The sequence below is a fragment of the Microbulbifer maximicatervae (SeqCode) genome, assembly GCF_052467815.1.
In genome coordinates, this window is record NZ_CP174326.1 from 1,015,343 (window position 1) to 1,073,013 (window position 57,671).

Annotated in this window: 52 protein-coding genes (2 of these 52 running past the window's edge); 21 read left to right on the plus strand and 31 right to left on the minus strand. The window is 52.1% G+C overall.

The features are described from left to right. Positions 1 to 1,076, plus strand: partial view of a phosphoenolpyruvate carboxylase gene (gene ppc / locus ACJJIW_RS04395; RefSeq protein WP_444936765.1) — the end only. It extends 1,588 nt beyond the left edge of the window; 1,076 of the gene's 2,664 nt are visible here — the last part of the coding sequence; its start codon lies off the left edge, out of view; its stop codon occupies positions 1,074 to 1,076. A 71-nt stretch (positions 1,077 to 1,147) separates the two neighbouring features. Here the strand turns inward: ppc and ACJJIW_RS04400 are convergent, their stop codons facing one another. Then, positions 1,148 to 2,392, minus strand: a complete 1,245-nt coding sequence (locus ACJJIW_RS04400) for a DUF945 family protein (RefSeq protein WP_444892650.1) — start codon at positions 2,390 to 2,392, stop codon at positions 1,148 to 1,150. Between the two features lie 681 nt (positions 2,393 to 3,073). Between ACJJIW_RS04400 and ACJJIW_RS04405 the strand changes: the two genes are divergently transcribed. The 3 genes from ACJJIW_RS04405 (at position 3,074) to ACJJIW_RS04415 (ending at position 5,181) form a co-directional block, all read left to right on the plus strand. After that, entirely contained in the window at positions 3,074 to 3,460 is a 387-nt protein-coding gene (locus ACJJIW_RS04405; RefSeq protein ID WP_282934530.1) for a hypothetical protein, read from the plus strand. A gap of 135 nt (positions 3,461 to 3,595) precedes the next feature. Continuing rightward, the gene (locus ACJJIW_RS04410) at positions 3,596 to 4,534 is read left to right on the plus strand and encodes an NADP-dependent oxidoreductase (protein ID WP_282934531.1); all 939 of its coding nucleotides are present in this window, start codon (positions 3,596 to 3,598) and stop codon (positions 4,532 to 4,534) included. Positions 4,535 to 4,581: 47 nt separating this feature from the next. After that, positions 4,582 to 5,181 carry a DUF1287 domain-containing protein gene (locus ACJJIW_RS04415; RefSeq protein WP_444936766.1) on the plus strand — a complete coding sequence of 200 codons (600 nt, stop codon included), beginning with the start codon at positions 4,582 to 4,584 and terminating at the stop codon, positions 5,179 to 5,181. 27 nt (positions 5,182 to 5,208) lie between these two features. On the opposite strand, the gene ACJJIW_RS04420 is transcribed toward ACJJIW_RS04415, so the two are convergent. From ACJJIW_RS04420 to ACJJIW_RS04430, 3 genes are all read right to left on the minus strand, one after another. Then, positions 5,209 to 6,063, minus strand: a complete 855-nt coding sequence (locus tag ACJJIW_RS04420; protein ID WP_444936767.1) for an AraC family transcriptional regulator — start codon at positions 6,061 to 6,063, stop codon at positions 5,209 to 5,211. Positions 6,064 to 6,143: 80 nt separating this feature from the next. Beyond that, entirely contained in the window at positions 6,144 to 6,446 is a 303-nt protein-coding gene (locus ACJJIW_RS04425; protein WP_282934534.1) for a DUF1330 domain-containing protein, read from the minus strand. Between the two features lie 58 nt (positions 6,447 to 6,504). Beyond that, positions 6,505 to 6,936, minus strand: a complete 432-nt coding sequence (locus ACJJIW_RS04430) for a DUF4345 domain-containing protein (RefSeq protein WP_444936768.1) — start codon at positions 6,934 to 6,936, stop codon at positions 6,505 to 6,507. A gap of 209 nt (positions 6,937 to 7,145) precedes the next feature. On the opposite strand from ACJJIW_RS04430, the gene ACJJIW_RS04435 reads away from it, so the two are divergent. The 4 genes from ACJJIW_RS04435 to ACJJIW_RS04450 all read left to right on the plus strand — a co-directional run bounded on the left by ACJJIW_RS04435 (position 7,146) and on the right by ACJJIW_RS04450 (position 11,469). Further along, positions 7,146 to 8,060: an SDR family NAD(P)-dependent oxidoreductase gene (locus ACJJIW_RS04435; protein ID WP_444936769.1), complete on the plus strand. Its 915-nt coding sequence runs from the start codon at positions 7,146 to 7,148 to the stop codon at positions 8,058 to 8,060. Positions 8,061 to 8,177: 117 nt separating this feature from the next. Further along, positions 8,178 to 10,085, plus strand: a complete 1,908-nt coding sequence (locus ACJJIW_RS04440; RefSeq protein ID WP_444936770.1) for a multicopper oxidase family protein — start codon at positions 8,178 to 8,180, stop codon at positions 10,083 to 10,085. A gap of 565 nt (positions 10,086 to 10,650) precedes the next feature. Next, complete coding sequence (locus ACJJIW_RS04445) at positions 10,651 to 10,977, plus strand: hypothetical protein (RefSeq protein WP_444934739.1); 327 nt, start codon at positions 10,651 to 10,653, stop codon at positions 10,975 to 10,977. A 129-nt stretch (positions 10,978 to 11,106) separates the two neighbouring features. After that, positions 11,107 to 11,469, plus strand: coding sequence for a hypothetical protein (locus ACJJIW_RS04450; RefSeq protein WP_444936771.1), 363 nt, complete (start codon positions 11,107 to 11,109; stop codon positions 11,467 to 11,469). 50 nt (positions 11,470 to 11,519) lie between these two features. On the opposite strand, the gene ACJJIW_RS04455 is transcribed toward ACJJIW_RS04450, so the two are convergent. The 7 genes from ACJJIW_RS04455 to ACJJIW_RS04485 all read right to left on the minus strand — a co-directional run bounded on the left by ACJJIW_RS04455 (position 11,520) and on the right by ACJJIW_RS04485 (position 19,926). Then, positions 11,520 to 12,419 carry a hydroxymethylglutaryl-CoA lyase gene (locus ACJJIW_RS04455; protein ID WP_444936772.1) on the minus strand — a complete coding sequence of 300 codons (900 nt, stop codon included), beginning with the start codon at positions 12,417 to 12,419 and terminating at the stop codon, positions 11,520 to 11,522. After that, the gene (locus ACJJIW_RS04460) at positions 12,419 to 14,419 is read right to left on the minus strand and encodes an acetyl/propionyl/methylcrotonyl-CoA carboxylase subunit alpha (protein ID WP_444936773.1); all 2,001 of its coding nucleotides are present in this window, start codon (positions 14,417 to 14,419) and stop codon (positions 12,419 to 12,421) included. Before ACJJIW_RS04460 ends, ACJJIW_RS04455 begins: the two co-directional genes overlap by 1 nt. Positions 14,420 to 14,423: 4 nt before the next feature. After that, positions 14,424 to 15,221 carry an enoyl-CoA hydratase/isomerase family protein gene (locus tag ACJJIW_RS04465; RefSeq protein WP_444936774.1) on the minus strand — a complete coding sequence of 266 codons (798 nt, stop codon included), beginning with the start codon at positions 15,219 to 15,221 and terminating at the stop codon, positions 14,424 to 14,426. A 72-nt stretch (positions 15,222 to 15,293) separates the two neighbouring features. Beyond that, positions 15,294 to 16,901, minus strand: a complete 1,608-nt coding sequence (locus tag ACJJIW_RS04470) for a carboxyl transferase domain-containing protein (protein WP_444936775.1) — start codon at positions 16,899 to 16,901, stop codon at positions 15,294 to 15,296. Between the two features lie 118 nt (positions 16,902 to 17,019). Further along, positions 17,020 to 18,189, minus strand: coding sequence for an isovaleryl-CoA dehydrogenase (locus tag ACJJIW_RS04475; protein ID WP_282934543.1), 1,170 nt, complete (start codon positions 18,187 to 18,189; stop codon positions 17,020 to 17,022). A gap of 109 nt (positions 18,190 to 18,298) precedes the next feature. Next, positions 18,299 to 18,715 (minus strand): MerR family transcriptional regulator, encoded by a 417-nt coding sequence (locus ACJJIW_RS04480; RefSeq protein WP_282934544.1) that lies wholly within the window; start codon positions 18,713 to 18,715, stop codon positions 18,299 to 18,301. 98 nt (positions 18,716 to 18,813) lie between these two features. Further along, the gene (locus ACJJIW_RS04485) at positions 18,814 to 19,926 is read right to left on the minus strand and encodes a hypothetical protein (protein ID WP_444936776.1); all 1,113 of its coding nucleotides are present in this window, start codon (positions 19,924 to 19,926) and stop codon (positions 18,814 to 18,816) included. Between the two features lie 310 nt (positions 19,927 to 20,236). Between ACJJIW_RS04485 and serB the strand changes: the two genes are divergently transcribed. Continuing rightward, positions 20,237 to 21,346, plus strand: coding sequence for a phosphoserine phosphatase SerB (serB, locus tag ACJJIW_RS04490; protein WP_282934547.1), 1,110 nt, complete (start codon positions 20,237 to 20,239; stop codon positions 21,344 to 21,346). Between the two features lie 427 nt (positions 21,347 to 21,773). On the opposite strand, the gene ACJJIW_RS04495 is transcribed toward serB, so the two are convergent. After that, on the minus strand, positions 21,774 to 23,717 hold the full coding sequence (locus tag ACJJIW_RS04495) for a M1 family metallopeptidase (RefSeq protein WP_444936777.1): 1,944 nt from the start codon (positions 23,715 to 23,717) through the stop codon (positions 21,774 to 21,776). A gap of 311 nt (positions 23,718 to 24,028) precedes the next feature. Here ACJJIW_RS04495 and ACJJIW_RS04500 point away from each other — a divergent pair, with 311 nt between their 5' ends. Then, positions 24,029 to 25,690, plus strand: a complete 1,662-nt coding sequence (locus ACJJIW_RS04500) for an alkaline phosphatase D family protein (protein WP_444936778.1) — start codon at positions 24,029 to 24,031, stop codon at positions 25,688 to 25,690. Between the two features lie 69 nt (positions 25,691 to 25,759). On the opposite strand, the gene ACJJIW_RS04505 is transcribed toward ACJJIW_RS04500, so the two are convergent. Both ACJJIW_RS04505 and epmB read right to left on the minus strand, forming a co-directional pair. Continuing rightward, positions 25,760 to 27,847, minus strand: a complete 2,088-nt coding sequence (locus ACJJIW_RS04505) for a GGDEF/EAL domain-containing response regulator (protein WP_444892633.1) — start codon at positions 27,845 to 27,847, stop codon at positions 25,760 to 25,762. Between the two features lie 381 nt (positions 27,848 to 28,228). Further along, complete coding sequence (gene epmB / locus ACJJIW_RS04510; RefSeq protein ID WP_444936779.1) at positions 28,229 to 29,269, minus strand: EF-P beta-lysylation protein EpmB; 1,041 nt, start codon at positions 29,267 to 29,269, stop codon at positions 28,229 to 28,231. Between the two features lie 751 nt (positions 29,270 to 30,020). Here epmB and ACJJIW_RS04515 point away from each other — a divergent pair. From ACJJIW_RS04515 to epmA, 4 genes are all read left to right on the plus strand, one after another. After that, the gene (locus ACJJIW_RS04515) at positions 30,021 to 30,731 is read left to right on the plus strand and encodes an iron-containing redox enzyme family protein (protein WP_444926508.1); all 711 of its coding nucleotides are present in this window, start codon (positions 30,021 to 30,023) and stop codon (positions 30,729 to 30,731) included. A gap of 202 nt (positions 30,732 to 30,933) precedes the next feature. After that, positions 30,934 to 31,728 (plus strand): aldolase, encoded by a 795-nt coding sequence (locus ACJJIW_RS04520; RefSeq protein ID WP_444911975.1) that lies wholly within the window; start codon positions 30,934 to 30,936, stop codon positions 31,726 to 31,728. A 312-nt stretch (positions 31,729 to 32,040) separates the two neighbouring features. Beyond that, entirely contained in the window at positions 32,041 to 32,613 is a 573-nt protein-coding gene (gene efp, locus ACJJIW_RS04525) for an elongation factor P (RefSeq protein WP_108731510.1), read from the plus strand. 53 nt (positions 32,614 to 32,666) lie between these two features. Then, a complete protein-coding gene (gene epmA / locus ACJJIW_RS04530; RefSeq protein WP_444936780.1) occupies positions 32,667 to 33,620 on the plus strand; it encodes an EF-P lysine aminoacylase EpmA in 954 nt (317 codons plus the stop codon). Here epmA and ACJJIW_RS04535 read toward each other — a convergent pair. The 11 genes from ACJJIW_RS04535 to ACJJIW_RS04585 all read right to left on the minus strand — a co-directional run bounded on the left by ACJJIW_RS04535 (position 33,607) and on the right by ACJJIW_RS04585 (position 43,283). Next, complete coding sequence (locus tag ACJJIW_RS04535) at positions 33,607 to 34,419, minus strand: GNAT family N-acetyltransferase (protein WP_444936781.1); 813 nt, start codon at positions 34,417 to 34,419, stop codon at positions 33,607 to 33,609. The genes epmA and ACJJIW_RS04535 overlap by 14 nt on opposite strands. 92 nt (positions 34,420 to 34,511) lie before the next feature. Next, complete coding sequence (cysE, locus tag ACJJIW_RS04540; RefSeq protein ID WP_444936782.1) at positions 34,512 to 35,339, minus strand: serine O-acetyltransferase; 828 nt, start codon at positions 35,337 to 35,339, stop codon at positions 34,512 to 34,514. A gap of 1 nt (position 35,340) precedes the next feature. Continuing rightward, the gene (locus ACJJIW_RS04545) at positions 35,341 to 36,327 is read right to left on the minus strand and encodes an SrkA family protein kinase (protein WP_444936783.1); all 987 of its coding nucleotides are present in this window, start codon (positions 36,325 to 36,327) and stop codon (positions 35,341 to 35,343) included. Between the two features lie 159 nt (positions 36,328 to 36,486). After that, a complete protein-coding gene (locus ACJJIW_RS04550) occupies positions 36,487 to 36,957 on the minus strand; it encodes an ankyrin repeat domain-containing protein (RefSeq protein WP_444936784.1) in 471 nt (156 codons plus the stop codon). A gap of 56 nt (positions 36,958 to 37,013) precedes the next feature. Then, on the minus strand, positions 37,014 to 38,513 hold the full coding sequence (locus tag ACJJIW_RS04555; protein WP_444936785.1) for a catalase: 1,500 nt from the start codon (positions 38,511 to 38,513) through the stop codon (positions 37,014 to 37,016). Between the two features lie 165 nt (positions 38,514 to 38,678). Then, on the minus strand, positions 38,679 to 39,065 hold the full coding sequence (locus ACJJIW_RS04560; RefSeq protein WP_444936786.1) for a DUF6632 domain-containing protein: 387 nt from the start codon (positions 39,063 to 39,065) through the stop codon (positions 38,679 to 38,681). Between the two features lie 25 nt (positions 39,066 to 39,090). Next, a complete protein-coding gene (locus ACJJIW_RS04565) occupies positions 39,091 to 39,468 on the minus strand; it encodes a VOC family protein (protein ID WP_413664152.1) in 378 nt (125 codons plus the stop codon). Between the two features lie 146 nt (positions 39,469 to 39,614). Continuing rightward, positions 39,615 to 40,031, minus strand: a complete 417-nt coding sequence (locus ACJJIW_RS04570) for a hypothetical protein (RefSeq protein ID WP_444906581.1) — start codon at positions 40,029 to 40,031, stop codon at positions 39,615 to 39,617. Between the two features lie 197 nt (positions 40,032 to 40,228). After that, the gene (gene acs / locus ACJJIW_RS04575) at positions 40,229 to 42,166 is read right to left on the minus strand and encodes an acetate--CoA ligase (RefSeq protein WP_444936787.1); all 1,938 of its coding nucleotides are present in this window, start codon (positions 42,164 to 42,166) and stop codon (positions 40,229 to 40,231) included. Positions 42,167 to 42,382: 216 nt separating this feature from the next. After that, positions 42,383 to 42,748 (minus strand): cupin domain-containing protein, encoded by a 366-nt coding sequence (locus tag ACJJIW_RS04580; RefSeq protein WP_282930222.1) that lies wholly within the window; start codon positions 42,746 to 42,748, stop codon positions 42,383 to 42,385. A gap of 40 nt (positions 42,749 to 42,788) precedes the next feature. Next, entirely contained in the window at positions 42,789 to 43,283 is a 495-nt protein-coding gene (locus ACJJIW_RS04585) for a 2-thiouracil desulfurase family protein (protein ID WP_282930223.1), read from the minus strand. A gap of 169 nt (positions 43,284 to 43,452) precedes the next feature. On the opposite strand from ACJJIW_RS04585, the gene ACJJIW_RS04590 reads away from it, so the two are divergent. Then, a complete protein-coding gene (locus ACJJIW_RS04590) occupies positions 43,453 to 44,370 on the plus strand; it encodes a polysaccharide deacetylase family protein (RefSeq protein WP_444892622.1) in 918 nt (305 codons plus the stop codon). A 44-nt stretch (positions 44,371 to 44,414) separates the two neighbouring features. Here ACJJIW_RS04590 and panD read toward each other — a convergent pair whose 3' ends face one another. Together panD and panC are read right to left on the minus strand one after the other, a co-directional pair. Further along, on the minus strand, positions 44,415 to 44,801 hold the full coding sequence (panD, locus tag ACJJIW_RS04595) for an aspartate 1-decarboxylase (protein ID WP_108731498.1): 387 nt from the start codon (positions 44,799 to 44,801) through the stop codon (positions 44,415 to 44,417). A 13-nt stretch (positions 44,802 to 44,814) separates the two neighbouring features. Further along, a complete protein-coding gene (gene panC, locus ACJJIW_RS04600) occupies positions 44,815 to 45,663 on the minus strand; it encodes a pantoate--beta-alanine ligase (RefSeq protein WP_282930225.1) in 849 nt (282 codons plus the stop codon). Between the two features lie 293 nt (positions 45,664 to 45,956). On the opposite strand from panC, the gene ACJJIW_RS04605 reads away from it, so the two are divergent. The 6 genes from ACJJIW_RS04605 to ACJJIW_RS04630 all read left to right on the plus strand — a co-directional run bounded on the left by ACJJIW_RS04605 (position 45,957) and on the right by ACJJIW_RS04630 (position 53,050). After that, positions 45,957 to 46,625 (plus strand): DUF6515 family protein, encoded by a 669-nt coding sequence (locus ACJJIW_RS04605; protein ID WP_444936788.1) that lies wholly within the window; start codon positions 45,957 to 45,959, stop codon positions 46,623 to 46,625. Positions 46,626 to 46,861: 236 nt separating this feature from the next. Then, on the plus strand, positions 46,862 to 48,784 hold the full coding sequence (gene speA / locus ACJJIW_RS04610; protein WP_282930227.1) for a biosynthetic arginine decarboxylase: 1,923 nt from the start codon (positions 46,862 to 46,864) through the stop codon (positions 48,782 to 48,784). Positions 48,785 to 48,855: 71 nt separating this feature from the next. Beyond that, positions 48,856 to 50,049, plus strand: a complete 1,194-nt coding sequence (locus ACJJIW_RS04615; RefSeq protein ID WP_282930228.1) for a saccharopine dehydrogenase family protein — start codon at positions 48,856 to 48,858, stop codon at positions 50,047 to 50,049. Between the two features lie 70 nt (positions 50,050 to 50,119). After that, positions 50,120 to 51,313, plus strand: a complete 1,194-nt coding sequence (gene nspC, locus ACJJIW_RS04620; RefSeq protein ID WP_282930229.1) for a carboxynorspermidine decarboxylase — start codon at positions 50,120 to 50,122, stop codon at positions 51,311 to 51,313. Positions 51,314 to 51,376: 63 nt separating this feature from the next. Further along, positions 51,377 to 52,249, plus strand: a complete 873-nt coding sequence (speB, locus tag ACJJIW_RS04625) for an agmatinase (RefSeq protein WP_444936789.1) — start codon at positions 51,377 to 51,379, stop codon at positions 52,247 to 52,249. A 111-nt stretch (positions 52,250 to 52,360) separates the two neighbouring features. Continuing rightward, positions 52,361 to 53,050 (plus strand): DUF6515 family protein, encoded by a 690-nt coding sequence (locus ACJJIW_RS04630; protein ID WP_444892618.1) that lies wholly within the window; start codon positions 52,361 to 52,363, stop codon positions 53,048 to 53,050. Here the strand turns inward: ACJJIW_RS04630 and ACJJIW_RS04635 are convergent. The 4 genes from ACJJIW_RS04635 to dnaB all read right to left on the minus strand — a co-directional run. Then, positions 53,040 to 54,125, minus strand: a complete 1,086-nt coding sequence (locus ACJJIW_RS04635; protein ID WP_444936790.1) for a winged helix-turn-helix domain-containing protein — start codon at positions 54,123 to 54,125, stop codon at positions 53,040 to 53,042. The two genes, ACJJIW_RS04630 and ACJJIW_RS04635, sit on opposite strands and share 11 nt — an antisense overlap. A gap of 552 nt (positions 54,126 to 54,677) precedes the next feature. Beyond that, positions 54,678 to 54,866 (minus strand): carbon storage regulator CsrA, encoded by a 189-nt coding sequence (gene csrA / locus ACJJIW_RS04640; RefSeq protein ID WP_444936791.1) that lies wholly within the window; start codon positions 54,864 to 54,866, stop codon positions 54,678 to 54,680. A 664-nt stretch (positions 54,867 to 55,530) separates the two neighbouring features. Further along, entirely contained in the window at positions 55,531 to 56,109 is a 579-nt protein-coding gene (locus ACJJIW_RS04645) for a hypothetical protein (protein WP_444936792.1), read from the minus strand. A gap of 576 nt (positions 56,110 to 56,685) precedes the next feature. Continuing rightward, on the minus strand, positions 56,686 to 57,671 hold the 3' portion of the coding sequence (gene dnaB / locus ACJJIW_RS04650; protein ID WP_282930237.1) for a replicative DNA helicase. Its footprint extends 457 nt past the window's final position; the window shows 986 of its 1,443 coding nt (coding positions 458-1,443); the start codon falls outside the window, past its right edge — the gene reads right to left on this strand; the stop codon is at positions 56,686 to 56,688.

The window sequence follows — 57,671 nt, forward strand, 5'->3', positions numbered from 1 at the left end:
ATATCCCCCTCTACAAGCAGCGTGTGCTCGATGGCCAGGAAGTGATGATCGGCTACTCGGACTCCGCCAAGGACGCCGGCTTCCTGGGCGCCGCCTGGGCCCAGTACCGCACACAGGAAGCTCTCACCGGAATATTCCGCAACCACGGTATCCCCCTAACTCTGTTTCACGGCCGGGGCGGCTCCATATCCCGAGGCGGCTCGCCTACTCGTATGGCCCTGCTGTCGCAGCCACCGGGATCAATAGCTGGGCGTATTCGCGTTACCGAGCAGGGAGAAATGATTCGCTTCAAATATGGCCGCCCCTCTGTGGCCGCCTACAACCTGGAGCAGTATGTCGCTGCAACCCTGGAGGCGACACTGATGCCCCCGGCAGAGCCGCGTTCGGAGTGGCGCGCGGAGATGGACCGGCTCACGGAAGTCTCCGTCGGCAACTATCGGGAAGTCGTGCAGGATGACCCAGCCCTGGTGGCTTACTTGCGCACTGTCACCCCGGAAACCGAGCTGAGCCGCCTGGCCCTGGGCAGTCGCCCGGCAAGGCGTAAACCCGGTGGCGGTGTCGAATCACTGCGGGCGATCCCGTGGGTGTTTGCCTGGACCCAGATACGACTGATGTTACCGGCCTGGCTGGGCACTGGCGCCGCCTTGGAGAATGCCCTCAAGCACGCAGATGAAACTGATATCTTGCGGGATATGAGCCGCCAATGGCCCTTTTTCCAAGGCGTTGTGGATATGCTAGAAATGGTACTGGCCAAGGCCGATCCCCGCGTTGCCTCCTGGTACGAAGAACGACTCACCCAGGATGCAGACCTAATCCAACTGGGTGTCAGTTTGAGAGAGCGACTGGCTCACACCGTAGAGGCCCTAAAACAGCTTACCGGGCGGGAGAGCTTGTTGGATAACAATCCCGTGATGCGCTGGTCCATCCGCGTGCGCGACCCCTACACTGACCCTTTGCACCTATTGCAGGCCGAGCTGATGGCACGTTTGCGCGAACGGGAAAGTGATGCGGTACTGGAAAGTGCGCTGATGGTCACTATCGCAGGGATTGCAGCGGGCATGCGCAATACGGGTTAAAAGACCACGGTAGCTGTGATGATACTGGGATTTGAGGCCTGCTTTTTTCACAACAGCAGGCCCCCAAGCAATCAGAATCTGCCGGTAAGTGCCATCACGAACAGGTCTGCCGGCAACTGCTCTCCATTCACCTCCAACTGGCCTCGGTTGACCTTGAGATACATTTGCAGCTCACCCTTGTCTTCGATCAGCAGGCCATAATCTCGCAGAAGCATTGCCTGCCCTACCAGGGGGGACTGCAAAAGCGCCTGCTCTGCAGCGCTAACGGTCATACTACCTACCAGCGGTTTGAGCCACTGATCGATCTCACTGGCACCTCGGCGGGAGGATTTGCGCATACCCCGCCAATCGATATCAGCATCTACTAACACAGGGCCATTGCGAGATTGAATCGCCAGCTGTTGCTCCAGGCGCAGCGGGCGACTCATTTCACGGGCCCAATTCCGTTCAGGGGCCGGCAACAATACACGCAGGTAGTGCCCCAGATCCGCAGTCTTAATTCTCGGCAAGGTCATCTGCTGGCGCACAGAGGTAATCGGTGTTGCCGAATCCACCGTGGGAAGCTTCAGGTCACTGATAATTTTCAGGGTCTGTGCCGCCAATTCTTCCAAGGTCAGGTCCAGGGTAACATCGCGCAATTGAACCGGCCCGGAATCTGATTCTGCCCTCAGCAACGACAATCGCAGCTCCGCATTACCGCCCTCGCCGGGCATATATTCAAACTCGCCTTCAAGGGGCTCGGTAAACAGTACTTCGATACCTTCATGAATATGGCGCAAGCTTCCCAGCTCCACGACACCGTTCAGCACAGCACCGCTGTAATCCGTAGATACGGCAATCTCCCCACCGTCAAACTCCAGCTCCCCGAGTGGGCCGGTATTTTTGAAAGGGTCTAAGCGCAGGGTATTCAGCACCCGGTTGTCGGCGGTAACCAGGGTTTCCAGAACTACCGGACTCGCCTGTAAAGCGCCATAAATGGACTCCAATTGAGCGCGCAATTCAGGCTGTAGTTGATCCAGCTCTAGCCGGGTCTCGGTATAAACCACACCCAGGCGCGGCCCCTTAGAGGTAAGCAACACCGGCCCATGATGGATCTCTGTATTGAGCTGGGTAGTGCCATCCGGCAATGCCACCTCAGTATTGGTTTCAGCACCAAACCATCCGCGTTCGTAACCCGTGGAATTCCCCCCCTGCAAGCGGCCCAACTGCTGCTTCCAAATTTCCTCTACTTTGGGGCCGATAAAACCCGGCGCAGCCAGGGCAGATATCACCATTAGGGCAAGCACAATAAATAGAAGTGAACGCAGTAGTTTCATAAAAAATCATCTAGCGAAGGGGTTTGCGCCGATGGTATCAGATTATGAGGCTATTAGTGCGACAAGAGCCTCGTTACTTGATACGAGTGCTGAACATTCATCAACCACGGCATAAGGACCTATGACCCATTTCTAAAGAGCAGAATCTCGGCTTGTAAATTAGTAAATCTAAAATTTCAAAAACTCTGATCAAGCCTAAGAAGAGGGATTTGTAAGCGGCCATAAATTGAAATTGACCATTATGCTGGATATCAGCTCACAAGTCTCTTGATCTCCTGTGGCACGCCTGAGTAATTTTATGGCTCGATGACAGTTTTAAACAACAATATAATTTTTTAGACCACCCTTTAACTTTCCTTTAATCAGAGCCGTTTTAAGGGTAGGTAACAATCTATTTTTCTTGTATTTCAATCTAACCCAGTTTCTTATCTCCACGATTTAGCTCTCTTACAAGTACCTCCGCAAAATAAAGGTCCTGATTACTATAAGAAAACCGCTATCTAGGAAATTTTTTTGATTTCTACCTATTCATGTAAAAAATAATTATTGAATTCATAACCGTTATCTCGATCGGATCTTAAAAGATACCTTTACAACAACCGAAACTTCCATTACCGCACGTTGGGACACTCCCCCAGTTTGAGTAGACTTGTGGCCAAACTAGGAGAAGGAGAAGACGTTATGCGATATCTTGTTTCAATGGTGCTCTTGTGTTCTCTCGCAGGTTTCAGTTATGCAGATGACCGCATGACGCGCCTCCCATCCAACGCTGAACCCGTGCAGATTCTCGGCAAGACTTATTACCAAAGTGGTAATACTTTCTATGCCTTTAATGAGCAGGGCCGTTATTTCTACAGAGTACAGCCCCCCACCTCTATTCGTAGTTATGAGAATCCCCGGGATATGTATATCCGCGGCTCACAACCCCGCCCCCAAACTTGGGGTCTGACTAGAGACCAGGTAGAAGGCTGTATGAATGCCGCTGCAGATATGGCAAATGCTAACCCTGCGGTAGGTGGTAAGATTTATATTCGCGAATATAACCGCTGTATCAGTAACTTGCGCTAGCCATTGTGGCTATATTTACTGCTACAAGGGGCCTTCGGGCCCCTTTTTTCAATCGTTATTTTTTTACAGTTACTAAACTAGCAAGTCTTTCAACACACTAAAGCTATCAATCCTCTAATTTTAGAGCTGTGAAATATGCAAGCCGCTATTATCAGGTGTTATGGCAGCCCCATCGAAATTGCAGAGATGCCTAAACCTTCACCGGATAAAAATAGTATTTTAGTAAAGGTACAATCGGCCAGTATCAACCCCCTCGATAACTGGGCAATATCAGGGGCTTTACAAAATGTAATGCCTGTAAAAATGCCGCATATTGTCGGGTACGATGTTACTGGGAAAGTAGTAGAAATTGGCAGCGCTGTCAGAAATTTTAAAATTGGCGATCTGATATTTGCACGCCCCGATACAAATCAAGCGGGTACGATTGCCGAATACACTTCAATCAAAGCAATGGACGCAGCTATCCGCCCCAGCAATCTTTCCAACAATGAGTGTGCCGCATTCCCTCTCGTGGGTTTAACAGCCTGGCAATCTCTCGTTGAAGTGGGAAAGTTACAGAAAGAACAAAAAGTCCTTATTCATGCCGGCTCTGGCGGAGTCGGTACTATCGCTATTCAAATTGCCAAATATATAGGCGCCTTCGTAGCCACAACCACCAGTGATGCCAACTTTACATTAGTCAAACGGCTCGGTGCTGACACTGTTATCAATTATAAAACCGAAAAATTTGAGGAATTACTCGAGGATTATGACCTTGTACTCGACTCTTTAGGCGGAGAAGTATTAGAAAGGTCTGCCAAAGTTCTTAACAAACATGGTCTATTAGTATCAGTCTCCGTCAAAGCTAAAGGGTCATATACCTTAATTGAAAAGATGAGGCAGCGTCTCCAACTAGTCTATTCATGGCCAAGTGGCACTACTCTCGCAGAACTTGCTTCATTACTTGAGAAAGGATTTTTGAAACCGGTTATTGATAGAGTATACCCCATACATGAAACTCAAGCCGCACTCGACTACCTAAATAAGGGAAGAGCCAAAGGTAAAATAGTTATTGATGTGTTGCAGGGTAAATAAACGATAGTATAGGATTTCAACCTAGACTCAAAAAAACTGGAGCCCTAGTGAAACGGATATTTCTATTTTTGGGTACCCTGATTTCTGCCGCCAGTTATGCACAAAATATAACTTTGGCCGAAGCTGCTCTGGAGCGAACCTATCATAAGGTACGCTACGATCCTGCTTATGTGTCTATCCCCTATCCAAATGGAGATGTGCCGGCTGATACCGGTGTTTGTACCGACGTAGTGATTCGATCATATAGGAAGCTGGGGATCGATTTACAAAGAGAAGTTCACGAGGATATATCGGGTCATTTTCAAGCCTACCCGTCTAAACGCATTTGGGGACTTTCAAGGCCAGATAAAAATATTGATCATCGGCGAGTACCCAATCTACAGGCTTTTTTTACTCGCAAAGGGCAATCGCTCTCAATAAGTGACAATGCAGAGGATTATCTACCAGGAGACATCGTTACCTGGATGCTTCCCGGTAATTTACCACATATCGGTATTGTGACTGCGAAACGCTCTCAAAAAACCAACCGGTACTTGGTCGCACACAATATCGGGGCTGGACCCGTGCTCGAAGATATGCTGTTTTCCTTTAAAATTACCGGGCATTACCGATACAACGCCGGCCAGGCAACCGAAAAGATTGAGTAGCGAAAAAACTACGCTATTGCCAAGTGATTACAGCCTTTCTTTGACCGGAATATGGAGAAACATTTCCGCTATCGGGCTGGTAACCTGATATCTGGGTGGGTACAGCTCAAAGTCTGGCCTCTCAATATAGTCGTAATTGGACTTTGGCAACCAGCTTCCCCAAATATACTTCAATGTCTGTTCCAGGGTGGTAATAGATCCGCGGTGAACAAATTTTGCATATAGCTGCTCCGGTAGTTCCCGCGCCACCATTCCCTCGGGTACCTGAGTCAGGTCGGCAACCGGCGCACAGCAGACATACTTAAACTGAATTTCATCACCCGCTTCCTCATAACATTCATAGATACCAAAAGATTCATCGCTGATACGATTGGGGATTTTATCCCTGTAGGGCCGAAATGCAGACCAGAGCTTTGGCAAGCTGAGATTTTCATGGTCGTATTCCTGCGCTACCCCCACCAATTGCATCGCTGGCCGCGAAATAATTTGTGGCTCCATGGACAACTCATTTTGCAAGAAGTGCAGCATATGAGGGCTAAATTGATCCTTATACAACAACCGAAAAGGATCCTGCTGCTTTCGATACTGTGCCGGGGTTACGTTAAATAAAGCTTTAAACGCGCGAGTAAACGCTTCTTGGGAGTCAAATTGGCACTCCATGGCAAGCTCAAGAATACCAATATCTTCACTCAACAACCTCTTTGCGGCGACGGTCAATCGGCGCTTACGCAAATACTCTTTCGGTGAGTCCCCCACTAATGCCTTAAAAATACGGCTGAAGTGGTAGGTGGAGTAATGAGAGGCAGCAGCAATTTCGTGAACAGAAATTTTGTCATATAGATGCTGCTCTACGAAGTTAATACTTTTAAAAAATCGCTGCATGAGAGGCTCCTTTACTGCCAGTCTACGTTGGGACGGTGAAATTTTCGAACAATACCTTCCCGGTTTAGTATGCCTTTAAATTAAATTCGCTCACTAGTGATAAAAAAGCGTAAATGGGCAAATGCTTTGTCCCTCAAAGGAATAATCGCCTGATAGGCTGGATCATTAAAGAATGCATAGATCGCCTCCCGATCCGGAAAAGATACCACAACAAATGCCCTTGGTGACCGACCCCCGTCCAGGGCCTCTTCCACATCATAAGAAGCAATAGGCACCCCCCCATACTGTTGCATTAATTGCGGTGCCAGACCTATATACTGCTGAAGAGCCTGCAATTCCTGTAAGTTTGGTGAAGACTCTATATGTAAAAATACTGGTAACAAAGTAATAACCTCTTAAGTGTAAATAAATTTTAGTTGCTTAACTAAGAGCTTCTAATGACTAACTTTGAGAGGCTACTCGCCTATGCCAAAAAACCAGAAGTGGAACTGTCGCAAGCTCAATAATCGTAGGGGGTAAGACCTGATCATCCACCAATCCAAATTCCAGAATATTGCTTAAGCGGCCCAGACCGCCAATAAAGAGGGATAAAGCCACGAAGTAAAACAATGCTTTATGTTTTTCGATATTGCTCAGGAAATACAGTAGAACCAACCCCTGGGCAAAGAAAACACCAAAGGCAAATCGATATTGATTATCCCCAAATCCTCTCAAGGGGCTATCCGGGCCAAAAATCATAGCACCACCACTCAGAGCAGCACTGCCATTCAGCCCTCCAAATGCACTGATACCCCCGGGCACAAAACAGATCACCGCCAGCGCTACCACTAACAATTGGAAAATTTTTCTTTCTATAGAACTCGCCTGATTCATAGTGTCACCTTAGTTTGCCGTATTTGGAGTGATGACCTAATCATATTGGCCAGTAAGGCCCTATTTTTGATATTTCTTGCGGTCTTGGTATCCCACTAAGACAGCAAGAAATGTCAAAAGACGAGGCGCTTAACCGCTTATCTTTCTCTCCAACAGCCGGGTATATCCATATCCGGGCACCAGTTCCCAATATCCACAGAGACAGAAAGATGATTAAGAGTGTTTTGATTACCGGAGCGAATGCAGGCTTAGGCAGGGAATGCGCCAAGCAACTGGCGGAATACCAGCAGATTAACAAGATCTATCTCGGCTGCCGCAATCTCCACAAAGCCAAGGAAGCCCAGGCCGATCTGGTGTCGGTAACAGGCAGGAATATCTTCGAAGTATTGCTGATCGATGTCGCGGATCAACAATCTGTGAAAGAGGCAGTTAAGAACCTGGACTCCCCAGTTGATGCGCTGGTTATGAATGCTGGCGGTACCGGGGGGAAAGAGTTTTACAACAAGACCCCCGAAGGAGTCACACAAATTTTCGCCGTCAACCTGCTTGGGCATGCTCTACTGACTAACGAGTTACTGAAAGCCAATAAATTAACCCAGACTGCTATCTATGCCGGCTCCGAGGCCGCTCGCGGCGTAAAAGAGATGGGTATGAAGCGACCAGACCTGAAAAGCGCCTCTGTGGAGGAATTTATGCAGATCTGTGAAGGAAAGTTCTATGCCAGTACCAAAGACGCTACGGTACCCTATGGTCCGATAAAGTATATGGGCGCCCTATGGATGTCTTCCATGGCGCGGGAATGCCCCCATATCCGCTTCGTAACCATGAGTCCCGGGGCTACGGTAGGCACAGAGGGCTTCAATACACTGTCGTTATTCAAGCAATATATGATGAAGGGCATGATGCAGATTATGCTGCTACTTGGCAAAGTCCACAAAGTAGAAATAGGCGCCAAGCGCTATATCGATGCCCTACTGGATACAAGATCCTTCCGCACAGGTATTTTTTACGGCAGTGAACGCGGATTGACTGGACCTCTTGGTGAACAGCGGAAGCTTTTCCCGGACCTGGACAATCCTACCTATCAAGACAATGCCAAAACGGCGATCAATCGCTTTATCTAATGAAGGGTCGCATCAGGGAAGGGCCCTGTACACTCTTCCCTGCCCCCTAGTTAACGCCACCGAAACCGCTTGTTTACCTATACTTGACTGTTAAATACTTACTGCTAAAAACAGCCAATGTTTCGGGTAATCTTTTCCCTGCTGTTGTTAATTCCCCTTGCCCTGACTGCTGCTGAAGATGTAGCTAAAGCAACTCCCCTGCGGCTGCTGGATCCAGCAACTGTGGATAAGTTCGTCAATGAACTGCCAATACCAGTAGAAATCCGCCCTCAGGGCTCAGCCCCGATTAAACTACCCGCCCGCCCCACTGAAGTTTGGATGGGGCTACAGGATAAGGATGGCAAACGCATAATGACTAAGGCCTGGGGTTTTGAATATGCAGGTCGCATCCACTCTCCTGGCCCTACTATTCGCGCCCGAGAAGGCCAACTGGTATTTGTACACTGGGCCAATGAGCTACCGGGTCCGCATCTATTTCCTGTGGATCGATCCGTTCACCTCGCCGACGTAAAAGATCCAAAAGCTGTACCTATGGTTATCCACCTTCACGGCGGGCATACAGAGTGGAAAAGTGACGGCAACCCCCTCGCTTGGTACACCCGCAATTATCGTGAGACGGGACCATTATTTGAGAAAAGGATTTACGAATACGACAACTCCCAGGATGCCGCCACTATCTGGTATCACGATCACACCCTGGGCATGACGCGCCTTAATGTTTACGCAGGTCTATTCGGTTTTTACCTGGTTGGCGATGACAATGAAGACCGCCTGATACAGGAGAAGCTGCTCCCTGCAGAAGAGCGCACTTTTGTAGCCGCTATTACAGACAGCTTGTTTAGCTCCGATGGGCAGCTGTATTTTCCTGGCTGGAGGGACCAGCCTCCATCACCGGTTTCCCATGAGGTGGTTAAGGCCAATTGGCCCAATCCGTCCCATCTCGACGAATTTTTTGGCAATTTTATTCTGGTAAACGGTATGACCTGGCCCAAAGTCAGTGTCACTCCACACGTCTATCGATTGCGATTACTCAACGCATCTGATACTCGCACACTGATACTCAGGATCGACGAAAATACACCCTTTGTACAAGTCGGCGGTGACGGCGGATTTCTCGATTACCCTGTAAAATTGAACGAGTTGATATTGGCACCCGCAGAGCGAGCAGATGTTTTAGTAGATTTCAGCGGTTATGAAGGACGTGAACTAACACTGCGAAACTTTGGACCGGATGTCCCTTTTAAAGGCTTTGTAGAGGCCAATGACCCAAAGAGTTCGATTCCACTTGTCTACAACCCGGAAGGTAAACGCGTATTAAGCGATGGACGCGGCGGCATCACACCAGCTACCGATCCAAATACTACAGGCCAGATCCTACAATTTCATATTGCTTCAACACCGATCCCCCCCCCTTCTAATAAACAGAAATCAGAGATTAAAAATACCACTGGAGATTTAAAACTCAGCCTAAATACTCCCTTGCGCACCCCACTTAATAGGCTTAACCAAGCCAGTCGCACACGACAACTTGCCACCTATCGGTTGGATGATCCCTATGGCCGCAATCTGCTCATGTTAGGTCCAGTAAAGGAGGGCTCCCTATTTTTTGAAGACCCTACTACAGAAATAATCCAACACAACGCCGTTGAGATCTGGGAAATATACAACCCTACAGTATCGGCTCATCCAATCCATATTCATCTGGTGGAATTCCAGGTACTGGATCGCCAGCCTTTTAAAGGAAAACTTATCCCCAAACCACAGAGATTTATGCACACAGGTGAAGTATTTCAGGGAGCACGACTGGAGATAGAATCTCTACAGGGAAAACCTCTTCCGCCACAGCCAGAAGAAAGCGGCCCCAAAGATACTGTCATCGCGCTTCCCGGCCAAGTGACCCGTGTAATTGCGCGCTTTGACCGCGAAGGCCTCTATGTATGGCATTGCCATCTGCTCTCCCATGAGGATTACGATATGATGCGGCCATTTAGGGTAATGGAATCAGAGCCAGTAAATAGCAACTAATCTACCAACCTTAATTCAATGCCTTAGACCAGCAAAAAAGCAAATAAATCAAAAAGTGTCTGACCGCCAGTTAGATCCGAATACGGCTTTAACTATTAAATTATAAATATAACACCAACAATAATCTTAACTTCCTCAACGACATCTACATCTTCCATCACTTAAAAGCCAATTAAAACAACAGAACTTTAAAAATAAAATATCGATGAAACGCACCATCAATGGAAATTATAATTCATCAGCCGCACTTGAGAAATCAGCCCTGCAAAGATGTTTACAGAAAACAATGAAAAAAATAAAAATATCAATTATTTGCTAAACAATAAGATATCTCCACCAATAGTGCCACGAAAACCGAACCTTAAGATATTAAAACATCTAGAGCAGTTCAGCATTGAGGGCAATAAAAGACACAACCTCCCTCAAAATCTGGACATACGTTCCACCAAGAAAAATCTCAAAAAGGAGAAAACTATATGCAAAAACATAAAATTATTTTATACTAAAATATAAACCATCAAATCAAAATATAATCATTCTGATTAAAACTAATCAAGAGATCCAGATGAAAAAATTTTTGACTGCAACTATATTACTTGCATTCTCCGCAAATGTTTTCTCTGCTGCTTGGACAGCAAAAATAACAAAGATCCAGGCCGAAGGCATTGGAGAGAACTATAATGTTTTATATCTTGATACCGATATAACTAACTCTATGTGTGAGAACACAAATGCACAAGATAGAATTACCATAGTAAATGAAGCCCAGCATAGCACTGCTCTTGCTGCGTTGATGGCAGGGAAAATTGTACAAGTTATGGAAAGTGGTACAAATTGTAATGAAGCTGGACTAGCCAACATAAATTATATAATGATTTACTCTGATAAATAAGCCGCTGCCGATGACCATTCTATTATTAGAAATAACGTTACTTGCACAAGCAACATCACAGAATAGAAAAACCACTTAATAGTTTCCATCCTATTTACAGAGAACCAAAAAATATTAGTTTTTATGAAAATGAAAAATTTATTCTCCGGACTACTACTCGCGCTACTATCCAGCACCAGTTTTGCATCAAGTACCATTGAGCCTAATAAAACTATCGAAGGCATTACTACCTATAAATATTATGCAGTAATTAAATTCTCACCAGATGCTAGCGGCGACGAATTAGGGGAAGACTGCTCATCTGGGTCAAGTAACCATGTAGTCATAGAGTTCGATCACAATGATGGAACAGACAATAATGACACTAAAGAGCAATTTTCATCACTTATGGCTGCATATTTTGCTAAATCTAATACCGTAGGTTTTGGAGTAGAGGGTTGCAGAGAGGGTAACGGAAATAACCACCCTCTGATTTATCGGGTAGATATCTGATCTTCAAGTTTGTAGTTTCAGGGCGGTGCTCTAACCGCCCCAGAAATTCCTCAGCAGGGCATCAAAGCCTTAGCCACACGGGAGTTGGTCTCCCTTCCCAGCTGTTCAGAAATAAAGTTCCCAGCCTCTGCCAGCAACTGTAAATCCACGCCGGTTTCAATACCCATGCCATTGAGCATATAAAGTACATCCTCACTGGCAACATTACCGGAAGCGCCACGGGCATAGGGGCAGCCGCCCAGGCCGGCTACGGCGGAATCTACTACTGCGACCCCCATTTGTAAGGCCGCGTAGATATTGGCCAAGGCCTGGCCGTAGGTATCGTGGAAGTGCACCGCAAGTTTTTCCACAGGTACACGGGCCATCACCTGCTCCAGCATACGCTTGGCGGATTCCGGGGTGCCGACACCGATGGTGTCGCCGAGGGAAATTTCGTAGCAACCCATTTCCAGTAGAGCGGCACTAACTTCTGCCACTTTGGCCGGATCAATATCACCTTCATAGGGGCAACCAAGTACGCAGGATACGTATCCGCGCACGGGTATACCGTCTTGCTTCGCTTTTTCCACCAGTGGACGGAAGCGCTCAAGACTCTCAGCAATACTGCAATTAATATTTTTCTGGGTGAAGGCTTCTGAGGCCGCGCCGAATACGGCGACCTCATCTGCTTTGGCTTCCACTGCGCGCTCATAACCTTTTAAGTTTGGCGTGAGCGCGCTGTAGATAACACCGTCTTTGCGCTGGATACCCGCCAGCACTTCCTCGCTGGCGGCCATTTGCGGTACCCACTTGGGGCTGACAAAACTGCCGGCTTCAATAACCGACAGCCCACTGGCACTGAGCTTGTCCACCAGAGCGATACGGGTCTCCACAGAGATAGGCTGCTTCTCATTTTGCAGCCCATCGCGGGGGCCCACTTCGACGATTTTGACCTGTTTGGGCAAAGTCATTATTGCTCCTCCCCGGCAAAATCCACCAGCAGACTACCGCCATCCACTAATTCACCTTCGGCACAGAAGAACTGCTGCACGGTGCCGGCGGCTGGAGCCCGCAGGGTGTGTTCCATTTTCATGGCTTCCATTACCAGTAGCGGCTGGTCTTTTTCCACCGTAGAGCCGGGCTCAACCAGCAGAGAAATTATGGTGCCGTTCATGGGGGCATCGAGGCCGTGGGCCTGGTCATTGCTCTCACCGATATCTGGTGGCAACAGCTTGAATTCCACCTGAGTGCCATCGATAAATACAGCACCGCCATCGCGGGTATCCACGGCGGAGAAACTCATGCGGCGGCCATCCACCAACATCAAGTCGCGTCCCGGCAGCAGGCGAATCTCACCGTTGTTCTGTTCCTCAGGCAAGGCATCGCAAGTCCAGCGCAGGCTATCGCCCTCCGCAACAAAGCGAATTTGAGCGTGCTGGCCACGGTAGTCCACCGTCTGGGTGCGACTGCCAGCCAGAGCATTGCGCCAGTTATCGCCATTGTGCCAAGGGGAAAAAGGATCTCGCTGCGGTGCTCTGTTGCGCAGATCGCGCTCTTCACGCTGCTGTAAATAGCCGGCAATAGCAGCGCATTTCAGCAGCGTCAGTGTCTGCTCCTGGTGCAGTACTTCCGCCTCGTAGTCCTCGATAAAGTGCGTCGAAATACAACCGCTGGCAAATGCCTGGTGATTGATCACTCGGCGCAGGAATTCGATATTGTGGCGCACACCGGCAATCTGATAATCACGCAGTGCGCGATCCAATTTGGCCAGGGCTTCTTTGCGGGTGCGGCCGTGGCAGATCAATTTGGCGATCATCGGGTCGTAATGCACACTGATTTCATCGCCGGTCTGCACACCGGTATCCACCCGCACACCCTCACCTTCCGCCGGGGGCTGGTGGCGCACCAGCACGCCGGTTGCCGGCAGAAAATCATTGTCCGGGTCTTCGGCGTAGATCCGCACTTCCATGGCGTGGCCGTTGATCTGCAGCTCATCCTGGCTCATGGGCAGGGTATCGCCAGCGGCAACTGACAGCTGCCAGGCCACCAGATCCTGGTCGGTGATCATTTCCGTAACAGGGTGCTCTACCTGCAGGCGGGTATTCATTTCCATAAAGTAGAAGGCACCGCTGGCATCTAGCAGGAATTCCACTGTGCCGGCACCCACGTAACCAATCGCGTGGGCCGCGCGCAAGGCCGCTTCACCCATGCGGGCGCGCAGCTCCGGAGTCATGCCCGGTGCGGGAGCTTCTTCCACTACTTTTTGGTGGCGGCGCTGCACCGAGCAATCCCGTTCAAACAGGTAGACGCCATTGCCCTGCTGATCACAGAACACCTGGATTTCCACATGGCGGGGACTCACCACATAGCGCTCTAGCAACATAATGTCGTCGCCAAAGGCATTCATGGCCTCACGCTTGGCAGCGGCCAGAGCTTCGTGGAATTCATCGGCACTGTCGACACGGCGCATGCCCTTACCACCGCCGCCGGCAGCAGCTTTCAGCAATACCGGATATCCGATGCGATTGGCATGGCCTTCCAACAGCTCTTCATTTTGATTGGTGCCATGGTAACCGGGCACCAGGGGCACATTGGCCTCTTCCATAATACGCTTGGCTGCGGACTTGGAGCCCATCGCCTCGATCGCGCCGGTGGGTGGGCCGACAAAAATAATGCCGTTGCTATCGCAGGCGCGGCAAAACTCCGCGTTTTCCGACAGGAAGCCATAACCCGGATGGATGGCATCGGCACCAGTCTGCTTGGCAGCACCCAATACTTTGTCGATATCCAGATACGAATCCCTGGCCGGGGCCGGACCCAGGTGCACCGCTTCGTCCGCCATCTGCACATGCAGAGCGTCGGCATCCGCATCGGAATAAACGGCGACAGTGGCCACCCCCAGGCGGCGCACGGTCTTGATAATACGGCAGGCAATTTCGCCGCGATTAGCTATCAACAGTTTGCGAATCATAAAATTACCCTTCGCTACCATTCATCCAACTGGGCGCGCGCTTTTCCAAAAACGCACTCAACCCTTCCTGCCCTTCCGGCGATACACGCACGGCAGCGATCAGTGCGCTGGTCTGCCCTTGCAACTCATTATTAATAACCCGGTTGGACATGGACATGGCCAGCTGTTTGGCCATTGCAACTGCCTTGGGGCCATTGTCGGCAATGGCATTCACTAATTTCTGCACATGCAGATCCAGGTCACCCTCTGCGCAGACTTCGGATACCAAACCGATCTGTTCCGCGCGTTCGGCGGAGAAACGCTCCGCTGTGACAAAATAACGACGCGCGTGGCGAGTGCCGATCGCATTGATGACATAGGGACTGATGGTGGCGGGCAGCAACCCGATTTTGACTTCGGACAAACAGAAGCTGGCGCGCTCAGAGGCCACGGCCATATCGCAGCAGCTCACCAAGCCCACGGCGCCGCCAAAAGCGGCGCCCTGTACTCGCGCAATGGTGGGTGCAGGGAAGGTATCGAGCTTGTACAGCATGGCAGCGAGCGCGGCAGCATCGCGACGGTTTTCCTCTTCTGAATAAGTCGCCATGCGCTTCATCCAGTTGAGGTCGGCTCCGGCAGAAAAGCTCTTGCCATTGGAGGCCAGTACCAACACACGTACAGCGGGGTTTTGCGCCAGGGTGTCAAAGGTGGTGGCCAGCTCGTGGATCAGTTCATCATCAAAAGCGTTGTGGATTTCCGGCCGGTTCAGGGTGACCGTGGCCACGCCCTCGCTATCCACTTCGCACAGCAATTTATCGCTCATTGTAATTCCTCGATTGGGGCGTCTATCAAAAGCGGCACCGGAACATTTCATTGGCGCCGCAACCACGGTTCCTTACATGCGGAACACGCCGAACTGGGTCTCTTCCGGTTCCTTGTGGCTGGCCGCCGCCAGGCACAGACCGAGCACGCGGCGGGTATCCGCCGGATCGATAACGCCGTCATCCCACAAGCGCGCGGAGGCGTAATAGGGATGCCCCTGGTGCTCGTAGTTATCCACAATCGGCTGTTTAAACTGGTGCTCTTCCTCTTCGCTCCAGGATTCACCCCGGGCAGCCATCTGGTCGCGCTTCACCTGGGCCAATACGCCGGCGGCTTGTTCACCCCCCATAACCGAGATGCGCGCATTGGGCCACATAAACAGGAAGTTGGGATCGTAGGCGCGGCCACACATACCGTAGTTACCTGCACCGAAAGAGCCGCCGATAAGGATGGTAATTTTGGGCACCTTGGCGGTAGCGACAGCGGTCACCATCTTGGCGCCGTGTTTGGCGATGCCGCCCGCCTCGTACTGTTTACCCACCATAAAGCCGGTGATATTTTGCAGAAACACCAGCGGGATCTTGCGCTGCGCGCACAACTCAATAAAGTGCGCGCCCTTCTGCGCACTCTCCGCAAACAGGATGCCGTTGTTGGCAACAATTCCCACCGGGTAGCCCTGGATACGGGCGAAACCGGTTACCAGGGTGGTGCCGTACAACGCTTTAAATTCATCGAACTCAGATCCGTCCACAACCCTCGCGATAATCTCGCGCACATCAAACGGCTGGCGCGAGTCTTTGGGCACCACGCCGTAAATGTCTTCCGGTGGATAAATCGGCTCCACCGGCTTTTGGATATCCAGGCCGGGATTTTTGATACGGTTCAGGCGCGCTACAGAGCGGCGCGCCAACTGCAACGCATGTACGTCGTTATTGGCGTAGTGATCGGAAACCCCGGAAGTGCGGCAGTGCACCTCGGCACCGCCGAGTTCTTCGGCAGAAACTTCTTCACCGGTGGCCGCTTTCACCAGGGGCGGACCCGCCAGGAAGATGGTGGCCTGCTCTTTCACCATAATGGATTCGTCTGCCATGGCCGGCACATAGGCACCACCGGCAGTGCAGCTACCCATAACCACTGCGATCTGCGGAATATTCTGTGCAGAGAGATTGGCTTGGTTAAAGAAGATGCGACCGAAGTGCTCTCGGTCTGGGAAGACGTCGTCCTGGCGCGGCAAATTGGCACCACCGGAATCCACCAGGTAAATGCACGGCAGATTATTCTGTTCAGCAATCGTCTGCGCACGTAGGTGTTTTTTTACTGTAAGCGGGTAGTAAGTACCGCCTTTTACAGTGGCATCGTTAGCCACTATCACGCAGGGCTGACCGGAAACGGTGCCGATGCCGGTAATAATGCCCGCAGCCGGAACATCTTCACCGTAAACCTCGTGAGCGGCCAGCTGGGAAAATTCCATAAAAGGGCTACCCGGATCGAGCAGCGCATCGATACGGTCCCGTGGCAATAATTTCCCCCGCGCCAGGTGTTTTTCCCTCGCGCGCTCGCCGCCGCCCTGGGCGATGGCTTCCACTTTCTCGCGCAGGTCTGCCACCAGCGCCTGCATCTGCTCGCGGTTTTCGCCAAAGGCGGCATCGCGCGTGTTTATTTTGCTCTGCAACTGATTCATAAAGTCCGATTCACTTTCCCGGAGAAAAGACCTCCACAGGGCGCAGCTTATTGCCGCAGTGCCCGGCTGGAGACAGCTGCCGCCGGCAGGCGCCGGCGGCGAGAAGAAATGCCCAGCCTTAGCGGGTCTCTTTAAACAGCTCGCGACCAATCAGCATACGGCGCACTTCAGAAGTGCCCGCGCCGATTTCGTAGAGCTTGGCATCGCGCAGCAGACGACCAGTGGCGTACTCGTTGATGTAGCCATTGCCGCCCAAAGTCTGGATAGCTTGCAGGGCCATCTGTGTTGCGCGCTCCGCAGTAAACAGGATTACAGCGGCGGCGTCCTTGCGCGAGTCCTCACCGCGATCACAAGCCCGGGCCACAGCGTACAGGTAAGAGCGGCTGGCATTCAGGTCAGCGTACATATCGGCGATCTTGCCCTGCATCAGCTGGAATTCACCGATGGCCTTGCCGAACTGCTTGCGCTCGTGAATATAGGGAACCACTACATCCAGGCAAGCCTGCATAATACCGACAGGGCCTCCGGAGAGAATGGTGCGCTCGTAGTCGAGACCGCTCATCAATACGCGCACACCGCCGTTCAGTTCACCGAGGATATTTTCTTCCGGCACTTCACAGTCTTCGAACACCAGCTCACAGGTGTTGGAACCGCGCATGCCCAGCTTGTCGAGCTTTTGCGCTTGGGAGAAACCGGCAAAGCCGCGCTCAACGATAAACGCAGTAATACCACCGGAGCTGATACCCGGTTCGGTGCGCGCGTAGATCACATAGGTATCGGCATCGGGGCCGTTGGTGATCCACATTTTATTGCCGTTCAAAATAAAGCGATCGCCGCGCTTCTCCGCGCGCAGTTGCAGACTTACCACGTCGGAACCGGAGTTGGGTTCACTCATGGCCAAGGCGCCTACATGTTCACCGGAACAGAGCTTGGGCAGGTACTTGAGCTTCTGCGCATGGGTACCATTTTTGCGAATCTGGTTTACACACAGGTTGGAGTGGGCACCGTAGGACAAGCCCACAGAAGCGGAGGCGCGGGAAATTTCTTCCATGGCCACAGCGTGCGCCAGGTAACCCATATTGGAACCGCCGAACTCCTCTTCCACGGTCATACCCAGCAGGCCCAGCTCACCAAACTTTTTCCACATGTCTGCGGGGAACAGGTTGTCTTCATCAATCTGTGCCGCGCGCGGGGCCAGCTCCGCCTGGCAGAACTTGTACACCATGTCACGGAGCATATCGATGTCTTCACCGAGACCGAAATTCAGGGTTGGGTAGGAGGTGTTCATAACGGCTCCACTGATATTTAAAATGTCTTTAATTCAAATGACCGCCTTGGCGGCTGTTCAATACCACATAAGGCAACCGCGCCACTCTTGGCGCAGTGCCGAAATCTGTTCAGGAAGCGCTGTTGTCATCGCTTTGCGCCAGGGACTCACGGGCCCTGGATTCAGCTTCATCCAACTCTTCCATCAGGCTTTCGATATCCCGCAATTGCTGTTGTAACTGCAAACGCTTTTGCGCGATGCGCTCCAGTAGACGGTGCAACTGCTCCACATTGCCGTGGGCAGGATCGTACATATCGATAATTTCGCGGCTCTCATCCAGGGAGAATCCCAACCGCTTTCCGCGCAGGATCAGCTTTAGGCGCACACGCTCCTCGGGACTATAGATTCGAGTCTGGCCACGACGCTCGGGACTGAGTAGGCCCTTATCCTCATAGAAGCGGATGGCGCGGGTAGTGATATCGAATTCCCGCGCCAGCTCGGAAATGCTGTAGCTAAGGGGCTCCATTTGGCTTGCTTCTGCTTTCATAACGACGTCCTCAAGATGCCATCAAGCCTAGCAAGAGTTTACGTTAACGTAAACGTAAAGCACGCGCCAAAAAAGAACCCTGAGGCACTTCCAGTCACTTAGCCCACAGGGGTCCTGTGAGGAGTAGCCTCAGCGCCAAGCAGTTGTTGTAGCTGATTGTTGAGAAGTTTTTGATAGGAAGGGGTTAGGCCGGTCACCTCCAATGCCCAACCGGCACCGTGGTGCTCAATTCGCCCCACCAGGGAACTGTCCTCAAGAAGTTCCGGGTGCAAAAACAAGCCACGGGACTGGTTGAGTAACTGATCGGCACAGAAATCCGGACTCTGTGGCTGGGATGGGACTACCGCCAAAGCCAGCTTCAAACCGGTAGCACGGCTGACGCTCTGCATCTCCCGCAACAATAAACCACAGCAGACTGCGCGGAAGGCCGCATCGGTGCCAGAGAAATCCAGGCCGATCTGTGGCCCGGCGCAACTCAGGGGGGTGGCACCGTATATGCGCTGCAGCAAACGCATGCGTCCATCTAGCTCCCGCTGCAAACCCTCCAGGGCGCTGCGACTTAACTGATTGCCCAACTGCGCCCAGTTGAGGGGGCGAAGATAAAGCCCAACACTGGGCTCGGTAACTTCAGCAACAGCTTGAGCAGACTCAGTAACTTGTGCGGGCAATTTGCGCTCCCGGGACAAGCTACCGGTAAGCAGGGCCGCAGCTGCACTAAATGGCAGGGCAAAAACGAGTGTCAGCAACAAGCTGGCCCAGGGAAAGGTAACGGAATTACCGGGCTCAAACGCTACGGTAATATTGCCGGCAATACTATCGTGCAGGACCACTGGCTCGGTGATCGTCTCCCCCTCTTTCAGGTCCCCCACTTCGGCCAGGGAATTCGATTCCACATCCTCAATTAAAATGCCGGAAACCATTGGAAGCTCCAGCAGTTGGCGAGCGATCAGCTGTAAGCTGATACGATCCCCGGCCACAATACTCTCCAGGCTCTGCCCCGCGAGAATAGTCGCAGCCGCCTTTGCAGTAATTCTGTCTCGCTCTATCTGACCATCGCGCTGCTGACCATAAAAATGCCCCAGTGCCGCTGCACAGAATATTGCCAGTGTCACCCAGATAACCAGTGCCAATAGGCGCTGACGGGCGCGTTTGGACAACTGTGCTAATTGAGCCGGTATTTTGCGAAGATTAGATACAATGGAAACTGACATAAACGGCGGCAGACATCTTGCGTATTGTTTTTTTACTATTGCCCCAGCTGTTTTGGAGCAGCGAGCATTTTAACGGTAGGCACCAAAATTGTGCATACCCAATTAATTCCTGAGCGATTGGTAAAGCAGGCGGCGAAATAGTTCAACTCAACTCGCACAATTCGAAAAGAAATTTTACTCCCCATTCGAACTGAGCCCATTAAAATCCCTGCTGACCGGCAATCAATGAAATTAAAGCCCGGCAATTTTAGCGAAGAATCTCATAAGAGCTATAATGCGCCGGACATTTAATTCAATCGGGACAGAGCTTATGGGTGATCAAATAAATTCACAGGAATTCCACCTCTCCCTGAAACAGATTTCCCAGGCTTCAGGAAGTGGCGCCCTGCGCTACCTAAGCTTGCGAGATCAAGTCGCCAAGCTCGGCCTGGAGTATTCCGGTGAAGCCCCTTTTCCCGGTGAGGCTACGGACTTTACCCCGCCCCCCGAAGAACCGAGTGCACTTGAAGCCATTTGGTGTATCACCCTGCTGAGCCCCTCTGCCTCCCTGGCCCAACTCCAATACCTTCTGCGATTTTTTGATGAACAACAGTGGAGCCTATTCGCCGCTGATACTTTGGCACAAAGATGCGATCGCACCGTAATCCGCTTCCAAATTGATGGCGATCTTGATTTTGACAGCGCGCGCCTGGCCTGCCTTGGAGTGGCCGATGAGTTGGGAGTAGACCTAACAATCCAGGCTTCTGTTACCCAGAGGGTACCAAAGCTGGCGGGCTTTGATATGGATTCAACCCTCATCGATGCCGAGGTTATCGATGAACTGGCAAAAATTACCGGTATCGGTGATCAGGTCGCCGCCATTACTCAGGCCACAATGGCTGGTGACATGGATTTCTGCGAGAGTTTTAAACGGCGCATGGCCCTGCTAAAAGGGTTTTCAGAGCAGCGTTTGGCAGAAATTGCTCGGGAATTGCCGTTAAAAGAAGGGGCCTATGAATTGCTGGCAGCCTTGCGCGCACTGGGCTGCAAAACGGCACTGCTTTCTGGCGGCTTTACCTACTTCGCGAAATTCCTGCAGCGAGAGCGCCTGCCCCTGGATTATATCCATGCCAATGAACTGACATTTGCCGAAGGGGCCCTCACCGGCGAAGTGGTGGAGCCCATTATTGATGGCGATCGCAAACGCAAGTTACTGCAGGAAATTGCCGGAAGCTTAGGTTTGGCGCTGGAAAGTGTGGTCGCTATGGGTGACGGCGCCAACGATATTCCCATGTTGAATTTAGGGGAACTGGGTATCGCCATTCACCCCAAGCCCAAGGTGAGGCTACAGGCCCCCCAGGCGATAAACCTGTTTGGCCTGGACGCCGCCCTCTACTTATTTGGTCTCAATGACCAACAAATTGCCAAGCTCGGGGTATAACCCGGCTTAGCTCTTAAAGCATCGCGTGAGGGAAAGGGAAACTCGGCCGCTTGTTGTGATCCGTGCAAGCACTGGGCCCGGGTTTCTGCCCACAACTGGCAAGAAAAAGCCCCAGGACGACTATTAGTAAAGCCCGTTTATACATAGGTGCCTCCCTTCCTGAGTAAAATCTCTGGGCAGCAGAGTACGCAAAGGCAATCCATTTGAACAGCCGTTTAATGATTTTTATGCCAGAAATCTGGCGTATTAATCACGCCATCGTACCAGTTCACTTAGCTATAAAAACAAACTGAAAGAATGCCCATAAAAAATATTTTGTGGAGCAAACTTTAGCATTAGCCAAAGTGGAAGGGAAAAAGAAAGGGGAGAGTTGCCGCAACTCTCATATTGACCTATGGGAATTGCGACAACTGGGAAAAGAGAGCGATTAACTCTCTTTTTTACCGTAAATAACCAGGCTATTTACTTTTACCGTCAGCGGGTGATAACCCACCTTGGCGCGCTCAAAAATGCGCGCAGCCACGTCTTTTTTACCGGTCTCAACCATATTGCGATATAGCGGGCGCAGGAACTTGTTGCGGCCGATACTGGTGAGGAAATTCTCAAGGCGCTCGAAGGCCGGCTCGTAGTCGTTGCGCACTGCGATCATCAACCAGCTGAAAGCCACTTCGTTATTGCGGGACTCGGTCAGGCCAAAGGCGCCATCCAGTTCCTTCAACTGCGCTTCCGTCAGTTTCTCCGGCATACCATCGAGGAAGTACTTCCACTGGTGGAAAGTCCAGCCTTTGGTATCAATATCCTTCGCCACCAGTTTGCCGTCCAGCCACTGTTGACGTACTGGATCCAATTTAGTGAAGGCATCGGACTTCGGATGCGGCGCACCTTCGGGAATACCCGGATCGAAGATCCACTGAAGGATGCGATCGCGGTCCAGCTTGTCGGCGTGCTCAACCAACAGGGTCTTGTCGAGATACTTGACGAAGTCCTCGGTGGTGATGCTCTGGAAGGAGAAGTGGTTGAAGTACTCCATCAGGAAGCGGTCAAACGCTTCGCGACCTACTTTCTGCTCCAGCTCATACAGGAATAGGGAGCCTTTCTCGTAGGGAATATTGGAGAAGACTTCATCCGGGTCACGTCCGCGCAGGTCGATCGCCATAATCTCATCGCGGGGCTCTTTATCAGCCAGATCCGCTTGCAGATCGTCATAGCCCAGGGCCATTTCCATCTGGTAGCGCTCATCACCGTAGACGAACTGCATAATGCGGTTAGTCAGGTAGGTGGTGAAACCTTCATTCAGCCAAAGGTCGCGCCAGCTGGCATTGGTCACCAGGTTGCCGGACCAGGAGTGGGCCAGTTCGTGGGCAATCAGGGCTACTAGGCTCTTATCACCGGCGATCACCGTCGGAGTGATAAAGCTAAGGCGCGGGTTTTCCATACCGCCGAAGGGGAAGCTGGGTGGCAGAATCAGCAGGTCGTAACGATCCCAGTGGTAGGGGCCATAAGCCTTTTCGGTCACTTCCAGCATGGATTCAGTATCGGCAAACTCCGCCGCTGCAGATTCCAGCATGGAAGGTTCGGCATAGACACCGGTGCGCTCACCCATGGGCTTGAACTTCAGGTCACCAACCGCCAGGGCAATCAGGTAGGAAGGAATGCGCTGGGGCATTTCAAACTCATAGACGCCATCTTTGGCCGCCTGCGGGTCATTGTTCGCACTCATGACTGCGCGCAGTTCTTTCGGAGTACGTACAGTGGCGTTGTAAGTGATGCGAACTTTCGGGGAGTCCTGCAGTGGAATAAAGCTGCGCGCGTGAATCGCCTGGGCCTGGGTAAACAGGAACGGATGCTTTTTACCCGCAGTCTGCTGAGGCTCCAGCCACTGCACGCCAGAGGCGCCCGGCGCTGTACGGTAGCGGATAGTAATGCTGTCGGCATCTCCCGGCAGCTCAATATTCAGCGGAGTGCCCAGGTGGCTGTCTTTCTCGCCCATGGAGAATTTTACTGGCGCGCCATTGGCGGATACAGAAACCACTTCCAGCTCTCGGGTATCCAGTACCATCGGCAGGTTCTTGTCGTTGAGACGCTTGAAGTCTAGCTTGGCTTCACCCTCAAGAACCTTGCGAGTGAAGTCGACAGTCAAATCCAGATCCAGGTGTTGCACCTGGTAGTCATTGCTGTTGGCGAAAGAGTGGTAATCCACACCGGACTGAGGTGCCTTTTTAACACCCGGCTTCTTCTCGATCACAGCAGACGCCTTCATCGGCGCGCTCGCACTGTCTAATTCGGCCTTGGAAGGCTCCGACTTGGAACAGCCACCGGCAACGGCAAGGCCGCCAACGATCAGACTGGTACACAGTAAACGGGGCAACATGGGTCTACTCCCTGAGTTCAGCTTTTCAATTTGCGCCACAGGATACCTGACAGAGCGCAGATGAGAAACGACAGGGGACTCTGCACCCGCCGTAAGGGGGCACACTGATCACCCGCTCAAGCCACCGGTACCGACGGTCATGCCGCATTTTGCCAATAAAGCAGATTAATGTCTCAGTTTCGTCGCCTTAGGACGAATTTCATGACTAATAGCAGCGAGGGAAGAAAAATACTGACCGGGAATTAATACATCGTTCACTTTCCAGATTCAGACTGCGGTTCTTTTATAACAAGCACTATAAGGAGAACCCCATGTCTCTGTCCCGGAGGCGGTTTCTACAATTTTCCGGCGCAAGCCTGGCGGCCCTGCCCCTACTGAAAGCCTACGGTTCCGGCCAGGAGCCCTTCCAGCACGGCGTAGCCAGCGGTGACCCCCTGGCAGATCGCGTAATTCTCTGGACCCGAATCACCCCATCCGCCGATCCGGAATTCCAGTCCATGGTGCCCTACACCTGGCAGATCGCTCTGGACCCGGAAATGGCCATGGTGATCAATAGCGGCAGCGGTATTACCGGGCCCGATGTGGACTACACCATCAAAGTGGATGCCAGCGGTCTGCAACCCGGCACCAGTTACTACTACCGCTTCTACTCTAACGGTATCGACTCGCCCATAGGCCGCACCCGCACCCTGCCCATCGGCCATGTGGATAAGCTGCGCTTCGCGGTGACCAGCTGCTCCAACTATCCCATGGGTTATTTCAATGTTTACCGGGAAATTGCCCTGCGTGCAGACCTGGATGTGGTACTGCACCTGGGGGATTACATCTACGAGTACGGACCCGGTGGCTACGGCACCGGCACGGGCCTGGGGCGAGAGCCAATCCCTGCCAAGGAAATGGTGGATATCCAGGATTACCGCCTGCGCTACGCCCAGTACCGCGCCGATCCCGATTTGCAGGAAGTACATCGCCAACACCCGTTTATCTGCGTCTGGGACGACCATGAAACCACTAACAACGCATGGGCTGGCGGTGCCGAGAACCACAATGTCCAAGATGGCGAGGGCGACTGGTTTGTACGCCGCTCGGTGGCCAACCAGGCTTACTTCGAGTGGATGCCCATCCGCGATAACGGCATCTTTGATCTATTTGGTGACAGGGCCATCTACCGCAGCTTCCGCTTCGGCAACCTCATGGACCTGATGATGCTGGATACCCGCATCGCCGCGCGCTCCGAGCAGGCCAACTGGTTCGACCAGCAGACCGCCGATGACCCGGAGCGCAGCATCCTCGGTGCCCAACAGGAACAGTGGCTGCACAACAGCCTGACCCAGTCCCAGTCGGACGGCGTGCGCTGGCGGGTATTGGGGCAACAGGTGATGATGGCGCAACTCACCCTGGCTCGGGACTTGTCTGTGAATATGGACCAGTGGGATGGATACACCGCTTCCCGCGAGCGCCTGTTCGACCATATTGCCGACAATAATATCGACAATTTTGTCGTCCTCACCGGAGACATCCACAGCTCCTGGGCCTGGGACCTGGCCAGCAATCCTTTCAGTATTTTGAAATACGGGCGCCTGACCGGTCGCGGCGCTCTCGGCGGCGAATTTGTCACCCCCGGAGTAACCTCCAGCTTCCTGGACAAATCCCACCTGACGGATGTTGCAGCGATTGCTATGGACGGGTTAATACCACACCTCAAGTGGGTGGAGATCACCCAGCGCGGTTACCTGTTGATGGATGTTTCCCACTCCCGCGCCAAGGCCCACTGGTATCACGTGGATACAGTCACCAGTCAGAATTACAACGCCAGCCTGGCAAGGATTTATAAGCAGGAAGCGGGGCAGAACCATATCCAGCGTGCCTGGAGTGAAAGCACAGCTGATGAGTTGGTACCGGCACCGGCACCGCAGTACGGCGCCCTGGCGCGCAATACCATCGCCGCCCTACGCAGCCGCTACAACGTCTGATTTGCAGGCAATAAAAAACCGCACCCCTGTTAAGGCGGTGCGGTTTTTTAAAAAGCTTTCAGAGAGAAATTATTCGAGACTGAAATCGAAGTTCATATCCTCCGCCGGCGCCTGCACATAGTACCCCTGAATATAATCAGTACCGGTCTGCCACAAAGTCGGCAGCATACTGGCCTGCTCAATATGGGGCACTATCACCTTGGTATCCGCCTCACCCAAGCGCTGTACCAATCCTGCCAGGGAGTCACTGCTCTCGCCTTCATCCTGGACCTCGCGCACGAAGGAGGGATCGATCTTGGCGATATCCACTTTCACATGCTCAAGAGCCTTGAACGGATTGAGCCCGGTGCCGAAATGACAGACTGAAACGCGACAACCCAATTGCTGGACCTGAGTGGTAAAGTCCCGGGCCGCGTGCAGGTTGCTGTTGATATCCTCCTGACGCAACTGGAAGATCACCGTTCCCGGCGCAACCTTGGCAGCTTTGAAGGCAACCCCCAGCCAGCCGGGTAAGCTGCTGTCCACCAGTGAAGCAGTGGTGATATGCAGCATCAAAGAAATATTCTTACCCTCAGCCCTGGCGGCTGCAGCGGCCTTGATCGCGGTAATAATTACCCAGCGATCCATTTTCGCCGACAGGCCCGCATCGCCGAGTTCCTGCAGGAAGGCCAGCGGCGCCAGCTCTTCCTTGTCATCGAGCATACGCACCAATACTTCGTACAGTTGCTCGCCAGTTCCCTGCAAACTGAGAATTGGCTGGTAGAGCAGCTTCAGGCTGCCAGCTTCCAGCGCTTGTACCACCCTTGCACGGTGATAGGTATCGGCGTCGGCACCACCTTCAGTATCCGGCTCGTAGAGCGCAAAATTCCCACCTTTCTTCTCTTCACCCAAGGCCTGCTTGTGAGCAGATAGCGCTTGGTCCAGCACCTGTTGCGCACCACTGGAGGCCTCACTCATCAGGGAAATGCCGATAGAAGATGTAATTTGCAGGGTTTTGCCATCTGCATCGAAGATGGTGTCGGAAATCTTCTTCAATATATCCTGCGCGCGTTGCTCGATGCTGTCCGGAGTTGTATTCGGGCTGAGCAGGCAGAAGGCATCTTCACTGTACCGGGCCAGGGTATCGCCACTGCGTTGGCAGGACTTGAGTAATTCCGCCATGCCTTTTTGCAGAGCATCGGCACCGGCCACCCCAACAACTTTTAACACTTCATCTTCAAAGCGATCCACTTCTATCAGCATCAGACCGCCGGTATTGTGGGAGTCCGCTGCAGATTTGATGCTGGAATCCAGTACCTGCAGGAAGTGCTGACGGTTGAAAAGCCCGGTCAGCGGATCGCGGTTCTTGATATCGCTGAGCTGCGCTTCCAATTGCTCTGTATCACCCCGGCGCGAGGCAATACGCACCTGCAGACAACGCTCATCGTCGTAGGTGGTACTGAGTACCTCTGCGCGAGTGGGCAGGGATTCGCCAGAGGCGGTCTTAGCGGTAAATTTCCACTCTTTCGCCTCCAGCTCATTGTTGTCGATAGCGCAGCTTTTGAGGAATTCACGCCCCTCTTCCTGCTCATTTTCAGCCAGCATATCAATCAGTGGCTGGTATTCGATGTCCTCGCCAGAATCGTAACCAAAGCGCTCTGCAAGGGAGTCATTGGCGTAGACAATCAAGCCATCAGAAATATAAGCGATGGCATCTTTGGAGCTATCAAGTAGCTCCTTGGCACGGTTAAGGGTCGCGTGATAGCGGCGGTCGTGTAGGCGAGCCTGACGGCGATTGGCGAGCGCCCCCAGCTCCCGCTGTATCACAAAGAGAAGGTGTTGGTCTTCATCCACCACTACGACATCGCGGGCTCCGAGCTTCAAACCTTCCACCACGGGTTGGGCACCGGTGCGCTCGGTCAGCATAATTACCGGGACATCTTTTTGCAGCTTGCTGATGGTGCGCAACGCCACTGAGGGGGGCACCTGAGTACTGCTTTCAGCCGCGATCACTAAATCCCAGGTTTTATCCTGGAGCAGGCGGTTAAACACAGCCTCGCTGGCCACATGCTGTGCTCGGTTGGGACGGCCTGCGTTGTGCAGCATACTCACAAGGCGCTGGGCTTCCGACGGGGTATCGTGAATCAGGAGAAGTCGTATTGTGTCGTTGCTACTCATTATTTGCTCTATTTTTTTAATGGCGGCACACAGCTACCGCTGGCGGTAATTTTAGGGGGCGTCAAGGATGGCATACAAGGGTAGATCAAACTGGTACCTGTGATCTAAATCACACAACGCTCCCCTATAAAAGCTTCCGCCTTTCCCATTTGCGAAACCACAGCCGCTAACCAAACTTTCCCAACCTAAGAAGCCCCTGAATACAGCGCTATAAAGCGAAATAGCAGCTGCTGAATAAGTCGACCGGCCAACTATATCTGGCACGGGCGTTACGGGGTTAGCCTAGATCAATTTGGCGATATTTATTCGCCCAACCTATTTCTCTTCATGAAAATCCCTGTCGAATACACAAAGACAACCCTTACAGCTATCAGCTGAGGTTTAGCTATGCTCAGCAACTACCGGGGACTTTGATGGGACGCCGGGGATTTCACGCACCAGTTTGGGTACCAGATAACCGGGTAACTGCTGGCGGAGATGTTCGATTAACTCCAGCGCTTTCGCATCAGAGACTTCAAAATGTGCGGCACCATTTACTCGATCCAGCTGATGCAAATAGTACGGAAGTACTCCTACTGCAAAGAGGGATTCGCTCAACGCGCCCAGCGCCTCACGACTATCATTGACGCCTTTCAATAGCACCGCCTGGTTGAGCAGGGTAACCCCTGCGCTTCGCAACTTTTGCAGTGACTCCCGCACCTCACTATCAATTTCATTGGCGTGGTTGCAGTGCAACACCAGCACGGGCTTCAAGCGGGAACCAGTAAACCAATCCAGCATTTTCTGGTTTACCCGGCTGGGAGCAACTATCGGGAGGCGGCTGTGAATTCGCAGCTTATCCACATGGGGAATGTCGGCCAGCTCATCAGTGAGCCAGGCCAATTGACGGTCACTCATTACCAAAGGATCACCGCCGCTCAGAATCACTTCGCGCAGCTCAGTGCGCGCGCGAATGTAGTCTAGAGCTGCCAGGCTCTGTCTGCGAGTTAAGTGGTTGTCGCCGTATGGGAATTCACGTCGGAAACAGTAACGACAATTGACCGCACACTGGCCCGCAGTGATCAGCAGTAGGCGCCCGTGGTATTTGTGAACAACTCCAGGCAGAGGGTTAGCTTCTGCCTCTTCGAGAGGATCTGAACTAAATCCCGGCACTTTCTCCAACTCATCCGCACCGGGTAAAACCTGTAACAACAATGGGTCTTCGGGATCGCCGCAACGCATGCGCCGGACAAAGGGGCGCGGCACGCGCAGGGAAAAGCCAGAAGCTGCTTGTAAGGCCTTCGGGAGCTTACGCGGGTCTAGCTGTAGTAATTGAATCAACTCTGCCGGATCAGTGACCAGATCAGACAACTCATCCTGCCAGCAGCGGGATTCCTGTGTGTCGATTAGCTCTATACCGGGGGCCGATGATGACGCCATCATGGGAATACACTACAAAATAAGAGATTGTATCAGATCCCCCGCTGCATTCTCCCGCTACCACTGACAGTGACGCCCCACATAGGGTGCCGTGACCAAGTAGACATGAGAATTCGCACAACTTCATTAAATAAACGGTATCCGTTTCAGCCCCTATCTAGCGAGTTAGTTAAGCCCTCAAATCGATTTCCCAGGGTAATTACATAAACTGAATTTATCTTTTCAGAAACTCCATAAACATAACCAACAAATCTCCATCAATCTTCTACGGAAAAATATCGGATAGTTGGACTATATCTTTAAGCAACCAGAACCTTAACTCTTCTTTACCTGATTTTAGGAATAGACTCATTATCGGCGAAGCAAGTATTCACTCCACCTACCAATAAAAACTCCTACCTCACAAAACACTCCACCGCAATAAAGAAAATCTACACAGTCGACATTTCTACAGTGAATTCAGGGAGCAAAAAACATCCCCCCTTGATAAATCCGGCAAGGATAAAGCAAAGCAAAAATTATTTATTAATAAAATTTTTATCACTAGAAAAAACATCTTCCAAAAACCATCAGCAAATATCAAAAAATTCATAATTCCCTTATTCACAATAGGGATAATTCGGTGTTAATTTAAACGTCGACAAAGAGAAACCACTTTGTCAGCCCTGCCATAGGCGGGCACTACCAAGAAATAAATAAAACACCTAAAAGGTGTTCAAACAGTAAGTTTAGAATTACAAAAAGGAATTACTCAATGGAAATGCAGCTTGAATTGCTTGAAGCCAATAAAGACCTACTGATTGAGCAAACTCGCGCACATCCTTTCTTGAAGCGTTGCCGTGAAGGCTCCATTACGCTGGACGAATTAAAAATATTTTTGGTTCAACAAGGTATTTACAGTGGATTTTTTGTTAGATATCTCTGTGCAATGATGGCAAACCTCCCGAGTAACCACGAAGTCCTAGAGCTTGCCGAAAATCTAATGGAAGAGCTGGGCCTGGAACCAGACAGCCCCAAACCCCACGCAGAAATCTATCGCGAAACCCTCGAGCATTTTGGTTTGACCCTGGAAAACGCAGAAGTTTTACCAGGCACTCAGCACCTGATCGATACCATGTTCAAAAACTGCCGGGACCTCAGGGCCAGTGCAGGATTGGGCGCCCTATGCCTGGGAGCCGAAGCCCTGGTACCCGATTTATATACAGATATTGTTGCCGGATTCCGCTCTTGCGGTGTAACCGATACAGAAATGCAATTTTTCCTGCTGCATATTGAATGTGATGACGGCCATGCAGAAACCATTCGCGATATTATGGTAGATATCGGCTCCAAGGATCCCAGCCAACTGGACATAATGCTCGAAGCCGGGCGCCACCTTGTAGAGGCTCGCTTACAATTCTTCGATTCTATTGAAACCGCCTACCACTCCACTAAACATAAAAAAGCTGAAGCTGTTACAGCTTAATGAGCAAGCACTTATCAACCCACTCACAGGTGTTGTTGGAGAAAGCACGGGCATAGGGAAATGCCACCAACATAAATTCGACAGAGATCGAATCATTTTGAGTTAGGTTTTTAAAAATTATTCTGCGATAAGAAAATGAAAAAGGAAAATTTATTAAATATCGCAGAATTAATATGACTTGCTGTGAGAATTGGAGATAACAATGGCTGAAACACTATCACTGGCAAAAAACGAACTGGTTGAACGAGCCAGTGAAGCAATGAAACAGCACCTCAGCACCCCCGAGTGGTCTCTGAGAGAAAAGCTTGCGCTGACTTGCCGAATTTTATTTAACGATGGTCACGACTCCGGCCTGGCTGGGCAAATTACCGCCCGAGCGGAAAAACCCGGTACTTATTACACCCAACGCCTGGGCCTCGGCTTCGATGAAATTACCTCATCCAACTTATTGGAAGTCAACGAAGACCTCGAAGTACTGTCCGGAGAGGGCATGGCCAATCCGGCCAACCGCTTTCACTCCTGGATCTACCGGGCGCGCCCCGATGTGAACTGCATCGTGCATACCCACCCCATGCACGTATGTGCACTTTCCATGCTGGAGCGCCCGCTAAAGATTTCCCATATGGACGCCTGCATGTTGTATGAGGATATTGCCTTCCTCAAAGACTGGCCGGGTGTACCCGTGGGTAACAGCGAGGGCGAGCTGATTTCCGCCGCTATTGGGGACAAGCGCGCAATCCTACTGGGACACCACGGCCTGATTATGGCCTGTCGCTCTGTAGAGGAAGCCTGTGTAATGGCGGTTCAGTGCGAGCGCGCTGCCAAACTGCAAATATTGGCTGAATCAGCCGGCACCATCCAGGATATTGATCCCGAACTGGGCCGCGAAGCCCACGACTGGATTCTCCAGGAAAAACGCACGCAAGCGACTTTTGCTTACTTTGTGCGCCGCATGCAGAGAAAAGGTTATGGCGGCGGGGACGACCCATTAAGTTAAGTGCTTTTGTGCAATGGGCTAAAGCCCATTGCACTGCCGGCTGCCGCAATAATTGCAGCTTGGCTTTAACAACCGGAACGCCTCCCCTCCATTTCTCTCTGGTATTCGTTCAAGCTCCCACCCTCCTGTATAATCCCGCTCCATCATGCAGGGCTGGCGGTGAAGTCTCTTTTCCCCAGCCAGACGAGTTACGTGCGGCTACCATTTGTGGCGGAAGCGGAGGGCGTTAGCCCAGCCTTGGCCGGAATCGGCTAGAAACAAAAAACTCGTTAAAAATCATATAGATAAATGACTTAAAGGGCTCTATTTGCTATGGCTAGTTACTCCACTAACGAATTCAAGGGCGGCCTCAAGGTGATGCTGGACGGCGACCCCTGCTCAATCGTGGAAAACGAATTCGTCAAACCTGGTAAGGGCCAGGCGTTCAACCGCGTGAAGCTTCGCAACCTGAAAACCGGTCGCGTATGGGAACGCACCTTCCGCTCCGGTGAAAGCCTGGAAGCGGCGGACGTGATGGATCGCGAAATGGAATACTTGTACAACGATGGCGAGTTTTACCATTTCATGGAGCCCGAGACTTTTGAACAGCACCAAGCCAGCAGCGATGCTGTGGGCGATGCTTCAAAATGGCTCAAAGAACAGGATATCTGCACTGTAACCCTGTACAACGGCTCTCCGCTGGCAGTTACTCCACCCAACCACGTAATCCTGGAAATTACCGATACCGATCCGGGCCTGCGCGGAGACACCGCCCAGGGCGGCACCAAGCCGGCCACTTTGGCTACCGGCGCCGTTGTGAAGGTTCCTCTGTTCCTGGAAATCGGTGAAACCATCAAGGTAGACACCCGCACCGCCGAATACCTGGGCCGTGCCAAGGAAGACTAAGTACCTCCTCCCCTCGAGCGGCCTACGGCCGCTCATCTCCAGAGCTACCTCCCATGAGCACAGATACCTGGCGCCCCACCGCCACTATTGCAGCCCTGCGCCAACGCGCTGCGCTACTCGCTGAAATACGCATATTTTTTGCTGAACGAAACGTTGTGGAAGCCGAAGTTCCGGTGCTATCCCAGCGCGCCACCAGCGACCCCCATATCGAGTCCATCACCACCGAATGCCGGGGCGAAAGCGCCTACCTGGCCACCAGCCCGGAATTTGGTTTAAAGCGTTTACTCGCCGCAGGACTCGGAGATTGCTATTACTTGGGCAAGGCTTTTCGCCAGGGCGAATCCGGCGGTCGACACAACCCCGAATTCACCATGTTGGAGTGGTACCGCTGCGGTTGGGACGATCACCAACTGATGGAAGAGGTCGCCAAGCTGCTCTGCGGTATTTTGGCGACGGACCAGGTCCAGTCCCTCAGTTACCGGGAATTGTTTTTACAAGAGCTGCAACTGGACCCCCACAGTGCCAGCGAAGCCGAGCTGATTTCCTGCGTTAAGCGGGAAATGGAATTGTCTTTTGTACCCCGTGAACGCAGTGAGTGCCTGGACCTGCTGATGAGCCACCGCCTGGAAGCCACCATGAGTGAGGGCATCACCCTGCTCTACGACTTCCCCGCAGAGCAAGCGGCACTGGCAAAAGTGGTGGAGGACGAACAGGGGACTCCTGTCGCCAGGCGCTTCGAAGCCTATGTGGGTGGATTGGAACTGGCCAATGGCTATTGGGAGCTGACCGACAGCGCGGAACAGCAGCGCCGCTTTGAAAAGGATCTGGAATACCGCCGTGCTAACCAGCGCCCTGTACACCCCTTTGAAGAGCGCCTGGCTGCGGCCCTGGATCAAGGCATGCCCGAGTGCGCAGGGGTCGCGCTGGGAGTCGACCGACTGCTGATGTTAAAAGCCGGTTACCAATCGATTGATGAAGTTATCGCCTTCCCTTTCAGTCGGGCTTAGCGGCCGCCGGCGCCGGAGTGTATTGATAGCGGGCAACTTCGCCAACTGCAAAAAAGCCACTATCGAGCAGTAGCTGCTGGCGATCCGCCGGCACTAAAGCTACAAGATTTTTATGGTGGCTGCCCTGGGCAGCTGTTAGCAGATGCTTGAACAGGGCCCGGCCAATCCCGCGCTCCCGATAGTCCGGAAGCGTCACCAAGTCATAGAGTCCCAATGCATCCGCTGCCGCAAACAAGCAACCGGCAGCCACCGGCACACCATCCAGGCTAGCGAGAAATAATTTCAGTCGCCCGCGCCGCTGCTCGGGGATTTCCTGCAGGCCCTGATAGAAGTGCGCCAACTGTGCCCCCTCCAGCTCCCCTGCCGCCGCTGCCTGCACCGCGCCGTAATCAGGCAAGGCCTCCTTTTTCACCGCACTAATAGTCAGCTGTTCCACTACCGGAACCTCGGCAACGCTGAGTCGGGGTATCTCGGCGGCCATAGCCACCAGGGACTGGCGCCGCTTTAGCCCAAGCGCATCCAAAGCGTCATTGTCCAGGGGTTTGGTGGCACTGTGCCAAAGGGTGAAGGGGCTGTGCCGCTCGGCAAAATAATCCAGCGCAAAACGCTGAATAATGCGCGGCGGCATTACCATATTGGAAATCACCTGATTGAGCCCAATGGAAGGCAGGCCGCTATCACTGCGGACAATACCTGTAATTTCCTTGGTGCAATCTGGAGTTACCAGGCTCGCGCGGTAATCCGCATAAGCCTCCAAATTTCGGCAGGTAAGATTTTTAGCGCTGAGACTATATTTCATGGGTCAAAGGATAGTGCCAAGAACAGTGCCGTTGCATCATTTCCCCAGTGATCCCAGCCCCGCAGCCGGTGTTCGCTACGGGGCGGCAAGCCCTACTTCTGAACTTGCGACAGGGCACACTGATCCATGGATAATGCCGGTTCAGCACAGGTAGCTGCCCCGACAACTTTTGCCGGCACTCCGGCCACTAACACCTTTGCCGGTACCGTTTTAAGAACCACGCTTCCGGAAGCAATCTGGGCGCACTCGCCAATTTCAATATTGCCCAGCACCTTGCTGCCCGCACCGATTAAAACCCCGTGGCGGATTTTCGGGTGGCGGTCCCCGCTCTCTTTGCCAGTGCCGCCCAGTGTAACGGACTGCATGATGGAAACATTGTTTTCCACCACCGCGGTCTCGCCTATAACGATACCGGTCGCGTGATCCAGCAATATACCGTCACCCATACGCGCAGCCGGGTGGATATCCACACTGAATACGACAGAGACACGGTGCTGTAAGAACATAGCCAGGGAGCGGCGCTGCTGCTGCCACAGCCAGTGGGCCACACGGTGAACCTGCAAGGCGTGGAAGCCCTTAAAGTACAGGAAGGGATCGTGCAGGGAGTGGCAGGCGGAATCCCGCAGGTAAATAGCGTTCAAATCCGCTCGCGCCGCATGCCCTATGGAAGGGTCAGCTTCTAGTGCTTCATCGATAACCTCGCGAATTAACAGCGCCGGTGCCACCGCATTGTCCAGCTTGTTGGCCAGGTGAAAGCTGAGCGCCGCCTCCAGGGAATTGTGGTTCAGGATCGTCGCGTGTAGAAAGCTGGCCAGGATCGGCTCCCGCTCTACCTGCTGCGCCACCTCTATACGAATCTTCTCCCAGATCAGATCCGCCTCAGCCTCGGTGCATGTCGCATCCATTATTGCTTTCTCCATGTTACACAGCCCCCAGGGTCAACGGGGGCTCCAGCAGCGCAGACTGCTGCTCACGCAATGCCAGTATATGCTCTGCCCAGTAACGGGCAGTATTAAACCAGGGAAACGCCTGGGGAAAAGCCGGGTCCTGCCAGCGTCGCGCTAACCAGGCGGCGTGATGCATTTGCCGCAGGCAGCGCAGAGGCTCCACCAGCTGCAACTGCTGGGGGTCAAAACTATAGAAGGTTTCATAGCCTTCCAACACTGCATCCAGGTAAGCGGTTTGCTCTGCGCGATTGCCGGAAATCAACATCCAGATATCCTGGATCGCCGGCCCCATCAGGCAGTCGTCCAAGTCCACAAACCAGGGAGTCTCATCCCGCCACAGGAAGTTGCCACTGTGACAATCACCGTGCAAGCGCAGCATATCCCAGTCCCGCTCAAACAGCGGGGCTATCTGTTCGATAATGTGGCCCGTGACGGAAGCGTAGGCCTCGCGGTTCTCACGTGGCAGGAAATCTCCATTCAGGATAAATTCCCGGCTATCAATTGCGAATCGCTGCAAAGTGAGGGATGGGCGATAGCTGAAAGGTTTGGCGCTGCCGGCCGCATGAATACGACCCAACATGGTCCCCACCTGCTCCAGGTGATCAAAGTTATCCAGCTCTAACTGGCGACCGCCCCGTCGGGGGAAAAGCGCAAAACGGAATCCAGCGGACTCCATCAGGGTGCTCCCATCAAACTGGATCGGCGCCACCACGGGAATTTCGGCTTCTGCCAGCTCCAGGGTGAACTGGTGCTCCTCCATTATCTGCTCGTCACTCCAGCGCCCCGGGCGATAGAACTTGGCAATCAACGGCTCGGCATCCTCAATACCCACCTGATAGACGCGGTTTTCATAACTGTTTAGAGGGAAAATACGCGCATCAGAAATCAGTCCGGTAGTCTCGACACAGTCGATCACCACGTCCGGCGTGAGGGCTTCATAGGGATGATGATTCGAGGTCATAGTGGGTACCAACTGGATTGCAGCTGGCTATGCTAACGCGGTCGCGGGGGCGGGGACAAACTGAGAAATGTGCCGCAAGCTAAAGCAGCCAACTCAAGGGGATTTCACGCAGGATAGGAGCGGTGACACCATCCAATGCCAACCGCACAAAAAACTGCCTTAGTCGCCATTTGCCCGCTGTTGCTGCAATAGTCGAACCATCTGGTCACGACCAAAGACTTCGGCAAAATCCTCTGCGGAGTGGCCGGCCTTATTCACCTGTTGCGAATCGCAATCCTGCTTTAGCAGGGTTCGTGCAAGGGCAAACTCACCGCGAAAAATCGCTGCCATCAGCGCAGTATTGCCACGGCGATCCTGGGCACAGGCATCTGCACCTCTCTGCAACAGGTAGTCCACAGCTTCCCCGTTGCCGTTGTAAGTGGCAATCATCAGTGCTGTGTAACCTTTCGGGTTGCGTACATCCAGGGGGAAACCCGCTTGCGAAAATTCACGCAGCACCTCGGTATCACCAATCCTGGCTGCGGCAAAATAATACTGAGAGAGTTCGGTAAAATCAGATTCCGTTTTTTCCCGCTCCCCTGCCTGAACCCCCAGGGTGAGAAAGAGTAGTGCGAATAAAAATGATCTCATAATTTCACCTGTATAAATTTAGCGGGCGACCTCTGTCGCCCGCACTTGGGTAAAAATTACCGGGCCAGTTTTTTTACGCGATCCAGATCGCCACCAACCGCTTTGGTTAAGCGTTGTCCGTAGTCCTTGTCCGCTTGGTAGAAGTGGCTCAGCATAATGTGCTTAGTGTTTTCATCACTCACTTTACCCAGATCACCAGCGAGGTTTTCAATCAGGTTCTGGCGCTCTTCAGGACTCAGGCTGCGGTAGAAAGCACCCGCCTGGGCAAAAGGCAGTTTCTTTTCAATAGCCTTTTGCTGGGTGCTGCCATTGAGCGCCTTGTTGCTATAAAGACCTTTGGGGTCCTCGGTGCGCGCATCGATACGGCTCGGCTGATAGTTCACATCTGAAGTCTGTTGGCCGTAATTACCCGCCCCATCCTGGTTCCAGTTATTTACGGCAACACGGGGACGGTTGATAGGCAATTGCTGGTGGTTAGCCCCCAGGCGATACATTTGCGTATCGGAGTATGAGAATACGCGGCCCTGTAACAAGCGATCTTCCGAAGGCTCAATACCCGGAACAATATTGGCTGGCGCAAACGCGGATTGCTCAGTTTCCTGGAAGAAATTAGTGGGCACACGGTTAAGTGTCATGGTGCCCACTTTGGTTTCCTTCACGTCCAACCACATTTTGGTGGCGTCCAGGGGGTTGTAATTAAAGCTGTTAAGCTGGGAGGGCTTCAGAACTTTAATAAACAGATCCCATTGGGGGTACTCGCCTTTTTCAATCGCGGTATACATGTCGCGAGTTGCGTGACTGAAGTCCTTGCTCTGAATTTCTGCTGCCTCTTCCGCAGTCAGGTTCTTGATACCCTGACGGGTTTTCCAGTGGAATTTCACATAGTTCACTTCACCCTTGTCATTGATAAATTTATAGGCGTGAACACCCCAGCCATCCATCTGGCGCAAGTTAGCCGGTGTACCGTAATCGGAATAGACCCAACTCAGCATATGGGTGGATTCCGGCACATGGCTAAAGAAATCAAAGAAACGGTTGGGGTCCTGTTGATTAGTCACCGGGGAGGGCTTCAGGGAGTGAACCATATCCGGGAATTTAATCGCATCCCGGATAAAAAATACCGGCAGGTTGTTACCCACTAAATCCCAGTTGCCTTCTTCCGAATAAAACTTGGTGGCAAATCCACGGGGATCGCGCAGGGTTTCCGGGGAACCTTTTGAGTGGATTACTGTTGAAAAACGCACAAACACTGGCGTTTTACTACCGCGCTCAAACACCGCTGCGCGGGTTAAATCACTGAGGTCAGCCGTCGCAACAAATTCACCGTGAACACCAGTTCCTCGGGCATGAACTACACGCTCGGGAATACGTTCACGGGCAAAACGCTGCAATTTTTGAATCAATTGAACATCTTGCAGCAAATTACCGCCATTTTCTCCGGCGGTTTGTGCGTTCTGGTTGTCTCCGACAGGGGCGCCATTATCGCGAGTCAATGTCTCTGCATTGGCACCGCCTATCAGACCGATAGTTAATGCAAATAAGGGTAAGTATTTCATGGGATTATTTATCTCTACTGCCATCTCTATTACAGGAGTAGAGCTTATAGGGGGGAACAATAAGCGGGAAATTAGACCTTGTTATCGCTCTTATAGCAGGGATCAATAACGGTGAGTCAGAAAGAGCAATTCAGATTTTTTAGCAAGTCAAAATAAAGTAAATGCTCAATCAGATTTTTTTCGCCTGGGCATAAGGTACCAAAGCACAGCGGCAATCAAAAAAAGTGCGGGAATATCTCCCATCAAATTGATTCGCTCTGTTTTATCCACCAATGCCTGCACCAACATAATAACGGCGTGTACAAGACTGGACCATATAGTGAACCAAATTAAACTGGCATTTGCGGCGGGATTTTTTGCAGCGCGTATTAAAAACACCCCCAAGGTGACATAAATACCGATGATCATTTGCTCGTATTCTGGCTGCCGCGGAGTCCAGCCCCACCCTTCCGGCCAAATCCACATCATCATCGGGTAAATCGCCAGAATAAAAAGCACTCCTACAACGACCAGCGCTATTGGCAGGTATTTTGCTCGAGCTGCCTCGTTCATAAATTACTCCCAAATCTCGATCGACTTATTCCTGTAAGTCCCCCGGTAAATGACACACCACTTCCAGGTTATGCCCATCGGGATCAAGCACGTAGGCGGCGTAATAATCCGGGTGATATTGTTCGTAGACAGCCGGTGCGCCATTGTCTTTACCCCCGGCCTCCAGGGCCAAGCGATAGAACTCCCTGACCACCTGCCGCTCTTCAGCGCGAAAGGCGATATGCAATTGTGGAGTGGTACTGGTCCCGCCACGAATCCAGAGTTCCGCTTTATCTGCCCAACCAAAGCCCGCCCAATCGTCAAACTCCATCACCAACTGGTATCCCAGTGGCATCAGTGCCTGCTGATAGAAGTCCTTACTGCGTTCATAGCTGTGCACATAAAGGCGAATATGATCAAGCATCGTATAAACCTCGGGAGGGAAGTGGATACTTCTGCAAGATAGCCTAGAGAGGGGGGCAGCGCCGACTTTTAAACGTACGAGACAAAGAGGAGGTTGTGGCAGGTGCTTCACTTCATGCAATCATACCCGCCACTGCAAGGTTGGGATTAGGGGGAGATATACCAGTGATAAATACCGTAAGAAGCGACGCCCAGACCAAAGAACAGCTGCCCCACCAACAAAACCCTGAAAGCAAAAGTGTAACGGGCCAAGTCACCTCGGCGAATGGCATCGTTGGAAAAAATTCTCGCTTCCTCCGGGAATCCCATTTCCAGGGTTTTCAGTGCCGGAACTGCAAGCTTGAGAAGCTGGCGGCTGCGAATGTCCATCAGCCAAAATACAGTGACCAGTATGACCACAAACCCTCCCAGCAACGCCAGGATTAGAGGGTGGAAGTCTTTCTCCATGGCAGTGAAAATCCCGCCCTCAACAAACATGGTTAACACAACAAAAAAATTAAAAACCTTGAGACGCTGATCGGCAGCGAAGCGGTAGTGATCGCAGAGGTACTGTCCCTGTTCCAAACGGAATCTCCTTAGCTGTAAATACCCTTAAAACATTATCCGGAGTTAGCGGATTACTAACTTTGCAAAGCAGCAGGCATTTACTTGTCTATTTAGCTGAAAATGGCGCAAAAACCGGGGAGGAATTTAACCTCTTGCCCCAATGAAAAGGCCGGGCTATGCCCGGCCAATAAAACCTTCACGCGCCACACCTAAGGTCAGCGATTTTCGCGGTGATCAATCAATGCGTCAACCACAGTGGGATCGGCAAGAGTGGAAACGTCTCCCAGATTGTCCAACTCATTGCAGGCAATCTTCCTCAGGATACGCCGCATGATTTTGCCGGAACGGGTTTTTGGCAGTGCTGGCGCCCATTGGATAAAGTCAGGCTTTGCAATTGGCCCTATCTCCTTGCGACAGAGTTCAATTAATTCTGCCTTAAGCTCATCACTGGGCTTATGGCCGGATTTAAGCATCACAAAGGCATAGATCCCCTGCCCCTTGATATCGTGGGGATAACCTACCACCGCTGCCTCCGCCGTATCATTGTGCAGTACCAGGGCGCTCTCGATCTCCGCTGTTCCCAGGCGGTGTCCAGAGACATTTAACACATCGTCAATGCGCCCAGTAATCCAGTAATAACCGTCACTATCGCGGCGGGCGCCATCACCGGTAAAGTAATAACCGGGGAATGCGGAAAAATAAGTATCCAGCATTCTCTGGCGATTGCCGTACACATCCCGAATCATGGAGGGCCAGCTCTTTTTAATCACCAGAGAGCCTTCACCCTCCCCTTCAATCTCCCGGCCTTCACTATCCAGCAGCGCGGGCTGGACGCCAAAGAAGGGCCGGGTTGCCGACCCGGGTTTCAGAGCCATGGCACCGGGCAGTGGAGTGATCATCTGTGCACCGGTTTCAGTCTGCCACCAGGTGTCCACAATCGGGCAGCGCTCATCGCCCACTACGCTGTAATACCACTCCCAGGCTTCCGGGTTTATGGGCTCACCCACGGTGCCTAAAAGTCGCAGGGAACTGCGCTCGGTGGCTTTTACAAACTCGTCACCAGCGCCCATCAGCGCCCGAATCGCTGTCGGCGCGGTGTAGAAAATATTGACCTGATGCTTATCCACAACCTGCCAGAAGCGTGAGGCATCCGGGAAAGTGGGCACGCCCTCAAACATCAGACTGGTGGCCCCAGCGCACAGGGGTCCATAGACGATATAGCTGTGCCCAGTGATCCAGCCCACATCGGCAGTACACCAGAAAATCTCTCCCTCGCGATAATCAAAGGTATATTTGAAAGTCATGGTGGCCATCAGCAGATAGCCGGCAGTGGTATGCAGGACTCCTTTGGGTTTACCGGTAGAGCCCGAGGTATAAAGGATAAACAGCGGGTCCTCCGCTCCCATTACTTCAGGCGCGCAGTCCGGCTCCATCTCACCTATGGATTCGCCATACCAGATATCCCGCTTGCTATCCCAGTCTACCGGTGTGCCCGTATGTTTAACCACAATAGTCGTATGCACATTAGGGCAATCCACCAGCGCTTTATCCACATTGGCTTTCAGCGGTACTCGCTTACCGCCGCGAACCGCTTCATCAGCAGTGATCACCAGGCGACAATCGGAATCGAGAATACGGTCTTTCAGGGACACCGGGGAGAAACCACCAAATACTACCGAGTGCACAGCGCCGATACGGGCACAGGCGAGCATGGCGTAGGCCGCCTCGGGGATCATCGGCATATAAATACACACCCGATCCCCCTTTTTAACTCCCCGGGATTTCAGCAGATTGGCCAAGCGACACACATTTTCGTACAGGCTCTGATAACTGATCGCCTTACTGTCAGCGGGATTATCTCCCTCCCACAGAATTGCGGTCTGCTCGCCACGGCTGGCCAGGTGCCGATCGATACAGTTCACGGTCACATTCAACTGGCCATCGGAGAACCAGGCGGTATGGCCTTTGTGCAGATCCTCCTCAAGAACCTGGGTGAACGGCTTGTCCCACTGCAAAAAGTCCTTGGCCTGTTGTGCCCAAAACGCCTCTGGGCTTTCCACCGACTGGCGGTACATTGTCTCGTAGTCTTCGGCGCTAATAAGCGCATTGGCAGCAAAACCGGGGGAGACTGGGCGGGTATGCACTTCAGACATCATCTTCTCCTTTATTATTAGCGTGGCATGGCTAGCCTAGAGAAATCTGAGTTTATTAGAGCTTTATTCTTGTCACTTTATAACATAGCCGCTGCGAAACAGTCCCCTCATCTCAAAATTAGGCATGGGCCGAGGACAATCCAACGCAGGCCCTGAAAGGTGCAAGTTAATCAGACAAGCAAACAGCAAAAGAAAGTTGATTAACAGCTCAATCACTTAGATCCAGACATCATTTTTCGCAGTTAGATCTCCACCGGCATCGCCCGTATTAACAACCCCTTTAGGCTCAATCAATAGTACTTCACATTCCTGTTCAGCTCTGGGTTTATGCTCCACACCCTTAGGTACTACCGTCATCTCACCAGGTCCAAGGGATATGACACCATCGCGAAACTCGATCTGCATATGCCCGGAAACTACAACAAACACCTCATCGGTAACGGGATGATCATGCCAGGTAAATTCACCCTGGATCTTAACCAGTTTAAACTGGTAATCATTCATCTCGGCAATCACTTTAGGGGACCAGTGCTCTGAGAACAGGTTCAATTTTTCTTTAAAATTGATAACTTTAGAATTCACTTTTATACCTACCTTTAATATGACTATATATCTGGAAAACTTATTTATCTCTGGATACTTCCAATAGTTTTCTAAGCCTGCCCACAATATTCTGGTTAAATACCTGTATACCCTCCCTCTTCAGTAGCGCAGATACAACGCCAGAACCAACTATTTTCGCACCAGAAAAACTACCATCGTAAATATAATCACTACCACATGATGGGCTATTTTCCGTAAGTACTGCGTACTTAATATTGTGCTGCAGACACAGCTGTAATGCCCGTTTAGCTCCCCGTATAAATTGCTCAGTTAAGTCTTCGTTATTTATCCCTAAAACTTTGGCTGAGCCCGCTAAAACCTCTACACCCCTACCGCCGCTAATCTCAGCCGGCACCCTGGGAACAGGCAGTCCGGCTACAACCTCTGGACATAGAGGTACTATCTCTTGAGTTTCTATAATCCAATCAAAGTGATTGTTGTGGACCTCAACATGACTACCGTTGTAACGCACAGCACACCCCAGGAGACAAGAACTCACTAATATTTTTGCCATATACACCCGCGACCAAAGTGGACACAATAGAGAACAATGTTTAAACGATGCTTAGATTACCCATATAGATTGCCCAGCAAGTAAATTAAGACAGAAAACCGGCGAACCGAGACAAATAAATCCAAACTTAGCAAACGGCCTCTATATTAACTTACAAGAGAAATAAACCATGCAGCGCTCAATCTTTATTTTGATAAGCTACCTGTTAATAATTCCTGTGGTTAATGCCAAACAACTGGCCATCACATTCGATGACGCTCCCCGCAAAGCCGACGGTTACTTTGACGGGCCCACTCGGGCCAAAACGCTCATTGAAAGCCTGGAACAGCATAAAATCGGCAAAGTAGCCTTCTTTTCCAATACCCAATCCTTCGATAAAGAAGGATTGGAACGGATGCACCGCTACGATAAGGCTGGGCATATTATTGGCAATCACACCCATAGCCATCCCAATTTTCTGGAAACAGGGCTATCCACTTATCAAGAGGATTTTTTGCAGGCCCACCAGCTGCTTCAACAATTTGACAACTTTAAACCCTATTTTCGCTTTCCCTATCTGCGCGAGGGAGAAACTGTCGAAAAACGCGATGGTATCCGGGATCTACTACAGAAAAATAACTATCAAAATGCCTATATCACCTTAAATAACTACGACTGGTATATCGAGGAACTTTTCCAAACAGCAGTGAAAGACGGAAAACCAGTTGATATGGAGAGACTCTCCAACTTTTATGTCGACGTTCTTATGGCGAGCATTAAGTACTACGACGATATGGCAATTAAATATCTCGGGCGATCCCCAAAGCACGTGATACTGTTGCATGAAATGGATATTTCAGCCCTGTTTATTGGTGATCTGGCTGAACGACTGAGGAAGGAAGGCTGGGAGATAATTCCTTTAGAGGAGGCCTATCGGGACCCCATCGCCAAATACCAACTCGCCCAACCGATTAAATATAACCCTGGCAGAATCGGCGAAATCGCTTTAGCTAAAGGACAAAAGAAAAATCTCTGGCACTACACCCTGGACGAGTCCTACCTGGAAAAGAGGTTTAATCAGGAAGTGTTATTAATGTCTGGTCAATAAGCAGCGGGGATGCTACAGGGCACAACGCCCTGTAGCGAAAAGAGTCAGGCTTCGGCTAGCTGAACCGGAATAGTATTAGTGCTGCGCTCTACCTTGTTGTTCTCATCCAGGTAGACCAGCTTGGGCTTGTGGCTATCGGCTTCGCCCTCTGTCATCTGCGCATAGGAAGCAATAATAATACGGTCACCCACCTGTACTCTGCGTGCAGCGGCGCCGTTCATGGAGATAATACCGGAACCGCGCTCGGCGAGGATCACATAGGTGTGGAAGCGCTCGCCATTGCTCACATTGTAAATATCGATTTTCTCGAATTCACGCAGACCAGCCAGTTCTACCAGGTCCTCATCAATTGCACAGGAACCGTCATACCAGAGTTCGGCCTGAGTCACTGCGGCCATGTGCAACTTGCACTTCAACATTTCAATTTGCATAGTTGGATGCCCCTCAGAGTTCCAGGGAAACATTGTCGATCAGGCGCGCTGCACTGGTGTACATAGCTCCCAGGATCGTGATTTCTTTATCGTCATCTGCCGCTGGCTGTAAATCCTTGCTGTAACAGATGGAGAAGTAGTCAACTCGAAAGCCACTCTCTTCAATTCTCTTGCGCGCCTCTGTCTCGAGGTCGGCGAAATCCCGGCGTCCAGCCACAATTTCATCCTTAGCCCAGTTAAGTGACTGGTTGAGCACGGCAACCTTCGGTCGCTCTTCCGCAGTGATATAACCATTGCGGGAGCTCAATGCCAAGCCATCTTCCTCACGGTGCACCGGCGCCGCCACAATTTCCACCGGCATACACAGGTCTTCCACCATACGGCGAATCACTGCTAACTGCTGGAAATCCTTAATCCCGAAAATAGCCTTATCCGGCTGCACAATGTTGAAAAGCTTCGACACTACGGTGGTGACCCCTTCAAAGTGACCCGGTCGGCTGGCGCCGCACAGGACATCGGTCATTGCCGGACAAACCACGCGGGTCTGCTGGTCCATGCCATTGGGGTAAATTTCACTCTCATCCGGATGAAACAGGAAGTCACAGTCCGCTTCGCGCAGCCTGGCCATATCCCGCTCCATAGTGCGCGGATACTTATCCCAATCCTCGTTCAAACCGAACTGCAGTCGGTTGACGAAGATGGATACCACAACCAGATCGCAGTGTTGCTGGGCGATTTTGACCAGCTCTATATGGGCATCGTGCAAATTGCCCATGGTTGGCACAAAACCGACGGTCTTGCCGTCTTTGCGGGCCTGGGCCAGCGCCTCGCGCAGACTTGCTACGTGGTGGAAGACTTGCATCTTGCTACCGCTCACTATGAATCAGCGCGGCATCATACTCGCTGAGACCAGGTGTCTCAACATAGCAAAATTGCCGTTCTCTATAAGGTTTCGCCGCAGAATCCCGCCTGTGGCCCCACCAGCCAGTCACCGCCAAAACCTGAACTACTGGTCACCAGAAGCATTATCGGCTGCCGCCGAATTTTAACGCATTCAGTTCAGGAAGTGTTCAGACCCGCCAAGGCAAACTTCACGCCAAGATACACAAAAGACCTGAATTGAAAGAAAAGAGCCCAGTGCTCGGGAGAGATGTTATGAGACACCTCACTACGGCTATCGCCACCCTAAGTCTGCTGCTGATCGCGGCACCCGCCCTGTCCGAGTCGCATCGCGGGCACCAGCGCGCCATGGACGACCACCACAAATATGGGAGAGCCGAACGCGAGCAACGCCATGTAGAGCGCAACCACAGTAAGCAGCATCAGAAGCAGGAAAAAAAGCAACGCAAACAGGAACGCAGGGAAGAACGTCAGCACCGCCGCGAAGTGCGCAATGCCTATAAAGCAGGCTATAGCAAAGGTTACGATAAAGGACATCGAAAAGGGCACAATAGCGGCCATCGTCACGAGTACCGCGCCACCTACAGGCCCCGATACCGCCATGGGTACAGTGGACACCGCCCTCACTACCGTCCCTCACACTACGGTTACGGCTACCGCTGGCGTCACCTGCCAAAAAATTTCGTCAGCATCAGTATTGGTTCTCCGGGTTTCTACTACAGCGATGGGATTTTTTACCGCCCAGCTACTTCTGGCTACGTAGTAGCACAGCCCCCCCACGGCGCTATCGTACACAGCCTGCCGGCTTCAGCGCTAACCGTAGTTGTGGGTGGACACAATTACTACGTGGCCTACGACACCTACTACCTGTGGGACCACAGCCATCGCGGCTACCGGGTTGTCCCCAGACCCGGCGTGATTTAGTACCCAATACCATCCCCCCTGCGTGCGGCCTCCGGGCCGCCTTTTTTCCAGTCTGCCTCCCTGTATTAATTGCCAATTACGGCACCCTGTCACTGCGAGCAAAAGCACCGCTGTAATACTGCTTGTCCATTTACTTTTTTATACACAAAAATTAGCGTTTTTTTATCTATAGTTATTGCTTTCCGGCCCTGCTGGGCCCAAGATTCGCGCCCGCCAAATATCAACAGAAAGGCGCCATGAAGAAGCAACAAGTAAAAGACTGGACTTGCGAAGATTCGGCCGAACTCTACGGCATCCGCAATTGGGGCGCCGGATATTTCGATTTGAACGAAAATGGTGAAATTTCACTGCAAGTCGACGGCCCCAACGGGGTATCACACAGCGTTTCCCTAATGGACATTGCCCGAGGCGCCACCGAGCGCGGCCTGGGAATGCCCCTGCTATTGCGTATTGAGAATTTACTCGAAGCGCAGATTGCCCGGATTAACGAATCCTTTGCCCGCGCTATCGATGACTGCGGCTACGGCAACGTTTTTCGCGGTGTATTTCCCATTAAGGTGAATCAGCAGTGCCAGGTGATTGAAGAAATTGCCAATGCCGGCCGCCGTTTTAATCACGGACTGGAAGCAGGCAGTAAAGCGGAGTTAATTGCCGCGCTGTCCATTCTGGATAACACCGAATCCCTGATCGTCTGCAACGGTTACAAGGACGAGGAATTTATTAACCTCGGTCTACAGGCCCAGCGCCTGGGCGTGCAGGTTTTCTTCGTCGTGGAAACTCCCTCGGAAGTAGAAACCATTATCCGCTGCGCCGAGCGCGAGCAGGTGCGCCCGAATATTGGCGCCCGGGTAAAGCTCGCCTCGAAAGTTGGCGGCTACTGGAATGCAACCAGCGGCGACCGCAGTATTTTCGGCCTGGGCAGTAACGACCTGATCGCCATGGTCGATCAACTGCGCAATCACGATATGCTCGACTGCCTGAAACTACTGCACTACCACCTGGGATCACAGGTACCCAATATCCGCGATATCCGCACCGGAGTTTTGGAAGCCTGTCGCTACTACGCCGATCTGGTGGAAGAAGGCGCGCCCATGGGCTACCTGGACCTGGGCGGTGGCCTGGCAGTGGATTACGATGGCAGCAAGACCAATTACACCCACTCCAAGAATTACTCCCTGGATGAGTACTGTGTCGATGTAGTGGAAGCCATTATGGGCACCCTCGATAGTGAGGGGGTCGAGCACCCGGTAATTATCACCGAATCCGGCCGCGCCACTGTGGCTTACTCCTCAGTGCTGCTGTTCGATATTCTCGACACCACCCGTTTCGAACCGGTGGAACTCGAACACACCAGGATCAGCGAGGGCGACCACCAGATGCTGCTCAACCTGCAGGACGCAGTGCGCAGTATCACCCCAAAAAACCTGCAGGAGAGCTACAACGACGCCCTCTACTATCGCGACGAGGTGCGCTCCCTATACCTGCACGGCCAGGTGAGCCTGCGCGAGCGCGCCAATGCGGAAAACTTGTTCCTGCAGGGCGCCCAGGATATTCGCAAACTACTGGATGAAGCCGAGGAGATTCCTGCAGATCTGCAAGCGCTGCCGGAGGTACTGTCGGATATCTACTACGCCAATGTGAGCGTATTCCAGTCGGTGCCGGATATCTGGGCTATCGACCAGGTATTTCCATTGTTGCCGATCCACCGCCTCGACGAAGCACCGACCCGCTCCGCCATCATCGCCGATATCACCTGTGACTGTGACGGAAAGATCGACCGCTTTATTGGCCGGGAAAAAGAGCAGAAAACCCTGCCGTTGCACGAACTAAAAGATGGCGAAGACTATATCCTCGGCACCTTCCTGATCGGCGCCTACCAGGAAACCCTGGGCGACCTGCACAACCTGTTTGGGGACACCAACGTGGTGAGCGTGCGCATTCAGGAAGACGGCAGCATCGACTTCAGCCATGAGATTCACGGCGACAGTATTTCCGATGTACTGAGTTACGTAGAATATCAACCCAAAGCGCTATTCGAGCGCTTCCGCCGCCTGGCGGAACGCGCCGTTAAACAGGGGCTGATTACCGCTGCCCAGCGCAAGCAGATTCTGCAGACTTATACCGCCAGCATGAGCGGATACACCTATTTCGAAAAGTAAGTTTGAATAATAAGGCGCCAGCGCCTTTGAAAAGATAGCGGCAGTAAAAGCCGCAGATTAAGGAGATCTTTATGGCCAACGTACTGATCATCGGCGCCGGCGGTGTCGGCCAGGTGGTTGCACACAAGTGCGCACAGGTTGCTGAAGTATTTGAAAATATCACCCTGGCAAGCCGCACCAAAAGCAAGTGCGACAAGATTGCCGCTATGCTGCCGCGCAAAATCGACACCGCTGAAGTAGATGCGGACAATGTGCCTGAATTGGTAAAGCTGATCGAGAAAGTGAAGCCGGACTTGGTCATCAACGTGGCCCTGCCCTACCAGGACCTGCACATTATGGATGCCTGTTTGGAAACCGGCGTGCACTACCTGGACACCGCCAACTACGAGCCGCCGGAAGAGGCCAAGTTCGAATACAAATGGCAGTGGGCCTACCAGGAAAAGTTCGAGAAAGCCGGCCTGATGGCTCTGCTGGGCAGCGGTTTCGATCCCGGCGTCACCAGTGTATTTACTGCCTACGCCAAGAAGCACCACTTCGATCGTATCCACACCCTGGATATCCTCGACTGCAATGCCGGCGACCACGGCCTGCCGTTCGCCACCAACTTCAACCCGGAAATTAATATCCGCGAGATCACCGCCAACGGTCGCTACTGGGAAAATGGCCAGTGGGTTACCACCAAGCCGATGGAAGAAAAACGCGTATTCAACTTCCCCGAAGGCATTGGCGATAAGGATATCTACCTGCTGTACCACGAAGAGCTGGAATCCCTGTCCAAGCACTTCCCGGAAATTGAGCGCGCGCGTTTCTGGATGACCTTTGGCGAGAGTTACCTGAAGCACCTGGAAGTCCTGCAAAACGTCGGTATGACCGGCATTGAGCCAGTGGAATTCCAAGGCCAGCAAATTGTACCTATCCAGTTCCTTAAAGAGCTGCTGCCAGACCCCGCCAGCCTCGGCCCACTGACCAAAGGCAAGACCTGCATCGGCAACATTATCCGTGGCACCAAAGACGGCGAAGAGAAAATCTACTACGTCTACAACACCTGCGACCACCAGGACTGCTACAAAGAAGTTCAGTCCCAGGCGATCTCTTACACCACCGGTGTCCCGGCAATGATCGGTGCCAAGATGATGCTGGAAGGCAAGTGGATGAAACCCGGCGTGTGGAATATGGAACAGATGGACCCAGATCCCTTTATGGACGACCTGAACAAGTACGGCCTGCCCTGGCAGGAAACCTGGCTGGATAAACCTTTCCAGTAAGCCGTACTTTTCTCAGACCTCCGGGGTGGGCCCCAGCGCCCTCCCCAACGCACCAGGATATAACGCCCCCATGGACCTCACTCCCCGCGTTGACTACTTCGGACACTTTGATCCCTACCGCGTACCCTCACCCTGCTTCGTCGTGGATGAGATCGCCCTACGCGACAATTTGGCACTGCTCGCCGACGTACAAGAGCGCAGCGGCGCCAAGGTACTGGCAGCGCTCAAAGCCTTTTCCATGTTCAGCACTGGACCCATCGTGGCTGAATACCTTTCCGGCACCTGTGCCAGTGGCCTGCACGAAGCCAAGCTGGGTTACGAAGAGTACGGCGGTCGCGACAAAGGCAAGGAAGTCCATGTATTTAGTGCCGGTTACAAGGACGAGGAACTGCGCGAAATACTGCAATTCGCCCACCATGTGGTTTTTAACTCTTTTTCCCAGTGGAAGCGCTATCGGGAACTGTGCCTGGATATGCAGAAGCAGCGGCCAGAGCTAAGTTTCGGCTTGCGGATTAACCCGGAGCACTCCGAGGGCCACACCGATCTCTACGATCCCTGTGCCCCCTGCTCACGCCTGGGAATCGTGCGCTCGCTGTTTGAAAACGAGTCCCTTGAGGGCATTAGCGGCCTGCATTTCCACACTTTATGTGAGCAGGATTTCAAACCCCTGGAGCGCACTATCGCTGCGGTAGAGGAAAAGTTTGGCGACCTGATTCCGCAGATGGAGTGGATCAATTTTGGTGGTGGCCACCACATTACCCGCCGCGACTACCAGGTGGACGAACTGGTCGAAGCGGTGCGCAATTTTGCCGAAAAATACGATGTGCAGGTTTACCTGGAACCCGGCGAGGCAATTTCCCTTTTCGCCGGTATCCTTGTGGCCGAGGTAGTGGACATCACCTGGAATGGCGAAAACCAGGCCATCCTGGACGCCTCCGCCACCTGCCATATGCCCGATGTGCTGGAAATGCCCTACCGACCGGAAATTACCGGCGCCGCTCGCCCCGGTGACCTTCCCCATACCTATCGCCTGGGTGGGCAAAGTTGCCTCGCCGGCGATAGCATCGGCGAATACAGTTTCAGTCAACCATTGCGGATTGGCGAACGCCTGGTATTCGAGGAAATGGCCTATTACACCATGGTAAAAACCAATACCTTCAACGGTATCCCCCTACCCGCAATTGCCCTGTGGAACTCGGATACCGACGATTTGAAGATGATCAAAGCTTTCGGCTACGAGGATTTCAAGGAACGCCTCTCCTAAACAGTGCCGATAGAGATAGATGCGGCAGGCAATGAGTTCTTGCCTCCGCCAGAGGACCAGTAGATGTTGTCAGAAAACGAATACCCCATTTTTCTCGGCTCCGAGATCGAGCAGCCGAAGCCGGAAGACGCCCTCTTTCACATTATCCCCATCCCCTATGAAGAGACCGTCTCCTACGGCGGCGGCACCGGCAAGGGCCCAGCTTCCATTCTGGAAGCCTCCTGGCAGCTGGAGACTTTCGACAATTTCTCCAATCCCTGCGATCTGGGCATTTACACCCGCTCACCGGTCTCGGTTTCCGGCCCCGCAGAACAGGTGATGGACAATATCGCGGCAGCCACCAAAGAGGTATTGGCACTGGGCAAGATGCCGGTGGGTATCGGCGGCGAACACTCCGTGACCTGGGGCATTATCAAGGGGCTACTGGACGCCGGTGAAACAGACTTTGGCGTAGTGCAAATCGATGCCCACGCCGACCTGCGCGATCGCTATGAAGGTCACAAACACAGCCACGCCAGCGTGATGCGTCTAGTGGTAGAAGCCGGTGTTCCCTTGTTCCAGCTGGGAATCCGCGCCTATTGCGAAGAGGAAGTACAGGCCCGCAAGGACCACAACGTAGGCTACCTGGATGCCCACCAACTGGTGCCCAACAACGTGCAGGAATTCCAGTTACCGGAGAATTTCCCCAAGAAAGTCTTCTTTACCCTGGATGTGGACGGTATGGACCCATCGGTCTTCCCTTCCACCGGCACCCCGGTACCCGGCGGTCTCGGCTGGTACCAGACCCTCAACTTATTCGAATCTGTTGCGCGACAAAGAGAGATAATTGGCTTCGATCTGCTGGAATTTGCGCCGATCGAGGGCTTTCACGCCTATGACTTTGCCGCCGCACAACTGATGTACAAATTGATGGGAATCATCCAGCGCAACCGCTGACTGCAGCTCCAGGCTCCGGCACTTTGACAATTCTTAACCAATTAACCTGTCTTTAATGTCAGTTTAAGAGTTAGTATGTCAAATGTGAGTAATCACTTCGCTGGAGAGACTGTGAATAAACTGAATGTCGTAATTGGCGCCAGTGCGTTCCTGGCACTGGCCGCTTTTGCCTTTAGCCCACCCGCCGATGCGCGCGGTTATGAGCGCGGGGGAGATCATCGCCACCACCACCGTGGTGGAGGTTATCGCGGACCACGTATTTCGATCGGATTCATTGCACCCGTTCTACCTGTGGGCCATGTGCGTGTCGCAGTCGGCGGACGCCCCTTTTACTACCATGGCGGACATTTCTACCGCCACGGCCCTCGTGGTTATGTGGTTGTCGCTGCCCCCCTGGGCGCCTCGGTAGTCACCCTGCCAACTAGTGCTGTGAGAGTCCAAGTAGGCGGAATTACTTATTACCAGTACGCCGATGCCTATTATCAATGGCACCCGGCTACGCGCACTTATGTTGTGGTAGCACCACCCGCAGTGGCTGTAGCTCCAGCACCCGTGGCCGTTGTTCCTGCGCCAGCGCCGGCTGTAGCAGTCCCCGTTGCAACGGCAGCAGCTCCCGCTACTGTGCCTGCAACCCCGGACCCTGGCCCCCAGGGCTTCCAGCCCGGACAAGTGGTGGAAACCTTACCCAAAGGCTACGCCGCTGAAATTATCAATGGCATCCAGTACTACCGCTATGGCGGCAATTACTTTATGCCGACCCAGCGCGATGGCCAGGAGGTCTACGTAGTCGTCAAGCTGTAAGCGCGGCTTCGCTTTGCAGCCCGTGAAAACGGGCAAACTGCCCCAGAGCCCGGTGGTAGCTCGCCTCTAGCGAGACACCGGGTTTCTTATTCCAGTGCAGGGCCTCTACCCTCAATACACCCGCATCCCGATCAGCCTTCAAGTCCACCTGCCCCACGAATTGGTCGCCATATAAAATCGGTAGGCAAAAATAGCCATAGCGGCGCTTGGCCGCCGGCACATAGCACTCCAATTGATATTCAAAATCAAACAACCGGCGCAGGCGTTTGCGCTGCAATATCAGCGGATCAAATGGGGATAACAGGCGCACTTTGCGAGATGGTCGTACCGGCTCCCAGTCCAGGTGCTCAGTGAGCATCAGCTCTTTTCCCCACTGCGTGAGTTCGCCGGTTGCCAGCATACGCTTAATTGCCAGCTGGATAAGGGGTTTGTCTTCCCGGCGCAAGTAAGCAATTTCCTCCGCTCGGCCAATCCCCTGGCACCCCAGAAAAGTGCGCACCAGATGGCTGCCGTACTCAATTTCCGAGGCGGCATTGGTCGGGATATTTGCCGGCAGTATCCGCTCCGGGAGATCAAAGACTTTTTGAAAGCCCTCCCGGTGGCTGACCATCAGCTCACCTTCATGAAACAACTGCTCCAGGGCTTTCTTCTCATCGGACCACTCCCACCATCCACTCTTGGTGCGCACAAAATCGCTGGCCCTCAGCGCGCCCTCCTCTCGCACACGATCGAGAACATAGCGGCACAACTTGGCATTCTTCTCAAACCAGTGGCGCTGACCCGCGCGGATACGATCCATACGCACCCGTGCATAGTGGTAATGGGCCATTGGCAGATAGGCGGCGGCGTGGGACCAATACTCGAATATTTCGCGACGTTGCTCCGCTTCAGCCAGGTGTGTCTCGCGGTAGCGGGGCAGGCGATTGTAGAGCTGGTGGTGGTGGGCCCGGGTAATTCGCTGAATGGCATCCAACTGCAGGGCCCCCAGATGTTGTAACAACTGCGACAGCCCATCGCTCCAAGGGTTGTGGATAAATTGGCGCTGCAGCACCAGTGCGCGGATCTTTTGCTCCATTAGCAAAGTGCGGTTCCCCTTTACCGATGAACAGTAAATGCTCTAAAACTCTCAAGGTATAAATTAAAGAGCCCCTGAATAACTCCGCAATATCCCTGCGGGTATTGCAGGCTACCGATGTTAGGCGCAACTCGCCGCAAATGGCTAGCCCTTTGCAAGAACTGCACTTTAGGGCTTGCAGAGACATCACGGAGGTGTGCAGAAATTTCCTGATTTAAAACAAATCGATAAACCTATATATATCCCGAATTCAGATGCCCATGCTTTCAACATATTTGAAGAAATTACTACTGGGGAGGAAGGAAAGAATACACTTCACTCGAGACACGCTGTGAATACATCCCTGTAAGCTCCTAATCGGCATCCATGCCTCATAGGGTCCCGAGCGCAGTGTATTATTTCCTTCTCCCTTTTTAGTAAATATAACCAGAAGTGAAAAGAAAGTGGCAGCAGCGGATGAGTCAAACCATTACCTTTTGTGCCGTGGGCTGCACGAAAACTGTAGATTAAACTTACCGCTGTGCCAGGCAGTCCATAGCCACATCTAGACTCTCAACGACTTCCATTCCTCTGTGTTACTTCCTTTCGGACACGTATATATATTTCTTCACGGTGCACGGGTAAGGATTTTGGAGCACGTATTCCTATCTTCACCTGATTACCCTTAACTTCCAATACGGTGACTGACACATTACTCCCTATCCTTAAGTTTTCACCTGTACGGCGCTTTAAGATCAACATAGTTATTGCCTACTGATACTCAAATCATGGGTAGCCCCTCCGTAATGGAAGGCCAAAAAATAACGTTTTGGAGAAATACGGGGTGGTGCGCGGGAACGGTAGGCGAAGAAGAAGAAAAGGCAGGCACTACGCTCCCAGAGCTTGGGGAATCGCTCCAAGCCGCTGAATGTTCTCCACTTTATTGAAGACGAGCGGGTTTCTAGCGTACTATGCATATAGCCATCTTGATACTTTCTCTATCAATTTGGTCAGCTGGCCCCTGGTGTTCGCCCACCTTGGGTCAGCGCCTTTTACTTACTCTTACATCACACTACCGTTCTCCTTTAAGAGGATGGTTGTTGAGAAAATTCTTGGATGTCTTGATTCTCTCGAATCCCTTTGGCTACCGGCCTTCAGAAAGCCACTAAATCACAGCCAAAATACCGATAAATATCTATCGATTCTACGCAGCTTTGATACTAAAACAAACTTAATAAAATCCAATAAGATAATTTTTGTGCCAATTTTTCATGTGCAACTATAAAAATTTATCTCACTACAAAATTGAAAATTAGAAATATAAGAACGAGCTTTTAAAAACAGCCGTAAGATAGTATATAAATTATTTATTGATGCTCCATGGCAGGCCGCTCCCGAGCTCTTAAGCTATATTGATAAGGCGAGACTATTTTGAATTGGCAGAAAGAAGAGCTGTACTAAAGCTCAAGCCTTCCAGATCGAATTCTTCGCAAAGATTTTTGAATTTTTCATTGCAAAAGCAAACTGAACACCCTTCCCAATAGCTCCTGAATAATAGCTTTTCCCTGGCCTCTTCACCAAATACTAACGATTTAATAGTCTGTGTGTCTGGCTCGCTATAGAAACTACGCGATAAATCTGGACTCAAATCAGTCAGGTTATTAAATAAGTAATAGTTATCCCCTGAAACATTTAAAGGAAGAAATTCACCATAGTCATCCAGCATCAGGCGAAAGACAGCATGCGCCCTCTCTGAAAAAACAAGGTTGGGTCCCGACCAGATACAAATACTGGGGATCTTAACTGCCTCAGGAAATGCTGGTGAAGACTGGAAAACTGTTTTTATTGGCCCCCAATAGCCAGCTAGCTTCTTTTCCTTTATCCCCATATAGACAAAATCCATAATATGATCATCAGCATTTAGTTGATCAGCAATATCCTCCACATCAAGGGGTATCTCCTTGTATATTGCAGGATTGGTAGTTAACCTATAAATCTGTTTCATACCCTGTTCCAATCTATATTCTCAGGCTCTAAAATCTCCCTTGGATATCCACTGCCTTTTAGCTTTAAATCCTTTAAAGCTCTTAAAAAAAACCATCAACTAATGTGAGTTCCATATTCACAACGACCCCTGCTTCATAATTATATCCATATAATGGATTGTGGATGGGGCGGTCAGGGATTGACCAGGAAACGGCCTTAAAAAGGGAGGCTATTTCTTACCTATGATTATTTATAGATTTCCTGAAGAAAAAGAATACGCAGAGTACTACGCTGAACGCCCATCCCCCTTAATCCAGTAACGCGCAGAACAATCTTGGGCATCCATAGACTTAATTTAGCGGCACTGCTCCCTTTCAGCCGGGTGGGACTCGCGGCAAAGGGAGGCAATGGTAGAGCTGGTGGTGGACCCGGGTAATTCGTTGGAGGGGCCCCAGGTGTTGCACCAACCCCAGCAGCCCTTCAGTCCAGGAGCTATGGATAAATTAGCGTTTTAGCACCAATCTTTTTTTTCGCATAACAAGAGGTGGCTCCCCTAGGTTCGGATATTCGACAGCCGCAAACCTAGCAGAAAGGCTTATTCGCCCTGGTAGTATTCCGGCGCCAGATTATCGAAGCGAGTGTATTTGCCCACAAAGGCTGCGCGGCAGGTGCCGATCTCACCGTTACGCTGCTTGCCGATAATCAACTCGGCCATCCCTTTATCCGGGCTGTCCTCGTTATAGTATTCATCGCGGTAGATAAACAGGATCACGTCAGCGTCCTGCTCGATCGCCCCGGATTCCCGCAGGTCCGAGTTCATCGGCCGTTTGTTGGGGCGCTGCTCTACTCCCCGGTTAAGCTGCGACAGGGCAATCACCGGGCACTCGTATTCTTTCGCCAGCGCCTTGAGAGAGCGGGAGATCTCGGAGATCTCCTGGGTGCGGCCCTCGGTAGACCCCTTCACCTGCATCAGCTGCAAGTAGTCCACCATAATCATGGCGGGCATACTCTTGGCCTCGGCGTCTTCGCGGCTTAACTTGGGATTCTCGCGCATCAATTTGTTGATGTGATCGCGCACCGTGCGCTTGGTACGGGCGCGCACCTCGCTGGGACTTAGTGCCGGCGTATCGTCGATATACAGGGACTTGCCTTTCATCTTCTGCACGGCGCTGGATAGCTTGGGCCAATCCTCTTCCTGCAGCTTGCCGTTCCTGATGCGCCCCTGGTCGATACGACCAATAGAGGACAACATCCGCATCACCAGGCTGTCCGAGGGCATCTCCATACTGAAGACCAGAGTCGGGCTCTCCTGGCAGAGCATGGCGCTCTCGATAAAGTTCAATGCCAGTGCGGTCTTACCCATGGAGGGACGCGCGGCGAGAATAACCAGTTCGCCCGGCTGCCAGCCGGAGGTGCGCTGGTCCAATTCGGTAAGACCGGTGCTGATACCGGTGATATCACCCTCGGTCTTGAACAGCTCATCGATGCGCTCGACAGTCTTTTTCAGCAGCGTATCCACGCCGACAAAGCCGCCCTCTTTGGCGCGCCCCTCGGCGATTTCCGCCACGCGGCGCTCGGCCA

Bases quoted from the DNA above. Each gene is read 5' to 3' on its own strand.
- ACJJIW_RS04400 (WP_444892650.1), bottom strand. From the start codon at position 2,392: ATGAAACTACTGCGTTCACTTCTATTTATTGTGCTTGCCCTAATGGTG.
- ACJJIW_RS04405 (WP_282934530.1), top strand. From the start codon at position 3,074: ATGCGATATCTTGTTTCAATGGTGCTCTTGTGTTCTCTCGCAGGTTTC.
- ACJJIW_RS04410 (WP_282934531.1), top strand. From the start codon at position 3,596: ATGCAAGCCGCTATTATCAGGTGTTATGGCAGCCCCATCGAAATTGCA.
- ACJJIW_RS04420 (WP_444936767.1), bottom strand. From the start codon at position 6,063: ATGCAGCGATTTTTTAAAAGTATTAACTTCGTAGAGCAGCATCTATAT.
- ACJJIW_RS04430 (WP_444936768.1), bottom strand. From the start codon at position 6,936: ATGAATCAGGCGAGTTCTATAGAAAGAAAAATTTTCCAATTGTTAGTG.
- ACJJIW_RS04435 (WP_444936769.1), top strand. From the start codon at position 7,146: ATGATTAAGAGTGTTTTGATTACCGGAGCGAATGCAGGCTTAGGCAGG.
- ACJJIW_RS04440 (WP_444936770.1), top strand. From the start codon at position 8,178: ATGTTTCGGGTAATCTTTTCCCTGCTGTTGTTAATTCCCCTTGCCCTG.
- ACJJIW_RS04445 (WP_444934739.1), top strand. From the start codon at position 10,651: ATGAAAAAATTTTTGACTGCAACTATATTACTTGCATTCTCCGCAAAT.
- ACJJIW_RS04450 (WP_444936771.1), top strand. From the start codon at position 11,107: ATGAAAAATTTATTCTCCGGACTACTACTCGCGCTACTATCCAGCACC.
- ACJJIW_RS04455 (WP_444936772.1), bottom strand. From the start codon at position 12,419: ATGACTTTGCCCAAACAGGTCAAAATCGTCGAAGTGGGCCCCCGCGAT.
- ACJJIW_RS04460 (WP_444936773.1), bottom strand. From the start codon at position 14,419: ATGATTCGCAAACTGTTGATAGCTAATCGCGGCGAAATTGCCTGCCGT.
- ACJJIW_RS04465 (WP_444936774.1), bottom strand. From the start codon at position 15,221: ATGAGCGATAAATTGCTGTGCGAAGTGGATAGCGAGGGCGTGGCCACG.
- ACJJIW_RS04470 (WP_444936775.1), bottom strand. From the start codon at position 16,901: ATGAATCAGTTGCAGAGCAAAATAAACACGCGCGATGCCGCCTTTGGC.
- ACJJIW_RS04475 (WP_282934543.1), bottom strand. From the start codon at position 18,189: ATGAACACCTCCTACCCAACCCTGAATTTCGGTCTCGGTGAAGACATC.
- ACJJIW_RS04480 (WP_282934544.1), bottom strand. From the start codon at position 18,715: ATGAAAGCAGAAGCAAGCCAAATGGAGCCCCTTAGCTACAGCATTTCC.
- ACJJIW_RS04485 (WP_444936776.1), bottom strand. From the start codon at position 19,926: ATGTCAGTTTCCATTGTATCTAATCTTCGCAAAATACCGGCTCAATTA.
- serB (WP_282934547.1), top strand. From the start codon at position 20,237: ATGGGTGATCAAATAAATTCACAGGAATTCCACCTCTCCCTGAAACAG.
- ACJJIW_RS04495 (WP_444936777.1), bottom strand. From the start codon at position 23,717: ATGTTGCCCCGTTTACTGTGTACCAGTCTGATCGTTGGCGGCCTTGCC.
- ACJJIW_RS04500 (WP_444936778.1), top strand. From the start codon at position 24,029: ATGTCTCTGTCCCGGAGGCGGTTTCTACAATTTTCCGGCGCAAGCCTG.
- ACJJIW_RS04505 (WP_444892633.1), bottom strand. From the start codon at position 27,847: ATGAGTAGCAACGACACAATACGACTTCTCCTGATTCACGATACCCCG.
- epmB (WP_444936779.1), bottom strand. From the start codon at position 29,269: ATGATGGCGTCATCATCGGCCCCCGGTATAGAGCTAATCGACACACAG.
- ACJJIW_RS04515 (WP_444926508.1), top strand. From the start codon at position 30,021: ATGGAAATGCAGCTTGAATTGCTTGAAGCCAATAAAGACCTACTGATT.
- ACJJIW_RS04520 (WP_444911975.1), top strand. From the start codon at position 30,934: ATGGCTGAAACACTATCACTGGCAAAAAACGAACTGGTTGAACGAGCC.
- efp (WP_108731510.1), top strand. From the start codon at position 32,041: ATGGCTAGTTACTCCACTAACGAATTCAAGGGCGGCCTCAAGGTGATG.
- epmA (WP_444936780.1), top strand. From the start codon at position 32,667: ATGAGCACAGATACCTGGCGCCCCACCGCCACTATTGCAGCCCTGCGC.
- ACJJIW_RS04535 (WP_444936781.1), bottom strand. From the start codon at position 34,419: ATGAAATATAGTCTCAGCGCTAAAAATCTTACCTGCCGAAATTTGGAG.
- cysE (WP_444936782.1), bottom strand. From the start codon at position 35,339: ATGGAGAAAGCAATAATGGATGCGACATGCACCGAGGCTGAGGCGGAT.
- ACJJIW_RS04545 (WP_444936783.1), bottom strand. From the start codon at position 36,327: ATGACCTCGAATCATCATCCCTATGAAGCCCTCACGCCGGACGTGGTG.
- ACJJIW_RS04550 (WP_444936784.1), bottom strand. From the start codon at position 36,957: ATGAGATCATTTTTATTCGCACTACTCTTTCTCACCCTGGGGGTTCAG.
- ACJJIW_RS04555 (WP_444936785.1), bottom strand. From the start codon at position 38,513: ATGAAATACTTACCCTTATTTGCATTAACTATCGGTCTGATAGGCGGT.
- ACJJIW_RS04560 (WP_444936786.1), bottom strand. From the start codon at position 39,065: ATGAACGAGGCAGCTCGAGCAAAATACCTGCCAATAGCGCTGGTCGTT.
- ACJJIW_RS04565 (WP_413664152.1), bottom strand. From the start codon at position 39,468: ATGCTTGATCATATTCGCCTTTATGTGCACAGCTATGAACGCAGTAAG.
- acs (WP_444936787.1), bottom strand. From the start codon at position 42,166: ATGTCTGAAGTGCATACCCGCCCAGTCTCCCCCGGTTTTGCTGCCAAT.
- ACJJIW_RS04585 (WP_282930223.1), bottom strand. From the start codon at position 43,283: ATGGCAAAAATATTAGTGAGTTCTTGTCTCCTGGGGTGTGCTGTGCGT.
- ACJJIW_RS04590 (WP_444892622.1), top strand. From the start codon at position 43,453: ATGCAGCGCTCAATCTTTATTTTGATAAGCTACCTGTTAATAATTCCT.
- panD (WP_108731498.1), bottom strand. From the start codon at position 44,801: ATGCAAATTGAAATGTTGAAGTGCAAGTTGCACATGGCCGCAGTGACT.
- panC (WP_282930225.1), bottom strand. From the start codon at position 45,663: ATGCAAGTCTTCCACCACGTAGCAAGTCTGCGCGAGGCGCTGGCCCAG.
- ACJJIW_RS04605 (WP_444936788.1), top strand. From the start codon at position 45,957: ATGAGACACCTCACTACGGCTATCGCCACCCTAAGTCTGCTGCTGATC.
- speA (WP_282930227.1), top strand. From the start codon at position 46,862: ATGAAGAAGCAACAAGTAAAAGACTGGACTTGCGAAGATTCGGCCGAA.
- ACJJIW_RS04615 (WP_282930228.1), top strand. From the start codon at position 48,856: ATGGCCAACGTACTGATCATCGGCGCCGGCGGTGTCGGCCAGGTGGTT.
- nspC (WP_282930229.1), top strand. From the start codon at position 50,120: ATGGACCTCACTCCCCGCGTTGACTACTTCGGACACTTTGATCCCTAC.
- speB (WP_444936789.1), top strand. From the start codon at position 51,377: ATGTTGTCAGAAAACGAATACCCCATTTTTCTCGGCTCCGAGATCGAG.
- ACJJIW_RS04635 (WP_444936790.1), bottom strand. From the start codon at position 54,125: ATGGAGCAAAAGATCCGCGCACTGGTGCTGCAGCGCCAATTTATCCAC.
- csrA (WP_444936791.1), bottom strand. From the start codon at position 54,866: ATGTTGATCTTAAAGCGCCGTACAGGTGAAAACTTAAGGATAGGGAGT.
- ACJJIW_RS04645 (WP_444936792.1), bottom strand. From the start codon at position 56,109: ATGAAACAGATTTATAGGTTAACTACCAATCCTGCAATATACAAGGAG.